Below are 57,671 nucleotides of genomic sequence, written 5' to 3'. Positions count from 1 at the left end.
TGATGGCGTTCGTCGGGACCGCAGCCCTCGGGCTGGCGCTCTACCTCGTCGGGTTGACCGCCCGCCTTCCGTACGACCGCGACCCGCACCCGGACGACCAGGACCACGCCGACTCCGAGGCTGGCGACGACGGTCACCGGGCGGGCGACGAAGGCGGGGACCGGGGCGACGGTGGTGGCTGGCCGTGGCAGCGACGCCGCAGCGCCGAACCCGATGTGGTGGCCGAGGTTCAGGCGGCCACGCCGGACGACCTGACGGTGTCGCCGGCCGTCCCGTTCGCCTCCTGGCCAAGGCGGGCTGACCAACGCGCCGACCCGCGACGGGACGAGCGGCCCGGCCAGCGGCGGGACGACGACCGCTCCGGTCCTCGTCGGGACGACCGCTCCGGGCACTGACCTGGTCGGTGGCCAGGGCGGCCGGTGGTATCTCAGTGGGACCGGGATACCGGCCCCGGTAGGATCGGTTCTCGTGATTGACCTGCGCCTGATCCGCGATGACCCGGAAACCGTCCGTGCCAGCCAGCGTGCCCGTGGCGAGTCTGAGTCCGTCGTCGACGATCTGTTGCGGGCAGACGAGGAGCGCCGCGCCTCGGTCCAGCGGTTCGAGGCCCTCCGTGCCGAGCAGAAGCAGCTCAGCAAGCAGATGCCCCGGGCCACCGGGGACGAGCGGGAGGCGCTACTGCGGCGTACCAAGGACCTGTCGGCGGAGGTGAAGGCGGCCGAGGCGGCAGCCGGCGCGGCCGACGCGACGCTCCGCCAGGCGCAGTTGACGATCTCCAACGTGATCGAGGAGGGTGCGCCGCCCGGTGGCGAGGACGACTTCGTGGTGCTCCGCGAGGTACGGCCGACCGGCGAGGCACCGCTCGGCTCGGCGGAGAACCCGGCCGGGTTCCCGCTTCGTGACCACCTGGAACTGGGTGAAGGCCTCCGCGCGATCGACGTCGAACGCGGCGCGAAGGTGTCGGGCAGCCGGTTCTACTACCTGACCGGCGTCGGGGCGCTGTTGCAACTGGGCCTGCTGCAACTGGCGATGGCCCAGGCGGTGGAGTACGGCATCATCCCGGCCATCACCCCGGTGCTGGTCAAGCCCGACACGATGGAGGGCACCGGCTTCCTCGGCGCGCACGCCAGCGAGGTCTACCGACTCGAAGCCGACGATCTCTTCCTGGTGGGCACCAGCGAGGTGCCACTGGCCGGTTACCACGCCGGTGAGATCCTGCCGCTGACCACTCCGCTGCGTTACGCGGGCTGGTCGTCGTGCTTCCGCCGGGAGGCCGGGTCGTACGGCAAGGACGTCCGGGGCATCCTGCGGGTGCACCAGTTCGACAAGGTCGAGATGTTCTCCTACTGCCGGCCGGAGGAGGCGCACGCCGAGCACCTGCGGCTGCTGGCCTGGGAAGAGGAGATGCTGGCCAAGGTCGAGGTGCCCTATCGGGTGATCGACGTGGCTGCGGGTGACCTCGGGTCGAGCGCGGCCCGCAAGTACGACTGTGAGGCGTGGGTGCCGTCCCAGGGGCGCTACCGTGAGGTGACGTCGACCTCGAACTGCACGACGTTCCAGGCTCGACGCCTCAACATTCGATACCGGGACGAAAACGGCAAAACACAGACGGCTGCCACGCTCAACGGCACCCTCGCCACTACCCGCTGGCTGATCCCGATCCTGGAGAACCACCAGCAACCGGACGGCTCGGTACGGGTGCCGAAGGCACTCCAGCCGTACCTCGGCGGACGGGACGTGCTCGAACCTTCACGTTGACGCGTTCGATTCACCGGAAAGCCATGGGAGCGCCGTGTCTTGCGAGGTACGGTTGCTCCCCGTCATCGTGGGCACAGGCCCGAGCGGTCGGGCCGGGGGCCTGCTCCCCGGTCACCGGATGGCGGGAGAAGGAGGATCGATGCCCCGCCCCGGACTGCCCAAGCTGATCGCCACCGACCTCGACGGCACGCTGGTACGCAGTGACAACACCGTCTCGGCGTACACCCACCAGGTACTCGACCGGGTCCGGGCGGCCGGAATCCCGGTGGTGGCCGCCACCGGACGCGGTCCCCGGCTGGCCGAGCTGACCCGCAACGACATCCGGGCAGCGGACTTCCTGGTGATGGCCGGCGGTGGCCGGGTGGTCGACCAGACGGACCCGGCCGGTCCGGTGGTGCTACGCGACGAGCGGCTCCCCGGTACGGTCCTGGCCGAGTTGCTGACCACGCTGGAGGCCGAGGTCGGTCCGCTGACCGTGATGGTCGAGGCGATGGACGGACACGAGGCCCCCCTGTGGGGCGACTTCGATCCGAGCTGGCCGTACCCGGACAGGTTCGAGGAACGCAGCCGGACGGACTGCCTGGCCACCGACGTGATCAAGGCGTTCGCGCGGACCAGGAACCACGACGTGGACGTGTTGTTGGCCACCGCCCGGAAGCTCGTCTCGCCGAGCCTGGCCGCGCTCACCCAGGCCGGACTCGGTTTCATCGAGATCTGCCCGCCCGGCGTCGACAAGGGCACCGGGCTCAACGTCGTCGCGCAGTCCATCGGCGTCGACCCCGCTGACGTGCTGGTCTTCGGCGACATGCCGAACGACCTGCCGATGTTCGACTGGGCCGGCTGGGGACGGGTCGCCGTCGCCAACGCCCATGACAGCGTACGGGCGTCCGCCGACGAGGTGACCCTGCGCAACGACGACGACGGGGTAGCGGTCTACCTCGATCGTCTACTGTCGCGTTGATGGGACAACTTCCTCGCCTGGTGGCCACCGATCTCGACGGCACGCTGCTCCGATCTGACCGGTCAGTCAGCCCCCGTACCGTCGAGGCCATCGAGCGGGTCGTCGCGGCGGGCGGACAGGTCGTGCTGGTCACCGGCCGTCCGATCCGGTGGCTCACCCGGGTGTACGACCACCTGGGTGCCCAGGTGCCGGCGATCTGCGCCAACGGCGCGGTGGTCTACGACCCGATCGAGGACGTCGTGCTGCGGGCCGATCCGCTGGCCCCCGAACTGCTCGGCGAGGTGGCCCGACGGCTCCGGGCCGAGGTTCCCGGGATCAACTTCGCCGTCGAGATCGCCGACGGACGCGAGATGCGGCACGAGGCCGGATACCGGATACACCGGGACGAGATACCCGAGGCCATCCGGGCCGTCGACGCGCCGGAGGAACTGCTCTCGGCACCGGCGGTCAAGTTGCTGGCCCGAGCCGGCGTCCAGGATCCGGACGCCTTCGCCGCGGTGGTCGCCGGCGCGCTCCAGGGACTCGCCGAGGCGACCCACTCGTCGCGTAGCGGCCTGGTCGAGATCTCCGCGTTCGGGGTGACCAAGGCCGCCGGCCTGGCCTGGTTCTGTGCCCGGCACGGTCTGACCGCCGACGACGTCGTCGCCTTCGGCGACATGCCCAACGACCTGCCGATGCTGACCTGGGCCGGTCGGTCGGTCGCAGTGGCGAACGCGCACCGCAACGTGCTGGAGATCGCCGACGAGGTGACGCTCGCCAACGACGAGGACGGCGTGGCCGCGTACCTGGAGAAGCTCTATCCGGTGACCTGACCGGTCGTCGGGACGGTTCCCCAGGTAGCGACCGGGATGCTCAGAGGTACTGCCCGGTACCCTCACCAGGCTGCGGATGCGGGTGAGCGGCACCGGGTATGCCGGACAGGATGCTGGTCCCGGCCGGGCCCATCGGCAGTGCCTGACGGCCACCGGACCGCATCTGCTCCAACTGCAACCGGGCGGCCATCTGCTGTGCCACCAGGGCGGCCTGGATGCCGTGGAACAGGCCCTCCAGCCAGCCGACCAACTGGGCCTGGGCGATCCGCAACTCGCTCTCGCTCGGCGTGCTGTCCTCGTTGAACGGCAGCGAGATCCGCTCCAGTTCCTCCCGCAGCTCCGGGGCCAGCCCGTCCTCAAGCTCGATGATCGACCGCTGGTGGATCTCCCGTAGCCGGTGCCGGCTGGCCTCGTCGAGCGGGGCCGCCTTGACCTCCTCCAACAGCTGCTTGATCATGCTGCCGATCCGCATCACCTTCGCCGGCTGCTCGATCAGACGGGCCGGGTCCTCACCCGTCGACTCGCTCTCGGGCTCTGCCGCAGCAATCGGTCTGCCGTCCGGCCCCACCACCAGCACGGTGCCGGGATGCCCGCCGGAACGGATCGGCTCGTCGTTTCCTTCAGGAGAACGTGGGGCTTCGGTCATGCCATCCATCTTCCCGCAACGCGGGCGTTCGGCGTCGCCCGGGACCGCGATACCGTCGCCGCCGGTGCGGTTCCGGACCTTCTCGGGACCGCGATACCGTCGCCGCCATGGCCGACGACCCGAGAGCCGTACTCAGCCGTCCCGCCCCCGCACCGGACGCCACGGTCAGGTACGGGAAGCAGCCCGATCAGATCGCCGATCTGCGTAGGCCGACGGCCGACTCCGGATCACCACAACCGCTGGTCGTGGTGATCCACGGCGGTTTCTGGCGGGCCGAGTACGACCGTACGCACACCGGCCCGCTGGCGGTGGACCTCGCGGCCCGGGGTTACCCGGTGGCCCAACTGGAATACCGGCGGACCGGGCAACCGGATGGCGGCTGGCCCACCACCTTCGACGACGTGCTCGCCGGGGTGGCTGCGCTGCCGGCCCTCTTCGCCAGTGCGCTACCCGATGTCCGAATGGCGTCCGGCGCACCGATCCTGCTCGGCCACTCGGCCGGTGGCCAGTTGGCACTTCACTGTGCCGCCAGCGCGCCGACCGACGTACGCGGAGTCGTGGCCCTGGCGCCCGTCGCCGACCTCGCCGAGGCGTACCGGCTCGACCTGGACGGTGGGGCGGTGGCCGCGCTGTTGGGCGGCGGACCGGATCAGGTGCCCGACCGTTACACGGTGGCGGACCCGACCCGACGCCTGCCGCTACGAACTCCGACCGTGCTCGTCCACGGTCAACTGGACCGCCACGTGCCGGTCGAGATGAGCCGCCGGTACGTGGAACTCGCGCGGGCCAGCGACAGCGAGACCCGGTACGTGGAACTCACGGACTGTGAGCACTTCGGTCTCATCGACCCGGCCTCGTCGGCCTGGAAATCGGTGATCGATGCACTCGAGTCAATACCGGTTGATCGACCAAAAATTGACGTGGCTCCACCGAACGGGTAGAACGCCGGATGGATCGTGCACCTACCGCAGTTCCCGGAGAGGAAGATCCTTGTCGCAGATGACCCGTCGACAGGCGCTCACCCTCCTGACCGTGCTCGGCGCAACCGGACTGGCGACCGGCTGCGGCTCCGACGTCGACGCCGATGTCCAGCCCGACGAGCCGGTCAGCGACGAGCCGATCCGGATCGGGCTCATCGCCCCACAGACCGGCGGCGACAAGCCGATCGGCGATGAGATCACCAATGGTTTCCAGCTCTTCCTGGAGCTCAACGGCAAACTGCTCGGCGGGCACCCGGTCAACCTGCTGACCGCCGACGAGGGCGAGACGTCGGCCGCCGGCAAGGCCGCCGCCGATGGACTGCTCAAACAGGGTGTGCTGGCGCTCACCGGAGTGGTCAACTCGTCGGTCATGCTCGGCATCCGGGATGCGGTGGAGCAGGCCCAGGTACCGTTGATCGGCTCCAACGCCTCACCCACGACGCTACAGAGCGTCGTCTACATCTGGCGTACGTCGTACCGCAACGACGAGCCGGGGCGGGCGCTCGGATCGTACGTGGCCAGCCGACTGTCCCGCCGTGGCAAGGTTGCGATCATCGCACCGGAGAACCCGGCCGGGCACGATGCGGTGACCGGGTTCCGGGAGAGCTTCGGCACCAACGACCCGCGCCTGACGAAGCCGGTGATCTGGACCGACGCCGGCAGCAGCCCCAGGCCGGGCGCGTACGCCGCACCGATCAGCCAACTCCAGGCCCTCAAGCCGGACGCGGTCTTCTGCCCGTACGCGGGGGCCGCAGCGGTAGCCTTCCTCCGACAGTTGCACCTGGCCGGCTACCGCAAACAGGTCTACGGTCCCGGGTTCCTCACCGAGGGTGCCGTACTCGACGAACTCAAGCCCGCCGAGAGCGAGGGCGTCATGACCGCCCTCAACTACTCGGCCGACCTCAACAACGCGGTCAACCGCCGGTTCGCCTCGGCATACCGCAAGGCGTACGGCAGATCGCCAACCACGTACGCGGTGGCCTCCTACGACGCGGCCCAGGTGCTCGACCGGGCGATCCGGATCGCCGGACCGCAGCCGAGCCCGCAGCAGGTCAACCTGGCCCTCGGCAAGGTGGGGCAGGTCGACAGCCCACGTGGGGTGTGGCAGTTCAACCAGCCGCGCACACCGCAGCAGAAGTGGTATCTGCGTAACGTGGCCCGGGATGGTCAGATGCTCTCCAACGTCCTGGTCAACGAGTTGGCGACCCTGGGCTAGTGGGTCCGCCTGGGCCAGCGGGTTCCACCCGGGGTAGCGGACTCGGCCTGGGCCAGCGGCTCGGCCTGGGCCGGCTGATCAGCGCCGGAGTTCGGCCACGCAGCACTTGACGCTGCCGCCGCCCTTGCGCAGCTCGGCGAGGTCGACCGGCACCGGGATGTAGCCGGCGGCCTCGACCTTGGCCGCCATGCCGGTCGCCTCACTGTTCAACACGACATGCCTGCCATCGCTGACCAGGTTCAACCCGAAGGCGAACGCGTCGGTCTCGTCGGCCAGCACCGCGTCGGGGAAGAGTTGGGCGAGAACCCGCTGCGCGGACCGGGAGAACGCCCCGGGGAAGTAGCTGACCGTGCGGTCGTCGAGGACCGTCAGCGCCGTGTCCAGGTGGTAGAAGTGGGGGTCGACCAGGCGTAGGGACACGACCGGACGGCCCAGTGCCTCCTGCGCCTCGGCGTGCGCGGCCGGCTCGGTACGGAAGCCGTACCCGGCCAGGATCAGTCCGCCGTACGCCTCGGGCAGGTAGGCGAAGTCGCCCTCACCCTCGTTGATTTCCCCCGGCGCGACGAACCGCCACCCCTCGGACTCGTAGAACGCCTGGTGGGCCGCTGCCTCCGCAACCCGCTGTCGATGTTTGAAGCGGGCACCATAGGCGGTGCCGTCGACGACGAAGGCACCGTTGGCCGCGTAGACCATGTCCGGCAGGTCCGGCTCCGGAGTCAACACATGAACGGTGTGGCCGAGATCCACCAGCGTCTGGCGCAGGCCGTCCCACTGCCGTACGGCCAACTCCGAGTCGACCTCGGCACCGGGATTCATCCACGGGTTGATCGCGTACGTCACATCGAAATGCTTCGGCGAACACATGAGATATGTCCGCTTTCGTGGGAACTTATGCTGGCTCACGGACAACAAGAGTAGGTACGGTGGGATGTTCGATGACAGCCGCATGCATTGCTTCTGAGAGGCGGAACGTTGCAGATTGACGAGGTAGATCAGCGAATCATTGCGTTACTCGTCGCTGATGCGCGTGCTTCGTACGCCGACATCGGAGCCAAGGTCTCGCTGTCCGCTCCCGCGGTCAAACGCCGCGTCGACCGACTCCGATCCGCCGGCGTCATCCGGGGATTCACCGCTGTCGTCGACCCGGCCGCCGTGGGCTGGAACACCGAAGCATTCGTCGAACTCTTCTGCACCGGCCGCACCACCCCCGCGCAGATCGCGGTGGCCACCCGGCGGCACCCCGAGGTGGTCGGCTCCTACACCGTCTCCGGCGAGGCGGATGCGCTGGTGCACCTACGCGCCGCCGACATCGGACACCTCGAACAGGCGCTGGAACGGCTACGCGCCGAGCCGTTCGTCACATCGACCCGAAGCATGATCGTGCTGTCCCGGCTGGTCGAGTCGCCAACCGTCGTACCGGCCCCCACACCGGGCTGACGCGGCGGACGCGCCGCCTCGGGAAGCATCAGGATGAATACCTCACACTGGGAACCCGGGGACAACCGAACCCGTCGAACCCCCCATGACCGACAACCGGCGGCTATTCATCAGCCGTACCCGTGACGGAATCTACGGCCCTGGCCGGTCACGGCGCAGCCCGTTCGTTCGTACTGGCGCGGCATTCGCCGCCGGGCTCCTACTGGTCTCCGGATGTACGGCTCAACCAGCGACGACCTCCCGGACCAGATCCGTCGAGCGGTCGGAAACCACCGGGCAACCGGGCGGGATGAAGCTTGTGGCGTTCACCTCGTGTGACGAGGCGCTGGCCGGGCTCAGGTCCGCCGCCAGGTCGCACGTCGGGCCGTGGGGTTTCCAGGGCGACCCCCGGCTCTTCGACGTACGACCGGACTCCGCCGGCGCGCCCGATGCCGCCGCCGGCCGCAGCGCCATCGAGAAGGCACCCACCCACTCGGGCACCAACACCCATGAGGTCGGCGCGGACGAGCCCGACATCGTCAAGACCGATGGCCGACGGATCGTCACGGTCAGCCGGGGCAGGCTACGGGTCGTCGACCCGGCCGCCGGTCGACTCACGGGTGAACTCGATCTGATGCCCGGAGCCGATGAGGTCAGGTGGACCGAGGCGAACCTGCTGCTGCACGGCGACCGGGCACTCGTGTTGATCGCAACGACCAGCCGGGACTTCGCGTTCCGGCCGGCACCCGCCGACCGGGTACGTCCGGCCCCGGACAGCGCCGGCAAGCCGGCATCCCCGAGTGGTACGAACAAACCGGTCTCCCCGGACGGGTCCCGGCCGGACACCGGGATCGTCGGGCCAACCCTGATCATGGTTGATCTGTCCGGTCCGCCAAGGACGGTCGGCCAGTACCAGATCGACGGCAGCCTTGTCGACGCCCGCCAGGTCGGTGCCACCGCCCGGGTCGTGGTCCGCTCCACACCCCGACTGGCCTTCCCGGCCCACCCTCGCGCAACCGACCAGCAGCGGACAGCCGCCAACCGGGCGATCATCGACCGGGCAACCGAGACCGCCTGGCTGCCCCGATACCGGGTGGCCTCCGCCGATGGCGATACCCGCACCGGACAGATCGGCTGTGACCGGTTGAGTCGACCGACGACCTACTACTCCGGCACCTCGCTGCTGACCGTACTCAGTTTCGGGCTCGACGCGGCCGACCTCGGTGACGGTGACCCGGTCACCGTGGCCGCGGACGGCGAGACCGTCTACAGCAACGGTTCCCGCCTCTACCTGTCCAACGACCGACGGTGGCGGATACTGCCGGCGAGGGTCGGCAGGCCGACCGAGGCCGACCCGCACGACGAGCGGACCGAGATCTACCAGTTCGACCTCGCCAAGCCGGGCCGGCCCCGGTACGTCGCCTCCGCCTCGGTGCCCGGCTGGTTGATCAACCAGTACGCGATGTCCGAATGGGACGGTCATCTGCGGGTCGCCACCACCAGTGGCCGTACCTGGGGGGAGAAGCCGACGTCGAGTTCGGCGGTGTACGTCCTGCGGGCCGACGGAACCGGTTTGGTGGAGACCGGTCGGGTTACCGGGCTGGGCCGGGGGGAACGGATCCACGGCGTACGGTTCGTCGGCGGCACCGGTTACGTGGTGACCTTCCGGCAGACCGACCCGCTGTACACAGTGGACCTACGGAATCCGGCCGCGCCGAGGGTGACCGGCGAACTGAAGATCACTGGCTACTCGTCGTACCTGCACCCGATCAGCCCCGACCGACTGCTCGGTGTCGGCCAGGAGGCGGACCGGAGCGGTCGTACCCGGGGCACCCAACTCTCGCTCTTCGACGTCTCCGATCCGGCCCGACCGAACCGGTTGGCCCAGCACCACGTACGGCGGGGCCACTCGGAGGCCGAGTTCGACCCGCATGCGTTCCTCTACTGGCCCGCCACGAACCTGGTCGTGGTGCCGATCACGACGTACGACGCGAATCGGGCGGGTCGGCGACTGCCCTCCGCCGGGGCGTTGGCGCTACGGCTCACCGACCGTGGATTCACCGAACTCGGCCTGGTCGAGCACCCGGTCGCGGAAAGCTCGCGGGGCGTCCCCACGATCCGCCGCTCGCTGGTGGTCGACGGAGTGCTCTGGACCCTGTCGGACGCCGGCCTACGGGCCACCGAGTTGACCACGATGGCCGCCCTCAGGTGGCTCCCCCTGTCGTGACTCCTCCCCTGATGGGGTGGTGGGGCCCGGTCTCGGGTTCCGGGTCCCACCACCCCGCCCAAGCTCAGAGATACATGCCGGTACGGTGCTCGCCCTGCTCCCGACGGGCCGGCTTGTCACCCTCACCGAAGAACCGCTTGCCGCCGAACTCGCCGTGCAGTCGGTCGTCCAACTCGTCGGCGAGACCGGTCATCACCTGGACGGCCAGCATCAGGTGGGTGGCCTGGAAGTTACGACCGAACACCGGGATCGACGCCCACACCGTGTCGTTGGTGCAGTAGAGCCGGCCGATCGGCATGCGGTTGGTCAGCTCGGAGAGCTTGACGTAGAGCTGTTCGGTCGGCTCCACCTCGGTCAGCACCGGCGAAAAGACGTCGACCAGGGGCGGATTGTCGCGAACCCGGACGAACACCATGGCCGACCCGGCCCGGATGTTGATGTCGCCGTCGGAATCGACCTGGAGCTGGTCGGCGTCCGACTTCAACATCGTGGACACCACCGTACGGACCCGCTCGTCGAGTCCGATCAGCTCCTCCTCGCCCTTCTGGGCGGCCCGGGCAGCTTCCAGCGCGTCGTCGAGATCGAGGTCGAGGTTCTGGTCGGCCGCCACTTCGGGACGGGCCGTGCCGAGCGGCTCGACCGGCAGCGGCTCGTCGGCCTCGTCGTGCACCAGGTAGACCAGGAACGCCGGATGCGGAGCACCGTAGACGTCCCGCAACGTACGGGAGACGGTGGTGGCGAGCCGACTGGCACCGTCGACGTCGGTGGTCAACCCGAAGTGCTCTCCGGAGCCTGCGACCACGCCGGGCGGCGACCAACCGAGTGCGATCATGTCGGCCACCGCCGCCCGGCCCAGTCGGTAGCCCTGGGGTAGAACCGCATTGCCGACCGCTCGGGCACCGATCCGGCCGTCGCCGGCAGCCTCGATGCTCACCGAGTAGATGGCGTCGTCGGTGCCGGACGCGGTCGGGTCGAGGGTCAGATCGACGCGAGCACCGACCGGCAGTCCCCGGACGCAGACGGCCAGCGCCCGGGCGAACTCCCGCCACGCCTCGGTCACCTTCGCCTGCAGGTCGGTGGTGGTCGGATCGTCAAGCAGAATCGACTCCTGGTGATCGGACGAGTGGCCTTCAGCCACACCGGTCACCGTCGCCTGGGGGTGGTCCGCCATCATGATCGCCTCCGTCCGTTCAAGCACACACCCTATCCAGGTGGCAACTTGATGAGGGCACCGCGGACTCCCATCGGACACTCATCTATCGAACGCTGTCACCATCTGCAGGTTCGGTCAGCCACCCCTTGGCCAGTACGCTGAGTCGGGCTGCTGCCTCAGCCGGGTCCGCGCCCCGGCCAACCGCGATCCCGAGCAGGTAGGCGGCGACCGGCGCGCCGGGACGCAGCACGTTGTGGGCGACATCACGGGTCAGATCCAGCACAACCGGCACGTCGCCCCCGGCCGGGTCGAGATCCAATTCGGCGCACACCGCCGACACCCAGCGCTCCATGGCGTTCATCGCGCCCACTCCTCCGCTCGACGTACGTCCTCGTCAGTGTCGCAGTCGAACCAGGGTGGCGGTCCCGACCCGGGCCACGAGACCTCGGCCACCGTCAAGCCGGCCAGCAGCCCACGCATGGCGGCCCCCGCCAGGCTGCCGCCACGCTCGACCCGCTGCCGGTCCACTGCGGCTCGCAGCGCCGAGGTCCGCCAGAGCCCACAGAGCGGTTGGCGGCGTCCGGTGTCATCCAGGTAGACGACGCCATCGGCGGTGGACCGGTCCAGTTCCCCAGCGAGGAACTCCACCGCCTCGGCGGTCAGCAACGGCAGGTCGGCTGCCAGCAGGGCGACCCTGGGCACCTGCGGTTCGACCAACGCGAGACCGGCTGCGGTGGCGGCCACCGGGCCGCCCCCCGGCGGCTGCTCCCGGGTCACCAGGACATCCGGTGGCAGGTCATCGGCCGGGCCGACCACGATCCGTGGCGCACATCCGGTGACGGCGCCCAGTACCCGCCCCAGCATCGACCGGCCGCCCACCGGTACTGCCGGTTTGTCGGCGCCCCCCATCCGGCGCGCGGCACCACCGGCCAGCACTACTGCCGCAAGGCCCTCCATTCCGCCACCGTAGCCGGACCGCACCCGCCGCCGGCACGCACCTCGGCCGGATCGGGGTCCGTTTCCGAGGACTCTTCTCGGGCTGGGCAAGGCAGGATGAGCAGATGGGACGAGCCACTGACCGCCGTACGGTGCTGCGGATCGACACCGCCCCGCCGGACGCCGACCCACCGGACGCCGACCCGCCCGGAAAGTCCGGATCAGCTGCGGACCCGACAACCGGGTCGACCCCCGGATCAGGCTCGGTGGCCTCGGTACGCCGTATGGCCTCGGTACGTCGCGTGACCTCGGTACGTCGCCTGGACAGCCTCGCGGCGGAGGAACCGCTGGAGATCCGCACCGGAGTCGCTGGTCCCGGTCGGCGCCGGCCGCTGACAGTGACGATGCGCACCCCCGGCGACGACCTGGACCTGGCGATCGGCTTCCTGCTGACCGAAGGACTGATCCGGTCGGCAGACGACGTGGTCACCGCCCAGTTGTGCGCCGGCGCAGAGACCCCGAACACGTACAACGTGGTGGACGTTGTGCTGGCCGCCGACGTACCGACGCCACAGGTCGATCCGGCTCGCAATTTCTACACCACCAGTTCCTGCGGGGTGTGCGGAAAAGCCAGCATCGACGCGGTACGCACCCGGTCCCGTTACGACCTGACCACCGACCAACTGGTCGTACCCGCCAGCACCCTGGCCACGCTGCCGGACCGACTGCGTAGCGCACAGCGCGGGTTCGACCGTACCGGTGGGCTGCATGCCGCCGGTCTGTTCACCGCTGCCGGGAAACTGGTGGTGCTCCGTGAGGACGTCGGCCGACACAACGCCGTGGACAAGGTGATCGGCTGGGCGGTACGACAGCGAAGGCTGCCCCTGCACGGTCACATGCTGCTGGTCTCCGGCCGGGCCAGCTTCGAACTGACCCAGAAGGCGTGGATGGCCGGGGTGCCGCTGCTGGCGGCGGTCTCCGCACCGAGCACGCTGGCCGTCGACCTGGCCACCGAGGCGGGAATGACCCTGGTCGGGTTCCTACGTGGCAGCACCATGAACGTCTACGCCGGCGCGAACCGGGTCCGTACCTAGCAACGGTTCGCCAACCCCGTGATCCGCCTCGGCAGTGGTTGTCACTCAGGCAAGCGCGCCGGGGCGGGTGTTGGTACGACGACGGGCGCGGCCACGGGTGTCCCCGCGCGACCGCCGTCTGGTCGTACGGCCCCGGCGTCGGCCACTTCCGACCTTCGGCCAGCCGTCCAGGGTGGACGGTTGTACTCCGTTGCGGAGCATTTCGTCCAGAAGCAGCGCCAGGGAGTAGTCGGGCTGGTCCCGTAGTGCCCGTTCCACCGCCACGGCAGCCAGTGCCCCATGGCCGGCTCGCCAGGCCGCGAATGCCAGCAGGCTGGCCGGGGCGGCCACCAGGCCGGGCTCGACGCGGCGGGTCACCTCGGTCCAGAGTGCCTGCTGCCACTCGAACCCGTCGGTCCGTTCCCAGGCATGGTCGCGTACGGGAACGTGGGTGAGCAGAACGCTGAGCCAGGCCACCTCGTCATCGGTCAGCCGGCCGCCCTGGCGGTGCCGGTCCATGGCGGTACGGATCGCCGACGCACCGGCACTGCGCAGTGCCCGTCCACCGAGCAGATCCGCCGAAGGAGCCGAGTCGAGCAGGCGGACGGCGCGCTCCTCGGCACGCCGGGTGGCCCGCCGCATCGACTCCCGGACCGGACCACCCAGCGGAGCGACCTGGCTGGTCAGGGCGGCCCGGTCAGGCAGCGCCACCTTTCCGGCGAAGGTGGCCTCGGCGGCGACCTGGCTGCTGGTCGGGTCGTACGCCTTGCCCTCCATCGGGCAGCATCCCGGGTCGACGCAGAGGTAGGACCAGTAACGGCCGTCGGTGACCCGGAGTGCGTCGAGTACCCGCAGGCCGGCCAGTTCCAGCGCCGCCCGGGTCGCATCGACCGCCGGGGTGACCTGTTCGGCCGGGCCGTACCCGATGGCCACCGTGGACTCCACCTGCTGCCGGGCCACGATCTCCGCGATGTAGGCGGCGATCTCGTCGGCCCCGGGAGGCGGGTCCACGGTCGTCTGGTCCACGGTCGTCTGATCCACGGTCGTCGGGCCGTTCGCTTCCGGCCGGGATTCCGTGCCGGCCAGGTCGGCCCGCGCGACGAAGACGACCCGCTTGCCGCGCAGGGCGACCACCACGACGCTGTCGGTCGGATGGAAGCCGAGCAGGTACGGCACGGCGGCCAGCAGGTCGGCGGGTGAGCGTACGGACAGCAGGGGCAGGTCAGGCGAGGTCATGCGAGGAGGGTGGTCGCCCAGTCGTTTGATCGGAAGACCTGTTCCGGGACCTGTGGACGACACGCCACGTCATCCACAGTCACGGTTCGTAGTCGCGCTGATCAGCGACGACATGGAAAAAGATGAAAGTGTTGGCCTGCTGGCGGCGACCCTGGCAACGACGGTTACCTTTCCCTGATGGACCTGGCGTATCTCCGGGCACACCCACAGCATCTCCCCACCTTTCTCACCCACCAGCGGATCCGTGAGACGCCGGTCTCCGGCGGGAGCATCTGCACCGCCTCCCGACTCACCCTCGACGATGGCAACTCCGTCTTCACCAAGTCCTGGCCGGAGGCGGCAGGGAGCAGTGCGCAGGCTGGTTCCGGGGCACGTCGTCCGGTCGTACCGGAAGGGTTCTTCACCACCGAGGCGGCCGGGCTGCGGTGGCTACGGGCGGCCGACGCGGTGCCCGTACCGGAGGTGATCGTGGCGCTGCCGGAGCTGCTGGCGCTCGACTGGATCGAGCCGGGGTCCGCGACGCCAGCGGCAGCGACCCGCTTCGGGCGGGAACTGGCCGCACTGCACCGGGCCGGGGCACCCGCCTTCGGTGCCGACTGGCCCGGTTTCATCGGCCCGCTGCCCCAGGACAACACGCCGTCGGTCGGACCCTGGCCGACCTGGTTCGCCGAGCGCCGGCTCACGCCGTACCTGCGGCTCTCCGTCGACAACGGCGCGCTCTCCCCGGCGGAGGTCGCCCTGGTCGAGCAGGTGATCTCCCGGATCGAGGAGTACGGCGGAGCCGAGCCCCCCGCCCGCATCCACGGTGACCTGTGGCCCGGCAACGTGCTGTGGGCAGCCGACGGCCGGGCCTGGCTGGTCGATCCGGCCGCACACGGGGGGCATCGGGAAACGGACCTCGCCCAGCTGGCCCTCTTCGGTGGTGCGCCTCACCTGGCTCGGGTCCTGGCCGCCTACCAGGAGGTCTGGCCGCTGGGCGATGGCTGGCAGGAGCGGGTGCCGGTACACCAGTTGCACCTGATGTTGGTGCACACCGCGCTGTTCGGTGCCGGCTATCGAGAGGCGGTACACAACACAGCTGCCAGCGCAATGCGCACGTAACGCGCTACCGTCGAGCGGTGACCGCCCCGCAGCCGACCGTCGAAGCCCTCACCGATGGGTACGGTCGCGTCGCAACCGACCTTCGGGTGTCCCTGACCGACCGATGCAACCTGCGCTGTACGTACTGCATGCCGGCGGAGGGCCTGCCCTGGCTGCCCAAGCCGGAAGTGCTCACCGACGACGAACTGATCCGGCTGGTCCGGGTGGCGGTGCAGCGTCTCGGGATCACCAAGGTCCGGTTCACCGGGGGCGAGCCACTGCTGCGCCCGAACCTGCCGGCCATCGTCGCCGCCGTGGCCGAAATCGCTCCCCGGCCCGCCCTGTCGCTGACCACCAACGGGATCGGGCTCGACCGGCTGGCGGGCCCGCTGCGCGCGGCCGGGCTCGACCGGGTCAACGTCTCCCTGGACACGCTCGACCCGGCACGGTTCGCGGAGTTGACCCGACGTAAGCGGCTGCCCGACGTACTGGCCGGGCTGGCCGCGGCAGCGGAGGTCGGACTCACCCCGGTGAAGATCAACACGGTCCTCATGCGGGGCATCAACTCCGACGAGGCACCCGCACTGCTCCGGTTCGCCCTCGACCACGGCTACGAGCTGCGGTTCATCGAGCAGATGCCCCTCGACGCCCAGCATGCCTGGGACCGCAAGTCGATGGTCACCGCCGACGAGATCCTTGCCGCGTTGCAGACCGAGTTCACCCTGTGTCCGGATCCGGCCCACCGTGGTGGCGCACCGGCCGAGACCTGGCTGGTCGACGGCTTCACCGGAGGCACGGGCCGGCCGGCCCGGGTCGGCATCATCGGCAGCGTCACCCGGCCCTTCTGCGGTGACTGCAACCGGACCCGGCTCACCGCCGACGGCCAGATCCGGGCCTGCCTCTTCGCCCGGGAGGAGGCCAACCTGCGCGACGCGCTGCGGGCCGGGGCGGACGATGCGGAGTTGGCCCGACGCTGGCAGATCGCGATGCGGGGCAAGAAGGCCGGACACGGAATCGACGATCCGTCCTTCCTGCAACCGGCCCGCCCGATGTCGGCAATCGGCGGCTGACCGTGGGCGGTGACCTGACCGTCCGCTACTTCGCGGGCGCCCGGGCCGCTGCCGGGGTCGACGAGGAGAACGTCCCCGCCGGTCTCACCCTCGACGGCCTCGCCAGGGAACTCATGGTCCGGCACGGCAACCAACTTCTCGCCGTGTTGACAGTCGCCAGTTTCCTGGTCGACGGAACGGCCTGGCATGATCGGCAGGCACCGCTGCCACAGGGGGCCACGGTCGATGTTCTACCGCCGTTCGCGGGCGGCTGAGAAAGGGCAGACGGGTTGGCGATCATGGGATTCGTGGCGACGCTGGCACTGGTCACCGGCCTGATCCACCTGTATCTGTGGAAGCGCCTGGTCCGGGACACCACCCGCCGGGGCCGCTGGCGTCGGGTCGGCACGGTGGTCATGCTCGTACTCGCCCTGCTCATCCCGGCGACCCTCGTCGGCTCCCGGGCCGGCATGAACTGGCTGGCCTGGCCCGGGTTCCTCTGGCTCGCCGTCATGTTCTACCTGCTCGTACTGCTGCTGGTGCTGGAACTGCCGATGCTCGTCGCGAAGCTGGTGATGCGGCGGGCAGCCACCCGCCGGTCGGCCGGTACGCCAACGACCGAGCCCGCCGTCGAACCGGCCCGCGAACCGACCCTGGAACCGGCGCATCAGCCGGCCCGTGAAGCAGCTCTCGAACCGGCTCTCGAACCGGCCCTGGTCGGTGCCGCCGATACCGGTGCCAGTGCCGATGCCGGTGCCGATGCCAATGCCGATCCCGACGTCCCACCGCCACCGGCGGCACCCGTCGAGCCGCCCACCGATCACGATCCGAGCCGTCGGCTGCTGCTGGCCCGGGGAGCCGCCATCTTCGCCGGACTCACCGCCGTCGGCGTCACCGGCTACGGCGTACGCACGGTTCTCTCCCCGCCCCGGGTCGGCCGGGTACAGATCCCACTGGCCAAGCTGCCCCGCAGCATGGACGGCCTACGCATCGCCACGGTCTCCGACATCCACATCGGGCCACTGGCCGGACGGGCACACACCGAGCGGATCGTCTCGGTGATCAACCGGCTCGACGCCGACATCGTGGCGGTCGTCGGTGACCTGGTCGACGGCACGGTCGCCGAGCTGGGCGACGCGGCAGCTCCGCTGCGGGACCTACGGGCGAAGCACGGCAGCTTCTTCGTCACCGGCAACCACGAGTACTACTCCGGGGTCGAGGAGTGGGTCGTCGAGGTCGACCGGCTCGGTCTGCGTGTGTTGCAGAACGAGCGGCAGGAGATCCTCGCCCGGGGCGGCGCGCTCGACCTCGCCGGTGTCAACGACCCGGCCGGCGAGGGTCTCGGGTTCGCCACCGGGCCCGACTTCGCTGCCGCGCTCGGCGACCGGGACACCAGCCGCCCGGTCGTACTCCTCGCCCACCAGCCGATCCAGGTGCACGAGGCGGCCAGGCACGGCGTCGACCTGCAACTGTCCGGGCACACCCACGGCGGCCAGATGGTCCCGTTCAACTATCTCGTCCAGCTGGAACAGCCGGTCGTCGCCGGCCACGCCACCATCGACGGCACGCAGATCTACGTCACCAACGGTGCCGGTTTCTGGGGGCCACCGGTACGGGTCGGCGCACCGCCCGAGGTGGTCCTGGTCGAGCTACGTTCCACCTGATCCGAGGCGTAGCGGCGGTCAACCGGGCGGCTCGTCGCGACGGTCAGTCTGGCTCTGGTGATGCTGCCCGGCTACTTACTTCCGACCAGAGTCGACTTGGGGACACCGCAAACCGAGCTCTCCACGCCAACGCATCAAGCCGGACACCCTCACGACCTTGCCGGGACCCTGCTGAAGGGGTAAACCCTCTCCCGCCAAGCGTTCGGATAGTGGCTGCCAAGCGCCGCCGCTCAGGCTGACCTCAAGTCAGCAGGACGCAGGCGACGGGGTTCCAGCGGGCAGGGCGACCAGATGCGTACGCCGCTCGGTTCGCGTTCCCACCCGGTCCCCTGCAACCGATCGTCCTGCGCCGGAGGAAGAGAGGGAGCGGCAATGAACACGATGGCAAGATGTCGTGGTCTGGTCAGCGGACTCGTCGCAGCGGTGGCCGCCGTGACGGTGGTTGGGGTCGGCCTGGCCGCGCCGGCCTCGGCGAACCCACCCGGCCAGGAGATCGTCTCGGTCGGCTCGGGTTGGAACAGCACCAGCAAGAAGATCACCGCGCCGTGTCCGTCCGGCAAGGTGGCCAGCGGTGGCGGCGGATACCCGGCCGGCTCGACCCATGTGCACGGGCGCGTCGCCCTCGACCGGCTGGAGCCACTCGCCGGCGACGGTGGATTCGTCGCGACGATGTGGGAACTCGGCGACGTCTCGGACGACTGGGCTGTCACCACCAAGGCGGTCTGCATCACCCAGCCCGCCGGCTACCAGGTGGTCTCAGCCACCGCGCCCGTCGAAACGGTCTCGGCCACGGTGAGTTGCGGAACGAAGAGCGTGATCGGTGTCGGCGGTCGGATCAACGGCGGCTTCGGCGATGTCGTGTTGGACGAGGTCGTACCCTCCTTCGACCTGAAGTCGGTGACCGTCCGCGCGGTGTCGGTGCAGGGCTCGACGCGTACCGGCTGGAGCGTGACCGCGATCGCCGTATGCGCCAACGCTCCCGCCGGCCTGGAACTGCTCACCGCATCGAAGCCGTTCACCAGCGACTCCGAGCAGAACACGGACAAGACGTGCCCGGCCGGCAAGGCGCTCTACAGCGCTGGCGTGAACATCGGTGCGGGTAACGGGCAAGCGGTGCTCACCGGGGTGAACCTGTCGACGAACCTCACCGTCCGGGCCTGGGCGAACGAGGATGTGGATGGCTACGGCGGAGTCTGGGACATCACCGTCTACGCCATCTGTGGCTAGGCCACAGCCGCAAACCGGTCGGGCCGGTCCACCATCCCCGGTGGGTCGGCCCGAGACGGTCCGGTCGGGCTGGCGCGACCGGGCGAGGTGATGCCGAACACATCCGGGCCCACCGGGTGAACCTTTGCCGCGGCAGCGGCTACCCAGGGTGGGATGGATGCGACGGTCGCCGGGCAGCAGGACGCCGACCGGCGGCTACTGCACCAGGTGGCCGCCGGTGACCAGTCCGCGCTCGAACGGCTGTACGTCCGGCACGGCCCGGCCCTGCTGGCGTACGCCGAAGGGCTCCTCGCCGACCGGCAGAGCGCCGAGGAGGCGCTCCAGGACACGCTCCTGGCCGTGTGGCGGGCAGCCGACTCCTTCCAGGCGCGCTCCACCGTACGGACCTGGCTCTTCGGAATCTGCCGCCGGCAGGCGCTGCACCGGCTGAGAGCACGCGGACCGGCGTACGTGCCGATCGACACCGCCGCTGAACTGGCCACCGGTGAACCCGGCCCGGAGGCCGTCACCCTCGCCCGGGCCGACGCCCGGGCGATCGCCACGGCGATGGCGGGACTGAGCCCGATCCACCGGGAGGTGCTGGACCTCGCCTTCGGTGCCGGGCTGGCCCACGACGAGATCGCCGCCGTGCTCGACGTACCGGTCGGCACGGTCAAGAGCCGTCTCCACCACGCCCGCGCCATTCTGGCCCGTGCCCTGCCGAGCGAGGCAGACGGGGTGTCGGGGACACCCGGACCGGTTACCACGAGGGGAGGCCGCCGATGAGCCATCCGACCGGCCGGCTGGCCGAGTACACGGCCGGCACGCTGCCGGAATCCGAAGCGGCAGCGGTCGCCACGCACCTGTCGCGGTGCGGGGCCTGCCGGCGGGACGTGGCTGCCTGGCAGCGGGTGGCCGAGGGCGTCCGGACCCGGGTGGCACCCGCACCCACCGGCCTCTTCGCGGCGCTACGCGACCGGCTTGCTCCGGCGTCCCCGGGGCCGGGGGTGCTGCCGCCGTACCGGGCGATCCCGGGCACGCGGCCGATGGCCCGCGCCGTGGATCTTCTCGCCCATCAGTGGCGGCTGGTGGGTTGGCGGGTGTGGGTCGTCTCCGCCGTGGTGCTGGCCGCCGGGATGGCCGTCGCGGGTTGGGCGAGCGTACCGGCGGAACCGGTGCTCGCCACGGTCGTCCCGCTGGTCGCGGCACTCGCGGTCGCTGCGGCCTGCGGCAACGATGATCCGCCGAGTGAGCTGATTCAGGCCGCGCCGACATCGGTACGAACGATCCTGCTGGCCCGCCTGACCCTGGTCCTTGGGGCGGTCTTCGGGGCCGCCGTGGTCGGCTCGCTGGCGCTGAGCCTGGCCGGTGCCGGCGGGCCGGGCCAACTGCTGGCCGCCTGGCTCGGCCCGATGGTCCTGCTCTCTGCGGTGAGCTTCGCCCTGTCGCTCACGTGGCGCCCGGCGGTTGGCGGCTCCGCCGCCCTGTCGCTGTGGGCGGTACGGGTGCTGGCCGCCTCCGGTTCGCTCGACGCCGACCTGTCCGGTGTGGTCGAGGCGGTGTGGCGGACGACGTGGCCTTCGCTGGCCGTGGCCGGTGCCCTGGTGGTCGGCGTACTGGCCATCGCGCCCCGGCTGCCGCTGACCGGGACAGCACGGTTCGGACCATGAACGACGGGGAGTGACCTGGATCACCATGCCGCCGGGTGAACCGGATGACACGGTGTGCCTACTCAGCTGGCGTGGAGATCTGGAGGCACGAGGCGAGCCGGCTCGGCTGGGTGGCCCCTGCCGCACCGGCACTGGCGATCCTGCTCACGGTCGCCGGGGCGCTGCTGGTCGGTGGTAACGGCGCGGGACGCACACAGGTGTCCGGTGTCCTGCTCACCGGGCTGGAGGCGCTGCTGCCCCTGGCGGTGGCACTCGTCGCGGCGTCGGTCGTCGCGGCCGAGCGGGCGCGGGAACTACACCTGTCGCTACCGACCCGGTACGCCACGGTCCTGGGCCGTCGGCTCGTCCTGCTGGGCGGAGCCACCGCCGTCATCGCCGTCGCCTTCTCGGTCGTGCTCTGGTCGGCCGACCTCTGGACCGGACCGTCGCCCCTGACGTCCCCGCTGGTCTGGGCACCGCCGGTGCTGTGGCTGACCGGTCTGGCGATCTTCGTCGGGCTGCTCACCCGCAGCCTGCTGCTGGCCACGACCGTGCCGGCCGGTCTCTGGCTGGCCCAACAGATCTTCGCCCCGGCGTTCACGACGCACGACTGGTTACGACCGTTCTACCTGTTTCCGGTCACCCGGCTCGACGCGTATCCGGGCTGGGTCACCGACCGGCTCCTGCTGGCCGCCGCAACCCTGCCGCTGGCCGCCGGTGCCGTGGCACTGCTGCGCCGGCCGGAACGGCTGCTAACTGAGGAGGAGGTGTGACCGGGATGACGAAGATGCTGCCGGTCGCCTGGTACGAGTTCCGGATGCAGATCCGCAAGCGGTCACTCTGGATCACGATCGTGCTGATAACGGGACTGCTGGCCGTCGCCCGTTCCGGGATGGGTCCCCGGTACGCGTCGGCCCCACCGGGGGCGTCCGCTCGGGAGGTGATGGCCCGGTGGGCGTTCCTGTTCGCCGTCCTCCTGCCGATCGGGTTCGGCATGGTCCTGGCCGACCGGCTGATCCGCGACCGCCGGTTGCGTACCACCGAGCTGCTGACGAGCCTGCCGACCGGCGTAGGCGGTCAGCTGGGCGGCAAGTACCTGGGCAGCATCGCCGCGACCGGCACCCCCGCCCTCCTCGCCATGCTCGCCGCAGCCGGCTACGAGGCGGTACGCCGAGGCGACGTCGCCATGGTGCCGTGGGCTGTCGTGGCGTTCGCCACGGTGCTGCTCCCGGGGCTGGCGTTCGTGGCGGGATTCGCGCTGGCCTGCCCACTGGTCCTGACCACGCCACTGTTCCGGGTGTTGTTCGTCGGGTACTGGTTCTGGGGCAACACGCTCCTACCGGAGACTCTGCCCACGCTGACCGGGTCACTGCTGACCCCGAACGCCAGCTACCCGACCAGTTGGCTGCTGGGCACCACCGTCAACTATGCGGGCATACCCGGCCCGCTGTCGTTCCTGCGGCCGGCACCGACCGGCGCGACCGCCGCAGCCAGCATCGTCCTGCTCGTCGTCGTCGGCCTGCTCCCCCTCGCGGTGGCCGGCCTGCTACAGACCCGCCGACGTGCGGCCTGATCACCGGAGGCGATCCAGATGGACATTCAGATCACGGGACTGTGCCGGTCGTTCGGTCGGGTCGCCGCGTTGCGGGGCGTGGACCTGACGGTGCCGGGCGGGATGTTCGGCCTGCTCGGTGGCAACGGCGCCGGCAAGACCACCCTCATGCGCGTCCTGGCCGGGGTGCTTGCGCCGGGTGCCGGTCGGGTGTCGGTCGGCGGCCATGACCTGGCGAGCCGGGCCGGGCGGCTCGCCGTCCAGCGTCGCCTCGGGTACCTGCCGCAGGATCTCGGGCTCTACCCGGACCTGTCGCCCCGGGAGTTCCTCGACTACGTGGCCCTGTTGAAGGGACTGGACGACACGGCGGCGCGACGCCGGCAGGTGGGAGAGCTGCTGGACATGGTCGGGCTGACGGAGGTGGCCGGCCGACGCATCAAGGGTTTCTCGGGTGGCATGCGGCGGCGGGTCGGGATCGCGCAGGCGTTGCTCGGTGACCCGGCGCTGCTGGTGGTGGACGAGCCGACCGCAGGGCTCGACCCGGAGGAGCGGGTACGGTTCCGCACGCTGCTGGCGGGGCTCGCCGGGCGGCGCACCGTACTGCTCAGCACCCACATCGTCGAGGACGTGGCGCAGACCTGCCACGACGCTGCGGTGCTGGCCGCCGGCCGAGTGGTCTACACCGGCTCGGTGGCCGAGCTGGTACGGACCGGCGAGGGCGCGACCTGGGAGGTACGTACCGCCGGTGCGCCGCCCACGGTCGGCGTGGTGGTCTCGGCGGTCAGCCGGGCCGACGGCACCGTCTACCGGGTGGTGAGCGAGGTACCGCCCGCGCCCGACGCGACGCCCGTCGCTCCGTCGCTGGAGGACGGATACGTCGCGCTGATGCAGCGCCACACCTCGGCTCCGCCGTCCGCCTGACGAGCCCCAGAGAATGGTGCCAGGCGTACCCGGCTGATCATCCGCTGCGGAGCTGGCCGCACTGCGCGGTGATCAAACCTGGTCACTGCGGAGAATCTGTCGACGGCCCTGAAGCTGTAGGCGGAACGTCGGGTGCCTCGAGTCACAACAGATTGACGTTGACCCAAGGATGTCACAGTTGACCGGGTCACTCACGGCAGGTGTCTGCTACTTCGCCCGCAGGCAGCAGGTCGAGCCGCTACTCGAAATAGCCCACTTCCCCTTAAGCTAGGTTCAATGCTAGCATCGACCGACGCAGATGAGCTGGAAAACAATTTGCGCGAACACTGGAGGCCTTCATCGGAATACACCACCATGTCCGCCACACGAAGAAACCCCTTCTCAACCCAGTCTGCAATGACACCACTAACAGCCAAGACACTTTGCTGCATAGATTCTCCAACAAAACCATTCGAACCACTAGCGCTAACGCGAACTCGCTCAGTTCCATTGCTCAATCAGGTGGATGCGACTGCGTGGCGAGCAAGAAGGCTATCGCCCCCGTCGCATTAACCGCCAGCACAACAGGAGGCCCAAGTGAAATTTAAACTGAAAACAAGCGGGCGAATAGTCGCTACGGCGATTGTCGCGACAGGGATCTTCGTTAGCACACCAAGCCCTGTCAGCGCCGAAGCTCCTGACTGCTCATCCAGTCAAAGGTTCGGCGAGGGCGGATACTACAGGGTGAACTGCAACAAAGAAGTGACCGGCTATTACCGAGCCTACGCATGGTGCAAGGGCTCCCCAACGTCACCCTTGTCCGAAATATCTTATGGACAATGGGTAACCGGCGGAAACACTTCGCAAGCCACATGCACCGACGGCGAATTTCCATACTATTCTTCAGGAAATGTCGAATTCGCTTAAAAATAAAGATCATCGAAGTTCGGGAATGCGGCACCGGCAACACCTACGATAGCGCGGCGACCCATGGGTCCTTCGAAGTTGAGCGGGGTTTGCGCCGAGTGACGGCCCGGATGTGAGAGCGCCGTCCGCGCCTGGGCCAACGAGGACGTGGACGGGTACGGCGGGATCTGGGACATCACCGTCTACGCCATCTGTGGCTAGGAAATCATCCGCAGTTCGTCGGGCCGGCTCACCGCCATGGTGCGCCGGCCCGACCCAACGCGGCAGCCTGCTCGCTGAGGGCGTACCCCGGATGCCGTCCCGGCAGCCATCCGCGCGCACCACCGTGCTCGTCGCGGACCTGCACGTCCGGTCTGCCGAAACCCCGGAGTCGAAGTTACTCGTCCATCGACCTCGACCACCTCGCCACCCGTTGATCATCGTCGGCCCGGGATAGCGCATGTCACCTCTGAGCGTGGCGCCAAGCGCGGGCACACCCGAGCATGGAAGGATGCGGCGTGCTTCCGTTCAGCGCCGCGCCCCCCGGCGGCTCCTCCGTGGGCACCCGTCCGTTCGTCGCGGACCTGCACATCCACTCGAAATACTCACGCGCCTGTAGCCGTGACCTCAACCTGCCGAACCTGGCGTGGTGGGCCCGACGCAAGGGCATCAGTCTGCTCGGCACCGGTGACTTCACCCACCCCGCCTGGTACGAGCACCTGCGCGAGACCCTGCAACCGGCTGAGCCCGGCCTCTACCGGCTGAGCCCGGAGGTCGAACGGGACATCGCCGGGCGGCTGCCGCCCCGGCTGGCCAGCATCGCCGAGGCCAGTCCGGTCCGGTTCCAGCTCAGCGTGGAGATCTCCACGATCTACAAGCGGGACGACCGCACCCGTAAGGTGCACCACCTGATCTACCTGCCCGATCTGGACGCAGTCGCCCGGTTCAACACCGCGCTCGGGCGGATCGGCAACCTGGGCTCGGACGGCCGGCCGATCCTCGGCCTCGACTCGCGTGACCTGCTGGAGATCACGCTGGAGGCGAGCCCGGACGGCTACCTCGTCCCGGCGCACATCTGGACGCCGTGGTTCTCCGCGCTCGGCTCGAAGTCCGGCTTCGACGCGATCGCCGACTGCTACGCCGACCTGGCCGACCACATCTTCGCCGTCGAGACCGGGCTCTCCTCCGATCCGGAGATGAACTGGCGGGTCTCCAGCCTGGACCGTTACCGGTTGGTCTCCAACTCCGACGCCCACTCCCCGGCCGCGTTGGCCCGGGAGGCCACGGTCTTCGACACCGAACTGGACTACTTCGCGGTCCGGGCGGCGATGCGTACCGGCGACGGGCTGCACGGCACGATCGAGTTCTTCCCCGAGGAGGGCAAGTACCACGCCGACGGGCACCGGGTGTGCGGCATCAACTGGCAACCGGAGCAGACCCGCCAGGTGGACGGGCAGTGCCCGGAATGCGGTAGGCCGCTCACGGTCGGTGTACTCAGCCGGGTGGAGGATCTCGCCGACCGGCCCGAGGGCCACCGACCGGGGACCGCGCCCAGGGTCACCCACCTGATCCAGTTGGCCGAGATCGTCGGCGAGATCAACAATGTCGGGCCCAAGTCGAAGACCGTGCAGGGCCAGCTCAACAGCCTCGTCGCCGCACTCGGCGCAGAGTTGGACATCCTCACCACCACCCCGCTCGACGACATCTCGACGGCCGGCGGCGAACTGCTGGCCGAGGCGATCGGCCGGGTCCGCCGTGGCCAGGTCCGCCGCATACCGGGCTACGACGGCGAGTACGGCGTGATCACCGTCTTCGAGCCGGGTGAGCTGAACCGGTCCGCACCCGGTGTGCAGGCGGACGCGCTCTTCGACGTACCCGTGCCCGAGCAGCGGAAGCCGGCCGAGCCGGCAGCGAAGTCCCGCACCCGGACCCCGGCGAAGGTCGAGCCGAAACGGCGGGCGCCCCGGGTCGCGGCGAGCCCGCCGCCACTCCCGCCGATCGCCCCGCCGCCGTCGCCGCACGAGCCGTTCGAGCCGATGCTGGCCGGCATGGAGGAGGTCGGCACCGGCCTCCTCGACCGGCTGGACGCGATGCAGCGGGTCGCCGCCTCGGCCCCCGGCGGACCGCTGCTGATCGTGGCCGGTCCCGGCACCGGCAAGACCCGCACGTTGACGCACCGCATCGCGTACCTGTGCGCGGAACTCAACGTCTTCCCCGAGCACTGCCTGGCGATCACCTTCACCCGTCGGGCCGCCGAGGAACTACGGCACCGGCTGGACGGGCTGCTCGGCCCGGTCGCCGAGGCCGTCACGGTGGGCACCTTCCACTCGCTCGGGCTGTCGATCCTGCGGGAGAACGCCCGCGCCGCCGGCCTGCCGGAGTACTTCCGGATCGCCGACGACACCGAGCGGACCGCCGCCCGGACCGAGGCCGGAACCGACGACACGGCATACACCAAGCTGCTGCGCGCCCAGGACCTGGTCGACCTGGACGAGCTGGTCACCCTGCCGGTGAGCCTGCTACGCGACGATCCCGAACTGGTCGAACGCTACCGGGACCGGTGGCGGTGGATCTTCGTCGACGAGTACCAGGACGTCGACGCCGTACAGTACGAACTGTTGCGACTGCTCAGCCCGGCCGATGGGAACCTGTGCGCGATCGGCGACCCCGATCAGGCGATCTACTCGTTCCGGGGTGCCGACGTCACCTACTTCCTCCGATTCTCGCAGGACTTCACCGACGCACGACTGGTCCGGCTGACCCGCAACTACCGTTCCTCGGCACCGATCCTGGCCGCCGCCGTGCAGGCCATCGCGCCGTCGTCGCTGGTCCGGGGACGGCGGCTGGACCCGGCCCGGCTGGACCCGGAAGCGCCACTGGTCGGCCGCTACCCGGCCCGCTCGGTCGCCGACGAGGCCGACTTCGTGGCCCGTACCGTCGACGACCTGGTCGGTGGACTGTCCCACCGTTCGATGGACGCGGGACGCAGCGACGGCCGGACCTCGACCGTCTCGTTCTCCGACATCGCGGTTCTCTACCGTACGGACGCCCAGGCGGCACCGGTCGTCGAGGCGCTGGGCCGAGCCGGTATCCCGGTGCAGAAGCGGTCCCACAACCGGCTGCGGGACCGGCCCGGGGTCGCGTTGATCGCCCGGGAACTGCGGCACGCCGACGGGCTCGGCGGGTCACTGGCCGCGCGGGTACGCCTCGCCGGACAGGTGCTCGCCCAACGGTTCGCCACCCCCACACTGGACGCTCCGGTCGGGGTGGAGCCGGCGGACATCTGGAGTGCGGTCGACGTACTCACCCCGCTGGCCCTGCGCTGCGGTGACGATCTGCCGCTCTTCCTGGCCCAGATCGCCACCGGTGCCGAGGTCGACGCGCTCGACCCGCGGGCCGAGGCGGTCACCCTGCTCACCCTGCATGCCGCGAAGGGGCTGGAGTTCCCGATCGTCTTCCTGATCGGCTGCGAGGACGGGCTGCTGCCGTTCCGGTTCCCCGGCACCGACCCGACCGAGGACGAGGTGGCCGAGGAACGACGGCTGTTCTTCGTCGGGCTGACCCGGGCGCAGGACCGTCTCTACGTCACCCACGCCCAGCGCCGGCACCGGCACGGACGCGAGTACGACTGCCGTCCCACGCCGTTCCTGGACGCGATCGACGCCGGGCTCTTCGAACGGTTCGGCGACAGTGCACCACGCCGCCCGAAGGACCATCAGCTCCGCCTGCTGTGAGGTGAGGCAGGGCCCTGCCCGGAAAGGGGCCCTGCCCGGAAAGGGGCCCTGCCCGGAAAGGGGCCCTGCCCGGAAAGGGGCCCTGCCTAACGCCCAAGCAGGGCGGCCAGCAGCGCGCCGGTGAGTAGTGCCGGACCGAGCGGTAGGGCGGTCCGGCGATCGATCCGTCCAGAAAGCAGCAGGCCCAGGACGACCACACCGTTGACGACGTGTGGCAGGACCAGCCCCAGCAGTACGGTGGGCCAGCCGAGCCACCCCAGCGGCAGCCCGAGTACGCCGGCCAGCTTGACGTCACCGAACCCGAGCCGGGAGCCGGGCAGCAGTGCCAGCAGGACGTACGCGGCGGTGCAGACCAGGGCACCGGTCAGTGCGCGGAGCAGTGGTTGGGGCGTACCCAGGGCGAACGTCGCAGCGACCAGCCCGGCCAGCGCGCCAAGTCCCGCAGCGGCCACCAGGGGATCGGGTAATCGCAGACTGATCAGGTCGATGACGGCCAGTGGTACGCCGACGGCCGCCACGGCGAGGAACGCGGGTAGCGCCGGATCGCCGGCCAGCCCGGCGGCCAACAGCCCGAACGTGGTGGCTCCCGCGACGGTGGTCGACCAGGTCGGCGGCCCCAGGCCAGCGGCGCAGCCGGGACACCGGACCGCCGGCCCGAGCCATCCGGTCAGGCCGCGCGGAAACGGGTGGGCACACCGGTCGCAGGCGCTACGTGCCGGCGTTCCCGACCGGACAGCCAACCGATGAGCCAGTCGAGGCGTGCTTGCCCCGATCACCGCGCCGAGTACGGCGGTGGCGAGCACGGCCAGCATGTGCCCGGATGCTATCCGGGCCGGGCAAGGCAGGCCGGGCACCAGGACCAGCCGGGCACGCCTGGCCAGTCGGATAAGCCGGGTCAGTAGGACCAGGTACGCCGACGGGTCTTCAACCGCACGGCCTACGGCTGCCCACAGGGATGGCTGATCCACAAGCGGGCTTCCTGGACAGCCAATTGACGACAGGTGGGCGAAGTCACGCAGGTAGAGACGTTGATGGGACTGGGCATATCGGATAAAGCAGGTGCTCCTGACCCGGCTTGACGCGATTTCGGGAGTGAGGCTGTCGCCGGGGCACGCTACCGTGACCGAAGCGGATCCTCTCCCGCCAGTTGGCCAGCCCCTTCAGCATCCCCCGCACGGAGGAAGATCGATGTCTCACCACGGACCGAGCGGTGGGCCATACCCCGGCCGGCCGTCAGATCCGTGGTCGGACCGGCAGGACGGATACATCGAACCGTCCGACCCGTGGGGCGGTCAGGCGCTGCCATCCCCTGGTTACGCGGCGGACTACCCGCCCCCGCACTATCCCGTACCCGGTCATCCATCCGGTGCCGGGCCGGCCTGGCCGGTTACGGGCCCGCCCACCGGCCGTAAGCCACGAAGGACACCACTCATCGCCGCACTCGTGACGTTGGCGGTGCTGGTCTGTGGCGGTGGCGCGACCGGGATCTATCTTCTCGGCCAATCCCAGGGTAGGAAGACCGACGAACCGACTGTCCTGCCGACCGGTGCAACTGGACCAACCGGGCAGGCCACCAACACCACTGAGGCGACGACGTCCCCTACGCCGGGAGCGCCGTCACCGACCGACGCACAATTCGTCAAGGTTGGCGAGTGCGTGAAGAATGAAGGCGACACCAGCAAGCCGAAGCTAACGATCACCCCGTGCGCCCCGAAGACGTACGAGGTACTGCAACGCTTCGACGGCGCCACCGACGGTGAGGACGACGCCAAGGCCAAGTGCTCGAAAGTACCGGGCTACACCGACTGGTACTTCTTCAACAGCGGGTTCGACGCGCTCGATTTCGTGCTCTGCCTCAAGTTGCGCTAACTACCACTGATCCTCTGGGGAGATCATGTCAAGCTACGGACCGCCCGGCCCGAGCCAGCCCGAAGACCCGTACAACGAGCCAACCACGGCGATGCCTGGTGGTTACCCGCCGGCCCCGCAGAGCCCGTCCTCGCCCGGTGGCTACCCGCCGCCTCCGCCCCCTCAGCCGCAGTGGGGACAGCCGGCCCAGCCCGAGCAGCCACAGTGGGGCCAGCCGCAACAGTCCGTACCGCCGGCACCGCAGTGGGGGCAGCCGGCCCAACCGGAACAGCCACAGTGGGGCCAGCAACCGCAGTCCGTGCCACCCGCGCCGCAGTCCGTACCGCCCGCCCCCCAGTGGGGACAGCCGGCCCAACCGGAACAGCCGCAGTGGGGACAGCCGGCCCAGCCCGAGCAGCCGCAGTGGGGCCAGCAACCGCAGTCCGTGCCACCCGCGCCGCAGTCCGTACCGCCCGCCCCCCAGTGGGGACAGCCGGCCCAGCCCGAGCAGCCGCAGTGGGGTCAGCCGCCGCAGTCCGTACCGCCCGCGCCAGCGGAGCAGTCCTGGGGACAACCGCCGCAGTCCGTACCCCCCGCACCTGCCGAGCAGGCCTGGGGCCAGGCGGCGCAGGCCGGGCCGTACGGCCAGCCGGAGCAGCCGCAGTGGGGTCAGCCGCAGCAGCCCCCGCAGTTCGGAGCGCCGGTTCCGCCGGCCAAGAGCGGTGGCGGCGGAAAAATCGCCCTCATCATCGGCATCGTCGTCGCCGTACTCCTGCTCTGTGTCTGCGGCGGCGTGGCCTTCTGGGCGTTCAACTCCGACGACGAGGACGACCCGATCGCCTCGCCGACCCCCACCGCCACCGCGCGGGCGGACCAGTCGCCGACCGCGAAGCCCTCGCCGACCAGGTCGCGCAGCGACGACAACAACAGCACCACCTACTCCAAGGGCGACTGCCTGGTCAACGATGGCACGAACTCAAACCCGAAGCTGCGTAAGGTGCCGTGCGGGCCGGGCACATTCGAGGTGCTGTCGCGGATTCCGTTCACCGCTGACGCCGAGAAGTGCCAAACCGACCCGATCTTCGGGGCCAAGGAGGCGGACGCCAACTACGTCCACGACTCCTCGTCCGACTATGCCGACTACGTGCTCTGCTTGAAGAAGCGTTGATAGCAGAAACTAGGGCTGTCTAGCGAAACTGCTAGACAGCCCTAGTTTTTTGTCGACGGCGACACGCCATCGCGACCTCTACGGATATCTAGGCCTACCGCTAGACATGCGGATACGGTTCGATACGTGGATCCGGTCCGCAACCCGTACGCACCCGGCGCCGGCCAGCGTCCGCCCGAACTCGCCGGCCGTGGTCGGGAACTGGAAGTCTTCGACATCGTCCTCGAACGGGTGGCCCGGGGACGTCCGGAACGCAGCCTCATGCTCACCGGCCTGCGCGGAGTCGGCAAGACCGTGCTGCTCAACACGCTGCGGTCGCAGGCGATCGGGCGACTCTGGGGCACCGGGAAGATCGAGGCCCGCCCGGACCAATCACTACGTCGTCCGGTGGCCGCCGCCCTGCACATGGCCGTACGCGAACTCGCGCCGAACCACCGCGCACCCGACCGGATCGACGCCTTCCTCGGTGTCCTCAAGGCCTTCGCCCTTCGGGGCGAGCCCGGCCCGACCGGTCGCGGTGCGGCCCGGCCCCGACTGCGGGACCGCTGGCAGCCCGGCATCGACGTGCCGGCGGCAACCGGACGGGCCGACTCCGGCGACATCGAGATCGACCTGGTCGAACTGCTGACCGACGCCGCCGACGTCGCCGCCGACGTCGGTACCGGAATCGCGATCTTCATCGACGAGATGCAGGACCTCGGCCCCGAGGACGTCTCCGGCCTCTGCGCCGCCTGTCACGAACTGTCCCAGTTGGGCTCCCCGTTGATCGTGGTCGGTGCCGGCCTGCCACACCTGCCCGCCGTACTGTCGGCCGCCAAGTCGTACTCGGAACGGCTGTTCCGCTACCAACGCATCGACCGGCTCGACCGACTCGCCGCAGATCAGGCATTCTGCGCTCCAGCCGTACGGGAAGGTGTCGAGTACGAGCAGAAGGCCCTCGACCTGCTCTACGAGAAGTCCGGCGGCTACCCGTACTTCGTGCAGGCGTACGGCAAGGCCACCTGGGACCACGCCCCACGGTCACCGATCACCCCATCCGACGTACGGGTGGCGGCGCCGGAAGCGGAGGCGGAGCTCGCGGTCGGCTTCTTCGGGTCCCGGTTCGAGCGGGCGACCCCGGCCGAACGCGAGTACATGCGGGCGATGGCCACCCTGTCCTTCGTCGCCGACGAAGCCGACGCCGAACGCCGTGACGACATGGACGCGGCCGTGCCGACCGCCGACATCGCCCGGTCCCTGGGGCGTAAGCCGGCCAGCCTGTCACCAGCCCGGGATGCGCTGATCAAGAAGGGGCTGATCTACTCGGGCGAGCGTGGGACGGTGGCGTTCACCGTGCCGCACTTCGGGCGCTACCTGCGCACCCAACCCGCATAACCGCCTCAGCCCTGAGCTGCCTCAGCCCTGAGCTGCCTCAGCCCTGCACCCATGCCTGTCAGACCTGTGCCCAGGCCTGCGGAAAGCTCACCTCGCCGCTGGGCGGTGGCTCGGCTCCGCTCACCGCCGCCGGCAGCACCAGCGCCTGCCACGGATCGCCGAGGCCGGACCAGTGGCTGGTCAACGAGAACCGAGCTCCGGGCTCGAAGCCGAACCGGCGGTAGAAGGCGGGATTACCGAGCACGACGACCAGCCGCTCACCGAGCTCAGCGGCGGCGTCCAGGACGGCCTGCACCACCGCCGTGCCGTACCCGTGTCCCTGCCGGTGCGGACGCACCGCAACCGGGCCCAGGGCCAGCGCCGGCACTATCCCCGGATCCACCCGGACCCGGGTCAGCAGCGCGTAGCCGACGATCTCCCCACCGACCTCAGCCACCATCGACAGCTCCGGCAGCCACGCCTCACTGGCCCGCAGTGCCTCCACCAGCCCGACCTCGGCGGGCACCGGTACGTCGGGACGGGCGAACGCCTCGGTCACCACCTGCTTCACCGCCGTGGCGTCGGCCGGCCCCTCGGGTCGCAGCCGAACAGTAGTCACGCCTGGCGACGCTACCGGTACCGCAGCAGGTCATGCATGACGAATTGCCGGAGATGGCAATAGATGACCACCAAGACCGGCAAATGAGGTTATGCAGATGAAGTCCGGCAGATGACCGGGTGATCAAAGCCGCAGCAGGGTATGAAGTTATCCATGAGACCCCTACGTAGCGTCGCTCGGGTACTGCTGAGCGGGATCTTCGTGGTCAGCGGGGCCCGCGCCATCGCCAAACCCGACCCGCTGGTACCCCGTGCCAAGGAGGTCACCGATCGACTCGCACCGCTGCTGGCCAGGACACACGAACGCATCCCGACCGACGCCCGGACCCTGGTCCGGGTGAACGGCGCGGTGCAACTCCTCGGTGGCCTCCTGTTCGCGACGGGTCACTTCAGTCGGCCGGCCGCCGCCGCACTGGCCGGCAGCCTCGTACCGACCACCCTCGCCGGTCATTCGTTCTGGACCATGGAGAACCCGGCCGACCGGGCCAACAATCAGATCCACTTCATGAAGAACCTCGGCCTGATCGGTGGCCTGCTCCTCGCGGCGGCCGACACCCAGGGCCGCCCCGGACTGCGCTGGCGGGCCAGCCACGCGGTTCACGACGGGCAACGGTCGGTACGGCGCGCTCTTCGTACCGCCCGACGGGACGCCCGCATCGCCGTGATGTCGGCGACGACCGCTCGACGCCTACCCGGCTGACCGCCCCGAGCCGCCTACCCGGATAATCTATGTCGATAAAGTGCACTAGGTAATGACCCAGACACGGAGCTGGTGAATTACCTTAACTACACCCTCCGCGTTAACGCGGTAGAAATGTCGCGAACTCGTGTGGGATCGGACACGGTCGCATAACGCGGGAGGCAAACCAGTGACACACCGTTCTAGGCTCCTTGGTGGACCTGGACGGAAACCACAACATCGGTACGGGGGTGGCCACGCCATGCCGGCGACCGTCGAAAGACGGCTGGGCCGCCTCGCCCAAGTCCGCCGTGCTGCTCGTGGATTGGATCGGCGAGCACTCGTACGGATCGGCATCGTCGCCGGGGCCCTCTACGCCGCATGGCTCGCCATCGGCGCTTTCGGCCGCCCGTACAACTTCTTCGATATGAAGATCTATCACGGCGCGATGGTCTGGTGGGCGGGCGGTAACGAGCTCTACAACTTCATCGCACCCAAGACCACCCTGGGGTTCACCTACCCACCGTTCGCGGGGCTGGTCATGCTGCCGATGGCGAAGCTTCCCATGATCCTGGCCGGATGGTTCAACATCTTCGGCAGCATCGCGGTGCTGGCCGTCATCCTGACCGCGCTGCTCCGCCCGATCGCCCACCGCCGAGGATGGTCGCTCTGGTTCACGGTGGGCATCGCGGTCCCGCTGGCGATCGCGATCGAGCCGGTACGGGAGACCCTCGGCTACGGACAGGTCAACCTGCTGCTCTTCGGGCTCGTCATGGGTGACCTGGTGGCGCTGCGCTGGCGGGCCCGGCGCGGTGCCCGACACGATCCCGCCGACGGTCCGCTGCGGCGACTGTTCTTCAGCGGTGCCTGGGCCGGGGTCGGCATCGGACTGGCCGCCTCGATCAAGCTCACCCCGGCGCTCTTCATCCTCTACCTGGTGGTCACCCGGCAGTGGCGGGTCGCGGCCACCGCGGTCGGCACCGCCATCGCGGTCACCGCCGGCGCCTTCGCGGTTGCCGGGCGGGAGTCGTCGAAGTACTTCACCTCGGTGTTGTGGCAGACCGAGCGGATCGGTGCTGCGGACATGACCCCCAACCAGTCACTGGCTGGCGTGCTTGCCCGGCTCTACGACTCGATCGAGACCCCCGGGTTGCTCTGGTTGTCGTTCGCGGTGCTGATGCTGGCGGTGGGCCTCTCCCGGGCCGCCAGTTCGCACGCCGACGGTGACGAGCTGACCGCTTTCACGCTGGTCGGGCTCACCGCCAACGTGATCAGCCCGATCTCCTGGTCACACCACCTGGTGTTCGTGATCCCGGCGATCGTCGTCCTCTTCGACGCCGCGGTCCGGCGGCGTGAGGCGAGTCGGGGTCTGGCACTGCGTACCCGGCCACTGGTGCCGAACCAGAACCTGCCGGTGATCGCCACGCTACGGTCGCCGATCTGGTTCCCCACACTGACCGGGTTCCGGCACGCAGCCGCCGCGCTCGGGCTCTACCTGCTGTTCCTGATCTCGCCGATCTGGCCGTACGAGCACCAGCTACCCGAGGTGTCGCACTACCAGGACGGTCTCTTCGGGGCGGTCATGGAGAACTCGCTGGCACTCGCCCTGATCGTGTTGGTGGCCGCCCTGCCGTGGCGGCCCGGTGCCGAGCCGGTCTTCTACTCCGAGTACGCCCGAGCCGACCGCCGCAGCGTGCCCACCCGCTGACCAGGTCCACTGGGCCGAACGCAGCACCCGTCCCCTGAGCAACTGTCGAAAGCCGGTCAGGGGACGGTCGGAAGCTGACGACTCAGGGGCAGTTGACCCACTCTTCTCCGCCGTCGGCGAAGACCTGGTGCTTCCACACCGGCAGGCGGGCCTTGACCTCGTCGACCAGCCGGGCACAGACCGCGAACGCCGCCGCCCGGTGGGCCGTACTCACCGTCGCGACCAGTGCCACGTCACCGATGGCCAACGCGCCGACCCGGTGGGAGACCGCCACCGCGTACACCGCCGGATCCGCCGCGATCTCGGCCGCCACCTCACGGAGCACGTCCGACGCGGTGGGATGGCCCTCGTAGTTCAGTCGGGTCACCGTACGACCATGATCGTGGTCGCGCACGACGCCCTGGAACGACACGACCGCCCCGGCCCGGGGATCCGCGACCGCCGCCTCGTGAGCGGCAAGGTCGATCGGCTCCTCGGTGACCGCAACCAACGTCACCTGTCCAGCAGTTCCCACAGTCACAGAGCTTTCCCTTCGTTCGCGACTGCGGGGCTCGCAAGCTCAACTCGCATTCCGGCGTCCCCGCGTCCCACCCGAGCGACCCCGGAATGCTCGCTCCTCGCGCTCACAGGCGCTCCCCGAACAGCAGCGGCAATGGTACGACCGACACCCGCTCACCCGGTTCGCCCTGGGTGCCCGGCGGGATGACCGCGAAACCGTCGGCCTGGGCCAGTCCACGCAGCATCGCTGAGCCGACGTGCCGGACCGGGTGGGCGGTGCCCTGCGCGGGGTCGACGCGTACCAGGGCCAGGTGGGTGTAGTTGCCTCGACCACGGATCGGCTCGGCCAGCGTCGCCTGCGGCAGCACCGGCATCGGTCGCCCCTGGAGACCGGCCAGCAACGGGGCGACCAGCGACACCAGCGCGACGATCGCGGACTGCGGGTTGCCGGGCAGGCCGGCCACGAACCGGACCCGCCCGTCCGCTCCGACCACGCGGGCCAGCAGCATCGGGAACCCCGGGCGTACGGCCACCGTGTTGACCACGTACTCGGCCCCCAGCTCGGTCAACGCCGGGTGCAGGTGGTCGACGGGACCGTGCATCGTGCCACCGGTGGTGCAGACCAGGTCGGCCCGATCGAGCGCCGCCCGCAGCGCAGTCACGTGCGCTGACAGGGTGTCCGCCACCGGGCCGATCACGTCGGACGGGTCGACGGTGCAGCCGTACCGGCGGAGCCAGGCCGGTACGGCCGGCCCGAGCGCATCCCGTACCCGGCCGTCACCCGGCCGCCCGGTGGTCAACAGTTCGTCGCCGAACACCAGCAGCGCCGCTCGGGGTGCCCGTCGCACGCGGAGCACGTCGTAGCCGCAGGACGCGGCGAGTCCGACGACCCCGGGGTCGACCGGGGTGCCGGCCGGCAGCAACTGCTCCCCGGCCCGTGCCTCCTCACCCGGAGCGCGCCATTCCGGTGCCGGTCGCAGCACCCCGGTGATCCGCCCGTCCCCCGTACGGGTCGACTCCTCGACGCGCAACACCCCATCGGCACCGACGGGCACCATGGCGCCCGTCGCGATCTCCACCGTGGTGCCGTCCTCGGTCAGCGGTACGGGGACGCTGCCGGCCAGGGCCCGTCCCACCACCCGCCACGGTGGCGCACCGCGTACCGCCCACCCGTCGACGCTGGAGCAGGGAAAGGCCGGTAGGTCGGTCAGGGTGGTGAGCGGCTCGGCCAGCGTCAGCCCGTCGGTGTCGGCCAGGGGCAGTTCGACGACGGGCGCGGCGGCCTCCCGACCCGCGGCATGGACCTGTGAACGGGCCAGGGCCCATTCGGTCGGCGACGCGACGGCAGCCGGATCGGTAACCACGACAGTCTCCACGCTCATCAGCTCTGTTCTTCGTTCCCGGGGTGGTCGCCGCCGCGCAGCTGATCCACGGCGTGCACCAGGATCGGCCCGAGTACGGCCAGCCCGTCCCGTGCGCCGCCGGTCGACCCGGGCAGGTTCACCACCAGCATGCGCCCGGCCACCCCGGCCAGTCCCCGGGACAGCGCCGCCGCCGGTATCCGGTCCCGGCTGTGTCCACGGATCGCCTCGGCGATTCCGGGGATCTCGCGGTCGATGACCGTGCGGGTGGCCTCGGGCGTACGGTCGGTCGGGTTGATGCCGGTGCCGCCGCTGGTGACCACGACGTCCATCCCATCGGCCAGTGCCTGGCGCAGCGCCTGTGCGACCGGCTCGCCGTCCGGCACCACCACCGGTTCGTCGACCTGACAGCCGAGGTCACGTAGTCCGGTGACGAGCAGGGGACCGCTGGTGTCCGCGTACACCCCGGTCGACGCCCGGTTGGAGGCGACCACGACCCGGGCGCGGATCACGGCCGGTCCTGTGGTCTGGTCCAGTCCCCGGTCTTGCCGCCTTCCTTGCGCAGCACCCGTACGCCTTCCAGGGAGGCTGCCGGATCGACGGCCTTGACCATGTCGATCAGGGCGAGTCCGGCGGTGGCCACGGCGGTCAGTGCCTCCATCTCGACCCCGGTCCGGTCGGCGGTCCGGACCGTTGCGGTGATCTCCACGGTCGCGCCGACCAGTTCCAGTTCGACGGTCACCCCGTGCAGGGCGATCGGGTGACAGAGCGGGATCAGGTCCGGGGTGCGCTTGGCTCCCATGATGCCGGCCAACCGGCCGACGGCCAGAGCGTCGCCCTTGGGTAGGCCGTCGCGGCGCAGCAGTTCGACGACTTCGCCGGTGGTGTGTAATCTCCCAGCGGCGACCGCTCGGCGGCCGACCACCGGCTTCTCCGACACGTCCACCATGCGGGCCGCCCCGGCAGGGTCGACGTGAGTCAGATTCTGTTGAACTGTCACCCTGTGAGCCTAGCCCGGGGGTATGCACCGCCTGTCGGGCACACGATGATCCGGCACACGCCTCTGACCAGCGGTCGAGCGCGGCGCTGTACATAACCCGTTCCAGAGCTCGACGCTGTATGCACACCGGCGCAACCAGCGACGGACCAGGAATGCGGATATTTCACGCTGATCGGACGCGAACCAACGCGCTCAGCTTCCATATGCGGACACAACGTAGCAAGATATCGCAGGATTATCGGAATTCGCGTATAGCGACATTTAACAGTACAAATTTTTTGCCCTGTCGCCTAGGGTTCCCTACATCGCAACGATGGCCAAGCGATTTAGCCCCGGCCCCCGAAACGAAGAAGGGATGACATTATGCGTACCACCGACTGGCTCTGAGTAGAGCTGCCAGACATCTGCAAAGAGCCGTAGGCTAACGAAGCACGTCACGCCGCCAGGCAGGTATGGATGAGTGGCGACCAAAAGGACAGGTGTGGCTGGCACGAAGCAACGCGACATTGGGACCGATCGGCGGCTGATGCTGCTTGTCGGTCTCGTCGTCGTTTCTGCGGCAGCAGCGGCGGCGATCAGCATTGGCGCCATCGTTACCGGCCCGGATTTGACATTTGATGATCTCTCCACGGCCGCGAAACTAACTTTTCTGGTCGCGGTCGGCGCCACGGTGAATGTCCGTATCCGAATCCGCGCCAGCACCCGCGCCACCTCGTGGACCGAGGTCGCATTCCTCATCGGGCTCGCGGTCGCCCCGACCCCGTGGGTGATCCTCTGTACCGGCCTCGGCGTCGGAATCGCCCGCGTGCTCCTCCGGCTCGCTCCGATGAAACTGGCCTTCGGCATCGCCAAGGACATGCTGCTGGCCGGCACCGCCGGGCTCGTACTCGCGCTCTTCGAATGGCAGTGTCCGATCGCCGGCACGGCACAGCGCCTGATCGTCCCCCTGGCTGTCGCCTACCTCGCGACGGTGGTACTCGACGAACTACTCACCCTGCCCGTCCTTGCGCTGGCCACACACGTCAGACTCCGGGGACTCTTCACCGAACACTGGGACCTGCGGATCGCGAGTGCGGTCGCCCGCTTCCTCGTCATCCTCTGCACCATGCTGATCCTGCGGGTGGACACCAGCCTCCTGCTCGTGGTGCCTCCCCTGGTGTTGAGCCTCCATCTCGCCTACTCCAGCCGCGTACGCAGTCGATCCGAACAAGCGGCCTGGCAGCGGCTGGCCACCGCGACCGACGCCCTCAACGACGTGAACCTGGAAGCCGTCCTGTCCACGGCGATCAGCAGCGCCACCGAACTGTTCTCAGCCGACGCGGTCGAGGTCGAACTCCACGACGGAAGCGTCCACCGGACGATCCGTGGCAAGGCGACCGGAATCACCTTCGACGGCCCGCCGGACGAAGCCCCGGACCTGTCCGGAAACTTCATCCCCGTACGCCTCGACGGCCACGACGGCGGACCCGACGTCGGCACCCTGCGACTGCACTTCCGGGGTCCGGTGAAGCTGTCGGAACGTGAGCAGTACACCCTCCAGACGTTCGCCTCCGCCCTCTGCACCGCGATCCGCAACGCCTCGGCGTACGCCGAACTGGTCCGGGTGGCCGATGCCAACGCCCACGCCGCCGCCCACGACGCACTAACCGGCCTCGCCAACCGGCGACACCTGCTCGACCTGGGCACAAGACAGCTGAGCCAGCACCACGCGGACGGGGTGACCGCTCTTCTCCTGATCGACCTGAACCACTTCAAGGAGGTCAACGACACCCTCGGTCACGCCGCCGGTGACCGGGTCCTGATCCAGGTGGCCGACCGCCTTCGCGCCGCCGTACAGGAGGAGGACCTGGTGGCCAGGTTGGGCGGCGACGAGTTCGCGGTCCTGTTCCGTGGCCTGCCGGCTCCGGCGATGGCCGCGCACCGGGCCGAGGCGGTGCTGGCCGCACTACACGTCCCGATCGACCTCGACGGCATGCGGATCAGCGTCGAAGCCAGCAGCGGCATCGCGGTCGCCCCGGGCAGCGGCGGCATGACGGAACTCCTCCGCCGGGCCGATGTGGCGATGTACCAGGCCAAACGCGCCGGACAGCGGATCGCCACCTACACCCCGGCACGGGACACCGCCGACGTCGGCCGACTGGCCCTCGGCGGCGATCTGCCGCGTGCCGTGGCCGATCACGAGTTCTCCGTCAACTTCCAGCCCATCGTCGACCTCAACACCGGTGAGGTGGTGGCCGCCGAGGCACTGGCCCGCTGGCAGCACCCCGCACACGGCACTATCGACCCGTTCCGGTTCCTGGAGACGGTGGAGCGGTCCGGCCTGCTGCCGGCCTTCGCCGAGGCCGTCCTCGACCAGTCGCTGGAGGCGGCCAACAGTTGGCGTGAAGCCGGATTCGACCTGCCGGTAGCGGTGAACGTATCCCCGCGCAGCCTGCTCGACGCCCGTTTCCCGGATTCGGTCCTGGCCCGGCTGAACGCGCACGACCTCCCCCCGGACCGGCTCATCCTCGAACTGACCGAAACCCTCGCCATCAGCCAACTGGAGGTCGTCGACCAGGTGCTCGGTCAGTTCCGCCAGGCCGGGATACGACTCGCCCTGGACGACTTCGGCACCGGATACTCGTCGCTGTCCGCGCTGTCCCGGATCCCGGTGCACGAACTGAAGATCGATCGCGCCTTCGTCATGGCAATGGAGACCTCGACCGAGGCCGCCGCCGTAATCAGGTCCACTGTGGATCTCGGTCGCAGCCTCGACCTCGTGGTCGTCGCCGAGGGCGTGGAGAGCGAGCCCCAGCGCCGCGCACTGTGGGATCTCGGCTGCTCGGCCGGGCAGGGCCACCTCTTCGCCCGGCCGATGCCGGCACCCCGGCTACTCGCCGCCCTGCACCGTGGCTCCGGCGGGCGGCCCGGCAGCCTCGCGCCACCGCTGCACGACGAGGGAGCAGTGATCCGTTTCTCGCCGGGCCGACGCCCGAATGGACGGGGTCGGGCAGATCGTCTGCCACACTTGCCTGCGTGAAACCAGCCGACCCACCATCCGGTCTCCGTCGTTACTGGTTGCCACTGAACCGGGCGGCCGGTGGGCTCGCTGCGGACCTCGTCCTCTACTCCCTCTCCGCCGTCTTCGCCGCGATCACCGCCGTAACCTCCACTTTGCTGCCGCACCGGGCCTGGGGTTCGGTCGCCACAGTCGGTTACCTGATCGCCACGCTGGCGGTAGTCGGACAACTCGTCGTCCGCCGACGCAGTCTCCACTCGCCCCTGGCCGGTGTTCCGGCACGAGCCGTGCTCACCGTCGTGACCTGGTCGACCACCGCCCTCCTGCCACTGGTATGGCAGAGCATCCAGCGCGCGGCCGGCCGTACCGACCGGGCACAGGAGGAAGTCGTCGTCATCGAACAGTCCGGTGCCCGGCTACTCGACCACGGCACCCCATTCCTCGACCGGGACGCGATCGCCGCACTCCCGGTGGATGAACGACTGCTCGGCTACACGCCGTACCAGCCGGGGATGGCGCTCTTCGGACTACCCCGGGCCATCGTCGGCAACACCTGGTGGAGTGACGCCCGGATCTGGTTCGCCCTGGCGACCTCCATCGCCCTGATCATCGCCGTGCTGGTACTGCGTCGGTCGGACAGCACACCCGCTGCGGCGGTCACCCGTGGCACCGCTGAGGCCGTCACCCGGGACGCGGCGATCGTCCGGGCGGTACAGCTGGCCACCGTACTGCCGGTCTGTGCCCTCACCCTCGCCACCGGCGGTGACGACATACCCGTACTCGCCCTGTGCCTGCTGGCACTGGCACTGTGCGCGGCCCGACGGGAGGGAGCCGCCGGCGTGGCGGTCGGCCTCGCTGCCGCGCTCAAGCTCTTCGCCTGGCCGATCGGATTGGTACTGCTGGTCCTCGCCGCGACCCGGGGACGTCGGACGTTCCTGCGGCTGGCAGCCGGAACCGTCGGCCTGCCGGTCCTCGCGCTGGTCCCCGCGCAACTGGTCGACTCCGCCGCGCTGGTCGAGAACGTGCTGCGCTTCCCGCTCGGCCACGGTCTCGTGACCAGTCCCGCACAGTCACCGTTCCCCGGCTACCTGATCGCCAACACCGTGCCCGGCGGCCGGATCGTCGCCGCCGTACTGCTGGTCGCGGCCGGGCTGACGATCGCCGTCTGGCTCGCCCGCCGCCCACCACGCACCGCCGCCGCAGCCGCTGTCGTCTGCGGGTACGGACTACTGACCGCGATCCTGCTGATGCCCTCCACCCGGTTCGGTTACCTGCTCTACCCGGTCGCCCTCCTGGCCCTGGCCCCGGCACTGCGCCGCGCACAGCCGTCGCCGGTCGAGACCCCCGACCGCGTCGACCCACTGGTCCCCTCGACGCCATGAACCTCTCCTCGACGCCATGAACCCGAACGGCCGCCCAGAGCGCGGTGTGCTGACCGCAGTGGCGGTCGGCGGGGCGCTCGGTGCCGCGGCCAGGTACGGGCTGGCGACGGCATGGCCGACCACACCCGCGGGCTTCCCCTGGGCGACGCTGGTGACCAACCTGCTCGGCTGTGCTCTGCTCGGCGCGCTCATGCAGGTCATCGGCAGCCGGCGGACAGCGCACCGGTTGGCCCGCCCGTTCCTGGGCACCGGAGTCCTCGGTGGGTTCACCACCTTCTCCACGTACGCCGTGGAGACCCGCGAGCTGTTGGCTGCCGGTCGCCCCGGTCTGGCAGCGGGGTACGTCCTGGGCACACTGGCCGGTGCCCTGGCCGCCGTCCGGCTCGGTGCCTGGCTGGCCACCAGGCTGGCACCGGGCGGCCCCCGGTACTCACCGAAGGCACCCCGACCATGACCTCCCCGTGGGCGGTGACCCGATGACCCTGCTTCTGGTGATGGCCGGCGGGGCGGTCGGCGCGGCCTGCCGGTTCCTCGTCGACCGGGCGGTGACCGCACGGACCAACGGGGCGCTGCCCTGGGGCACGCTCCTCGTCAACGTGGCCGGTTCGCTGCTGCTGGGCCTGCTGGCGGGGGCGGGCAGCACGTTGCCGGGTTGGCTCGGCCAACTCGTCGGTACGGGTTTCTGCGGTGCGCTGACCACCTACTCGACGTTCAGCCACGAGACCGTACGACTGGCCGACAGCGGGCCGGGTGGAAGGCCACGGGCGCTGCTCTACGTCGCCGTGACGCTCACCCTCGGGCTGGGCGCCGCCGCGCTGGGCTGGCTGATCACCCAGCCACGCTGACCCGGTGGTCGGGCTGTCCGCTCGGCCACGCTGACCCGCTGGTCGGGCTGTCCGCTCGGCCGGCTGTCGCCGTACTCCCTGAGGTTTTATGCGCGGTCTGCCGGCGGGACGGGGCGTCGAGGCGTACACCTTAGGAATGACCACGATCTACCGGGACCGTGCGGATGCCGGTGCGGCGCTGGCGGAACGGCTCACCGCACTCATGGGTCAGTCGGATGTCATCGTCCTCGGGCTGGTCCGGGGCGGTGTCGAGGTGGCCGCCGTCGTGGCCGACCGGCTCAGGGTCCCGCTGGACATCCTGGTCGTCCGTAAACTCGGCGTACCCTGGGCCCCCGAGGTGGCCTTCGGCGCGATCGGACCCGGTGGGGTGCAGGTCCTCACCGACGGTCCGGCGGGACAACTCGATCCGGACCAGGTCGCCGAGGTGGTCCGGCGGGAGACCGCCGAACTTCAACGCCGGGAACGTCTCTACCGGGCCGACCGCCCACCGCTCGATCTCAATGGCCGTACCGCGGTCATCGTCGACGACGGGCTGGCTACGGGTGCGACCGCGCGCGCCGCCGTGGCGGTCGCCCGCCACATGGGGGCGAAACGGGTCGTGGTCACGGTGCCGGTCGGCTCGATAGACGCCTACGAGGCGCTGGCCGCAGCCGCGGATGAGGTCATCTGCCTGCAGAAACCGCCGGATTTCGCGGCGGTGGGCGCCTACTATGAGGACTTCCACGAGGTATCCGATGAGGAAGTTGGAGCCATGCTGACAGCAAAGGCCTAACTTGAGCCGGTACCTTCGAGAGATGCATCTGACTTGTCCGAAGTGCCATGGCGCGATGCGCCAGTACGAGCGCAGCGGTGTGACCATCGACCAGTGCGGCGAGTGCCGCGGAATCTTCCTCGACCGTGGCGAGCTTGAGAAGCTCTTCGAGGCCGAGGCCCAGTGGAACCGCCAGCAGGGTGGCGCGCCCGGCGTGCCCCAGCCGGCTGGTGGGTACCCGCCGCCTCCGCCGCCGCCCCCGGCCCCCCACCAGCCGGGGTACGCCGCACCGGGTCACGTCCCGCCGCCCCCGCCGCCGGTTTCGCACGGCTACCCGCCGGCCCCCGCCTACGGCGCACCGCACCACGGCTACCACGGGCACTACCGGCACAAGCGCCACAAGGGCTTCCTCGGCGAACTGTTCGACTGATCCCCCTTCGTGATCCGCGTGATCGGGGACCAACTCGCGCGTGTCGTCGGCGAGTCGCGACGGACACCCTGATCACGCGGATCCTGTAACACCCTGTGCTGTCAGCTCAGACGACGCTGTGTGTTGTCGGCGTCGAGCGACGCTGCGATGTCGTCATCGAACGACGCCGCGATGTCAGTATCAGACGATCGCCATGTCGACGAAGCGGGACAGGTGAAGCTGGGCGGCAACCGTCACCGTGTCGGTGGGACCGTTCCGGTGCTTGGCGACGATGAAGTCCGCCTCACCGGCCCGGGGCGACTCCTTGTCGTAGTAGTCGTCCCGGTGCAGCAGGATCACCACATCTGCATCCTGCTCGATCGAGTTATGGGTAGCGATCCCGTTGGCGATGAAGTTATGGGAACCGAGCACGGTGGCGTCGTAGACATCCATCTCGCCCAGTGACTCGATCGAGACGATTTCATCCCAGAAGACGTCGTTCGTGGCATGCAACTCCAGGTCTGCGGAGTCGAGCACACCAGCAATCGCGGATAGACGCGACCGGCTGGGCGAGTGCTTCCACATCGTGCTGCCGCAGAACTGCGTACCGACTGCGGCGGCAAACTCCCGATGCGACATGTCCCGTTCGAGTAGCAATTGCCGAACCTTGTTCCATACCTCCTTCGGCACCGTGTCGACATTGGGGTTAGTCTCCCGCTCACCGAGCACCGCAAGCAGTGTCGCGCAGTTCACCGAGCGTAGGCCGTGCACCCCGATCTCACGCAGGAAGCGCAGTTGGTCGTCGCGACCGGAGATGTCGAGGGTGTACTGGGGCCGCCGGTTCGCCACCTGAACCAATCTCAGGCGTGCCGTAATTCCGTACCTGAGCAACAGGCGCGAGATATCCTCGAGCATCCGCCGGCTCGTAGAGCTGAAGTAGACTCGGCCACTACGGCCGGACTTGTTGATGGTCACGGAGCCATCCGTCGCCCACAGATGGCGAAGGAACAAGGTGACCTGCTCCTTCGGTAGTGCGAAGACTCCCTTCGGAACGAACTTCTCGTGAGAACGCAACCCGAACAGGCCAAAACTGTCCAGCCAGGCGGCAATAGGATTACGTCGTCCCCTAGCCAGCCGGTAGGGGGCAGGTAGCCGCAGGGTGGTTACGCGTGCCGCCGCGTACTCGTCGCGCACAGCAGTGATTCCGAAGTACTTCGCTGCGTCGGCCACAGCCTGCAGGTTGTGCTCGTCCTGGCTGGCGTAGCGAATTGGCTGATGTCGCACGAACGAACCATCGCCGAGCAGGTGGGCCAGTAGTACGACTTCCGCTTCGGCCCAACGCTTCGGACTCAACGGTGGTGGGATGTGCCGGGGGGCGGCGATCCGCGAACCAGGGGCGAGGTCGCCAAGCGCCCGCCATCCGTCGAAGGTCAGGAACGGGTGGTTGGAAGTTGCATCGATCTGCTTACCGGAGGTCAACGTCATTCGGAAGACCTCGCGGGTTCCGCTCGGAAACACGTGGGTCATGGTGCGCGGCGTGTAGCGCAGCTTCTCGTCAAGCGCCCAGACGGGAATGTCTCGCGCTCCGCTGGCGAGCAGTTCGCCCATGGTCACTTCCGAGTTGTCGTCCGCACGGATTACCCGGGTCGCTGCGGTCAGGCAGCCGCTTTCCCGCAGGTCGGACAACTGCGGTCGCTTGTCGGTACGCTGCTCCGGCCCACGGTTGAGCTGGCTCACCGCGATGACCGGGCACTCGACCTCCTTGGCCAGCAGCTTCAGTCCACGGGACAGTTCGGCGACCTCCTGCTGGCGACTCTCCGTACGCTTCGGCGAACTCATCAGCTGGAGATAGTCGACGACGATCATCTTCAGGTCGTGCCGCTGCTTGAGTCGCCGCGCCTTGGCCCGGATCTCCATCAGGTTCATGTTCGGCGTGTCGTCGACGAAGAGCGGTGCCTCACTGATCTCGCCCATGCATCGGGCCAGCTTGGTCCAGTCGTCGTCGGAGAGCTGGCCACTACGCAGGACATGCAGTGGCACCCGGGCCTCGGCGGAAAGCAGCCGCATGACGATCTCGACCTTGCTCATTTCAAGGGAGAAGATCGCGCTGGCCTGGTTCGCACGAATCGCCGCGTTTCGGGCAAAGTCCATAGAAGCGGTCGATTTACCTAAACCGGGTCGTCCGGCCACAATGATCAGCTGGCCCGCATGTAGCCCGTTGAGCAACCGGTCCAGGTCGCTGAATCCGGTCGGCACACCGGTCATCACCCCGCCCTGGGCACCGACGGCCTCGATCTCGTCCAGGGTCGGCTGAAGCATGTCGGCGAGTACCGCGAAGTCCTCGCTCACCCGCCGCTCGGTGACCTCGTAGACGGCCTGCTGGGCCAGGTCCACGACGTCGTCCACATCCCGGCCGCCACCGGCTGCCGAGCCGTAGCCGAGCTGCACGATCCGGGTGCCCGCCTCCACCAGACGGCGCAGCACCGCCCGCTCGCCCACGATCCGGGCGTAGTACGAGGCATTGGCCGCGGTCGGCACGCTGGCGATGAGCGTGTGCAGGTAGGGGGCACCACCGATCCGGGCCAAATCGCCGGAGTCGGCCAGCGCGGCGGCAACGGTGATTGCGTCGGCAGGCTCGCCCCGACCGTACAGATCGAGGATGGCGTCGAAGATCGTCGCGTGCACCGGACGGTAGAAGTCGTTCGTCTTGAGGATCTCCACCACGTCGGCGATGGCATCCTTCGAGAGGAGCATGCCGCCGAGGACGCACTGTTCCGCAGCGATGTCCTGCGGCGGCGTCTTGTCGTACTGGTTCTCCCGCTGAGCCGGAACGCCCGATGATGGCGTGCCGGGCCGTAGGTCTGCCCGCACGTCGTCGCTGACCGACACCGGCTCCCCCCTCCGCAGCCTCGGCTATCTCCCGGTGATACCACCTGGAGTACGACGTTGTTCGCTTCGGCCTAGGTCGGACGGCTCGACCGGGGGTTGTCGCTTCGTCCGAGCAAGGGTCGAGGGGTAACCATACGAAAGAGCAGGTCAGAAGCTCAACCAGGGCGGTGGACGGGTCTTGGGACAACTTGTGGACAGCGGCCTGGATGGTGTGTGCGGACCTGTGCACAGCCTGTGGACAACGACTGGGAATACTGGCCAGTACCTTCCTGACCTGCAACTATTCCTTCCCCAGCCTGTGGACAAGAAAAATCCAGGCGGCGAGCAGACCGTCGTCGAACAGCACCCGATCATCATCGACGAATCTGCCTGTACGGCTGATTGTGATATCGCCAGGGATGGCTGTCCAGAGGGCTGTCTCCCCGAGGTGTCACCGTTCAGCCCACGAGTCGCCGCTGCCAACGAGCTGTTGCCGCCGGTGAGCCGTTCACCTCCCGGGTCATCGCTGCCGCCCGGAGACCGTACGCAGAGACGAGAACGGGGTGCCACACCCGATGGTGTGGCACCCCGTTCTTCGTATGACAGCTACTTGGCCGCCACCACGTTCAGGTCGAACTTGGCGGTGACCTCCGGGTGCAGCTTGACGCGCACGGCGTACGAGCCGACCGACTTGATGTGGCCGGGCATCTCCAGCCGACGCCGGTCGAGGACCGGGCCGCCAGCGGTCTTGACCGCGTCGACGACCTCGGCCGGGGTGACCGAGCCGAACAGCCGGCCGCCCTCACCGGACCGGGCCCGCAGGCTGACCTTGAGCCCTTCGAGCTGGCCCTTGACCTCGTTGGCGTGTCCGAGGTCGCGGATCTCCCGAGCCGAACGGGCCCGCTTGATGACCGTGACCTGCTTCTCCGCACCCTTGGTCCAGGCGATCGCGAAGCCCTGCGGCAGCAGGAAGTTACGGCCGTAGCCGTCCTTCACCTCGACGATGTCGCCCGGGGCACCGAGGCCGGACACCTCCTGAGTCAGGATGATCTTCATGTCGGTGCCTCCTCTCAGCGGGCCGTGGTGGTGTACGGCAGGAGCGCCATCTCACGGGCGTTCTTGACCGCACGAGCGATCTGCCGCTGCTGCTGCGAGGTAACCCCGGTCACCCGCCGAGCGCGGATCTTGCCGCGGTCGGAGATGAACTTGCGCAGCAGCGCGGTGTCCTTGTAGTCGATGTAGGTGATCCCGTCCTTGTCGAGCGGGTTCACCTTCTTCTTCGGCTTGCGCAGTGCCGCAGCCTTTGCCATTGCTCTTGCTCCTGGTTTGCGATCTCGGGCGCTCGGCGCCATCAGAACGGGGGCTCGTCGTCGACGAAGTTCCCGCCGCCCGAACCGGAACCCGAGGAGGCTGGCGCTGCCGTGGCCCAGGGGTCGTCGAAGTTGCCTCCGCCACCCTGGCCGCCACCACCACCGGAGGCACCGAAGCCGCCGCCGGAACGCGACATCTTCTGCACCTTCGCCGTGGCGTACCGCAGCGACGGGCCGATCTCGTCGACCTCGAGCTCGATGACGGTACGCTTCTCACCCTCGCGGGTCTCGTAGGACCGCTGACGCAGTCGACCCGAGACGATCACCCGGGCACCACGCTGCAGTGACTCGGCGACGTGCTCGGCCACCTGACGCCAGACGGTGCAGGAAAGGAACAGCGGTTCGCCGTCCTTCCACTCGCCGGATGCCTTGTCGAAGCTCCGGGGCGTCGAAGCGACCCGGAACTTGGCGACCGCCGCGCCGGACGGGGTGAATCGCAACTCGGGGTCATCGGTCAGGTTGCCGATGACCGTGATGGTGGTTTCTCCTGCCATGACCAACTCCTCGCGCCCTCATCACTGTCTGCCGTCAGGCTGCCAGAGCAGTACGACAGAGTGGATGAGGCTGATCCGGGCGTGCCGGGAACCGGGGCGTACCGGGAAACGCGGTCAGCGCGTCTCCGGCCGGATGACCTTGGTGCGCAGCACCGACTCGTTGAGTCGCAGCTGACGGTCCAGCTCAGCCACCGCCGCAGGCGTCGCCTGGAGGTCGATGACGGCGTAGATGCCCTCGGCCTTCTTGTTGATCTCGAACGAGAGGCGCCGGCGGCCCCACACGTCGAGCTTCTCCACCGAGCCACCCGCGGTCCGGATCACGTTGAGGTACGTGTCGAGCGACGGGGCGACGGTGCGCTCCTCGAGGCTGGGATCGAGGATGACCATGATCTCGTAATGACGCAAGACGTGCTCACCTCCTATGGGCTAGCGGCCACGGTCCTTCCGTGGCAGGAGGTCGTGCGTCGTTGGCCCGGATATGCCGTGGGCGGATCCCGCGGTGACCCGGACAACCTGGCCAGGATACCCGCAGCGACGACCTACTGCGATATCGGTACCCACGCCCGGCGAACGGCAGCAGTAGAAGGTCCCTTCCTTCGCCGAAAGCGATGGAAAGGGACCTTCTGTGATGAGCCGCGGGACGCCGGTCCGCATTCTTTGGGTGGGACCTGGGGAGGAACGACCACACCGATGAGGTTGGACGATAGGCGCCCCGCGGAGCCTATGCTGTTGTCAGCTTAAGCCAGAAGAGTCCGGCATGTACGCTGAATTCCGAAAATCGGAGATGTCCCGATTGACCGATCATCTCGTCGGGAGCGGGCAACGCCCTCCGCCGCGCCGGGCCGCACGGCGGAGGGTGCCCACGGGACGCTGCCTGAGGCAGCTGGTCCCGTACCAACAGGTCCTCCGGACCGGAGCCGCACAGCTCGGCCCGCCACCGCCGACCGCACAGCACCCGAGACTGCGGCGCTGGGGCGTCGGCTGGGCAACGGTCGCACGTGGCCTCCAGGTCTGCGGGACGGCAAGGCAGTCGGCGGATCAACGGAATCGACCGACGTACCGACCTCGCCCTTCACCCGGGCTAACGACCAGTCACCTGCCCGGTGACGCAGCCATCGCACGGACCAGACATCGACGACATCGACGACCCGCCCCTCCCCGCTACGTCGGTATCGCGACGTAGGCTCGCCACCATGCGTATCGGAGCCCATGTCGACCCGACCGACCCACTGGACGCTGCCGCCATCCGTAAGGCCGAGGCCGTCCAGTTCTTCCTCGCCGATCCGCAGGGCTGGAAGGCTCCCGAACCACGCGCGGACGCCGAACAGTTGCGGGCCGCCGACGTCGACATATTCATCCATGCCCCGTACGTCATCAACGTGGCGACGCTGAACAACCGCATCCGGATCCCGAGCCGGAAGCTGCTGCTCAGCCACGCCACCGCAGCCGCGACGGTGGGTGCCAAGGGTTTGATCGTCCACGGCGGGCATGTGAGCAAGGGCGACGACGTCGCGGTCGGCTTCGACAACTGGCGCAAGACCTTCGCCTACGCGGCAGAGCATGGCGGGTTCGCCACCCCGGTGCTGATCGAGAACACGGCCGGCGGGGACTACGCCTGTGCCCGCCGATTCGACGCACTCGCCAGGCTGTGGGATGCGATCGGCGAATACGAGGTGGGCTTCTGTCTCGACACCTGTCACGCGCATGCGGGTGGCGAGGAGCTGCTCAACATCGTCGATCGGGTAAAGGCGATCACCGGCCGAATCGACCTGATCCACGCCAACAACTCCAAGGACGGTTTCGGCTCGGGTCGGGATCGACACGACAACTTCGAACACGGGATGATCGATCCCGACCTGTTGGTCGCAGTGGTCCGGGCAGCGGACGCCCCGGTCGTCGTCGAAACGCCAGGAGGGGCCGATGGGCAGAGCGCGGACATCGCATACCTGCGTGACCACGTGGGCGGATAGGAAACGGACGCCATGACCACGGACCAGTCGAACGCCACCGAGCCACCCGTCCCGGCTACCGCAGAGCCCGCCCGCCCGGGCTCGTCGGGCCCGACCGAGCCGTCCGATCCGGAGGGCCGGGCCGGCTCACCAACCCCCGACGGCGGCGCCCCGGCAGCCGGTGCCGCTCGGGCCGACCATGCCGAGGACAGCAACACGACCGGGAAATCCGCCAAGGACGGGAAATCCGCCAGCGACGACGGTGGGGCGACGGACGAGGGCAGGGCGAAGGACGACGCGAAAGGGAAAAGCGGGGAGAACGCGAAGGACGGGAAGAACACGAAGGACACGGGAGAGACCGGGAACGGAAAGGGCGACAGGACCGAGGTCAGCCCGACCGACAGCACCTCCGCCGATCAACCGACGGACAAGTGGGCCGCCTTCGGCCCCGCCCCCGAGCCGGTAGTTGGCCGGATCCGCCGGTTCTTCTGGAGGATCGGTCGGGGACTCGTCCACGAGTGGACCCTGGCCAGCCTGGCCAGCCTGGTGCTGGCCGTACTGATGACCTGGCCGACCCTGCGGTACCCGTTGCACACCATCCCGCAGGACGCACTGGACCCCACCCTGCAGGCCTGGCAGCTGGCCTGGTCCGGCCACATCCTGCTGACCGACCCGGCACAACTCTGGCACTCCAACACGTTCTATCCGGAGCAGTGGAGTTTCGCGTTCTCCGACACCCTGCTCGGCTATGCGCCGGCCGGGATGATCGGTGACGGTCCGGTCGCGGCGGTCCTGCGTTACAACATCCTCTTCGTACTGGCCCACGCCCTGGCCACCTTCGGGGCGTACGCGCTGGTGCGCCAGCTCGGAGCCGGCCGGATCGGTGCGGCGGTCGCCGGGGTGGCCTACACGTACGCACCCTGGCTGTTGGCCCAGGCCGGGCACCTGCACATCATCTCCAACGGCGGGATCCCGTTGGCGCTGGCCATGCTGGCCCGGGGGCACGGTTATTCGCTGCGGCACGGCTACCGGCCGGAACGCCGGCACGCCGGCTGGGCGTTCGCCGGGTGGCTGGTCGCCGCGTGGCAGATCACTCTCGGCTTCGGCATCGGCGTGACATTCGCGTACGTCCTGGCACTGATCGTGCTCATCGCCCCGGTTGCCTGGTACATCCGGCGGACCTGGGGCCGGGGCGCGTGGCGGCCGTTCGGCTGGAAGCTGTTCCTCTCCGACCTGGCCGGTGGTGCGATCTTCGCCGCGACCGGCGCGTTGCTGGCGATCCCCTACTTCAAGGTCGCCGACCTGCACCCCGGCGCGGAGCGGACCCTCGACCAGGCCAGGGCGTACGCACCGCCACCCACCGGGTTCCTCACCGCACCGGCGGAGTCCCGCATCTGGGGTGAACTGCACGAGCAGGCCCGTGCCGGGTTGAGCTGGCCCCCTGAGATGACCCTCCTGCCCGGCTTCGCACTGTACGCGCTCGCCCTCGGCGGCCTGTTCTTCTCGATCTGGACCGTACGCCAGCGGCTGTTCCTGCTGGCCGGAGTGCTGGCAACCGGGATCCTCGCGATGGGCCCCCGGTTCTTCGGCGGTACCTACACCTTCAACCCGCTCTTCGAGTACCTGCCCGGCTGGAACGGCGTCCGTACCCCCGGCCGGCTGATGTTGTGGACCACCCTGCTCCTCGGCATCCTCGCCGCCGGTGCGGTAACTGCCCTGGCCGCCCGCGCCCGGGCGGTGGCTGCGGAACGGGTGCCCCCGTGGCCCGGCCCGTGGCTGCGACTGGTCACCCTCCTGCCGCTGGTACTGGTGCTCGTCGAGGGGCTCAACGTCACACCGCACCCGATCGTGCCGACCCAGCCGGCGGCCATGCGCACCGTCGGGGGTCCGATCCTGGTGCTGCCCAGCACACAGGACATCGACCAGAACGTGATGCTCTGGTCGACCAGCCGGTTCCAGAAAGTGGTGAACGGCGGCAGCGGGTTCACGCCCGAGAAGTTGGACGAGATACGGAAGAGCACCATCAGCTTCCCCGACCCGGCCAGCATCGAGTACCTGCGGACCCTGGGCGTACGGACCGTCGTGCTGCTCCGCCAGCACGTGACGGACACGCCGTGGCAGTCGACCATCGATCAGCCGGTCGACCACCTCGGCATCCAGCGCGAGAACATCGGGGAGACCGTGGTCTACCGGCTGTAGGCCGGTGTGGGTTCCCTCCCATTACGCAGGCGCAGCAGCCACGGCGCGTCCGGGGCACCGTCGATGATCCCGCCGTCCGGGTCGTCGGGATAGGTGGCCCGGACCGCGTCGTGCTCCGGCCGGAGAATGTCCCGCACGATCAGACCGCAGAGCACGGCCACGGTGATCAGCCGGAGGCTCGCCGCCAGCACGAACACGCCCTCGGGGAACACCTGTTTGCCGGCCGCCCCGAGCAACTCGCCGTAGAAGGCGACGAAGTAGCAGACCTCCGCGAACTGCCAGGCCAGGAACGCCCCCCACCTCGGCCGGGCCAGCACCGCCAGCGGCAGTAACCAGAGTACGAACTGCTGGGACCAGACCTTGCTGAGGATCAGGAACGCGGCGACGACGAGGAAGGCGAGTTGCGCCAACCGGGGCCGGCGCGGTGCCAGCAGCGCAAACGCGCCGATCGCGAGGCAGGCCAGCCCGAAGAGGGCGTACGACAGGTAGTTGAGCGTCGGGATGTTGCCGCTCAGCCACTGGAACACCCCCTGGTCGCCGGGTGCGCCGGACTGCCACTTGCCGTCCAGGTAGCGCCCGATGTACCACAGCGTGCCCCAGTCGATCGGCCGCTCGGTGTTGAGTTCGAAGAAGCGGTCCCAGTTCTCCCGGTACGGCACCGCGACGGGCAGGTTGACCAGGACCACCGTGACGACGGCCGAGCCGATCGCCGTCAACGCCTGCCGGACCCGGCTGGCCCGGATGGCAAGGACGAGGATCGGCCCGAGGATGAACAGTGGCCACATCTTCGCTGCACCGGCCAGGCCGAGCAGGACGCCCGCCGCGACGGGCCAGCGTTTCGCCCAGGCATAGAGCCCGAAGGCACCGAGCCCGATGGCCAGCAGGTCCCAGTTGACGGTGGCGGTGAGCAGCAGAGCCGGCGAGAGGGCGAACATCGCGGCGTCCCATGGTCGTCGACGGCGTAGCGAGAGGATCACCGCTACGGTGGCGACCGCCAGCACACTGAGCACCAGGGCGTTGAGGTTGTAGAACCACATTCCCTGGTTCAGCTCCGGCCGGGTCTCGCCGAGGCTGTGTACGGGCAGCCCGAGCGCGCCCATGAAGTAGCCGGTCACCACCGGGTATTCGACGGGGTGGTCGCGGTAGGGCACCTTGCCCTCGTTGAGCCCCTCGGCGTAGTAGAGCGCCAGCACGTCGGTGTAGCAGAACCGGGTGTACTGCACGTTGTTCTGCCAGGCACCGTCCTGGCAGGGCGACTTCTGGATCCAGTGCAGGGCGAGGGTCAGGCAGACCAGGGCCAGCACGATCCGGGCCGCGGTCCAGAACCGGCCCTCACGGTCGGCTGGACGGTCGATGCCGACTGCGTGCTGGCCGAGTGGCCCGCCGATGAGCTCGGACACTCCGCGTACGAACCGGTCCGACCGGGACGGATGGTCGACCTTCTCAGGCTCATCGATGCTGGCCGTCGACTGCGTGCTCATGAACAGGCATCCTGCCGTACTCGGCGGGGTTTCGTCCGGCCCGGTGGGACCGTGTCGGCGGGGTGTACCAAAAACGCCGGGGGCGGTCGGGTTGCCCCGACCGCCCCCGGCGGCTGTCATGCGATCAATTTCGTGGTCTCGGCGTCGTCGACGGTAACAAGCCACCGCCGGTACCACCGTTTTGTTCAGGGTCGTTCGGCCGGTTCGGCCCACCCGGACCGTTCGGCCCACCCGGAGTGTTCGGCCCACCCGGCGTGTTGCAGGCCGGGTTCAAGTCGCTGGGGAACGGGCAGAGAGGGTTCACCGGCGGGGCCGTCGGCGGCGCGGGAGAGGAACCGTTGCCCGAGGTCGGGTCACCGATGTTCGCCGCGTCGTGGAATCGCTTGATCTCCTGCCCCTTCAGGGCGTTGTTCATGAACTTCTGCCAGATCTCACCGGGTAGGGTGGCACCACCGACATCCTTGCCGTTCTTGTCGAGGATCTGGGGCTTCTTCGGGTCCTTGCTGCCCACCCAGACGGCGGTGGCCAGCTGCGGTGTGTAGCCGACCATCCAGGCGTCGGCATTGTCCTTCGAGTCGTATTCCCAGGTGCCGGTCTTGCCGGCGGCTGGCCGGCCACCGTCCAGGCTCAGTCCGTTCTTGCCCGGAATCTTGGCCAGCGTGGCGGTGACGTCGTCGACCACCTTGGTGTCGATACGGCGCTTCGGGTCGAGCTTCTCACCGTTGATCTTCACCCACTTGCCGGTGTCTTTGTCCTGCTTCTCGATCGAGATGACGAAGTGGGCCTTGTTGTAGGTGCCCCGGTTGGCGAGGGTGGCAACACCGTTGGCGTGTTCGAGCACCGTCACCGGATACTGCCCGTAGGCCACCACGTTGAAGAACGGATCCGGTGCGACCTTCTTGCCGGACTCCTTCAACAGGTTGACCGGCCTCGGCGGGTTGTCGGAGGTGGTCCACATGGTGGTGATGCCGGCCGCCTTGGCCATGTCGACCACCTTGTCCGGACCGATCTCGGCGGTCAGGTGGTAGAAGGGCACGTTGTAGGACTGGACCGTGGACTCCTCCAGTGTGCACCAGTCCTTACAGTCTGGACTCCGGCCAGCGTTCTGCACCACGATCTTGCTGTTGGGAACCTTGTAGTTCGTCGACTTCCAGTGCGACAACAGGTGCTTGCCCTCTTGTAGACCGGCGGCCAAAGTGTAGATCTTGAACGATGACCCTGGCGGGTGGCCGCCACTGAGCACCCCGTTGGCGAGGGTGTTCTTTCCGGCGTAGTCGATGTCCGCCCCGCTGTCGCCGCCGTAGTAGGCCAGCACCTGCCCGTTCTTGGGGTCGATCGCCACCACCGCAGCCATCAGGTTTGCGGGCTGGTCCGCCAGCACCGAACCCTTCTTGGCCCGCATCGCCGCGTTCTCGACCGCATCCTGCATCTTCGGGTCGATGGTGGTCTTGATCTTGTACCCGTCCTCCTTCAGGGCGGCGGAGCAGGTCGGCTTCCCGTCGGTGGGCTCGGCCGCATTGGTGCAGATCCCCATCGCGGCCATCTCCTCGCGGATGTAGTTGACCACGTTGCCCCGCGGGGTCTTCACCCCGGCGCCCATGCCGTTGCCGTCCTTGGGCGGCAGGACCTTCGGGAACTCGGCCGGCCGCTGGTCGGGGGACAGCCAACCCTCCTCGACCATGCCGTTGAGGACGTAGTTCCAGCGGTCCTTCGCGCCCTCCGGGTTCTGGGCGGGGTCGAACCCCTTGTGCCCGGTCGCCGCGTCCGGCATCGGCTGCTTGATCACGCCGGCCAGCACCGCCGCCTGTGCGACGGTCAGCTTCTCCGTCGACACGCCGAAGTACGTCTGCGCCGCCGCCTCGATGCCGTACGCCCCACGCCCGAAGTAGATGACGTTGAGGTAGTGCTGCATGATCTCGGGCTTGTCGTACTGCTCGTTCAGCTTGGAGGCGAAGATCGCCTCCTTGACCTTCCGGGCGTAGGAGTCGTCCTTGAGGTTCTCGTACGCGTTACGGGCGTACTGCTGGGTGATGGTGGAGGCACCCTGCTTGGTGCCACCGGTGAAGTTGTTCCACGCGGCCCGGGCGATACCGACGTAGTCGACACCCGAGTGCTTGTAGAAGTTGCGGTCCTCGGCTGCGGCGACCGCATACTGCACGTGCTGCGGGATCTGGTTCTGGGTCACGAAGGCGCGGTTCTGCTCGCCCAGCCTGGCAAGCTCCTTCTTGCCGTCCCTGGCATACACCGTGGTCGCCAGCGGCATCGAGATCTTTTCGGGCAGGACCACATTGGTGGAGTAGTAGGTGAACCCGACCACGCCGAGACCGGCCAGCATGATGAAGACCGCGAACGAGGCGATCAGTAGGTTGACCCGCTTGCGGCGTTTGGCCTTCCGCAGCGCGTCCGGATCACCGCTGCCGGCCGCCCGGGACCGACGCCCCGACCGGCCCCCCGGGGTGCCTGGCTCGTCGGAGCCGGGACCGCCAGGGGAGACCGGCCGGACCGAGGCCCGACCGACCCGGGCGGAGCCACCGACCG

General features: G+C 69.1%; 52 protein-coding genes (1 of these 52 running past the window's edge). 33 read left to right on the top strand and 19 right to left on the bottom strand.

Annotation, left to right across the window (positions count from 1 at the left end):
- From ACFQ4H_RS21585 to ACFQ4H_RS21570, 4 genes are all read left to right on the top strand, one after another.
- Positions 1-395, top strand: partial view of a hypothetical protein gene (locus ACFQ4H_RS21585; protein ID WP_377573035.1) — the final stretch only. 514 nt of this gene lie to the left of the window's left edge; the window shows 395 of its 909 coding nt (coding positions 515-909); its start codon lies off the left edge, out of view; its stop codon occupies positions 393-395.
- A 73-nt stretch (positions 396-468) separates the two neighbouring features.
- Entirely contained in the window at positions 469-1,758 is a 1,290-nt protein-coding gene (gene serS / locus ACFQ4H_RS21580) for a serine--tRNA ligase (protein WP_377573032.1), read from the top strand.
- A 139-nt stretch (positions 1,759-1,897) separates the two neighbouring features.
- Complete coding sequence (locus ACFQ4H_RS21575; RefSeq protein WP_377573030.1) at positions 1,898-2,719, top strand: HAD family hydrolase; 822 nt, start codon at positions 1,898-1,900, stop codon at positions 2,717-2,719.
- Positions 2,719-3,531: an HAD family hydrolase gene (locus ACFQ4H_RS21570; RefSeq protein ID WP_377573027.1), complete on the top strand. Its 813-nt coding sequence runs from the start codon at positions 2,719-2,721 to the stop codon at positions 3,529-3,531. The genes ACFQ4H_RS21575 and ACFQ4H_RS21570 overlap by 1 nt, the downstream gene beginning before the upstream one ends.
- 40 nt (positions 3,532-3,571) lie before the next feature.
- On the opposite strand, the gene ACFQ4H_RS21565 is transcribed toward ACFQ4H_RS21570, so the two are convergent.
- Positions 3,572-4,186: a bacterial proteasome activator family protein gene (locus ACFQ4H_RS21565; protein ID WP_377573024.1), complete on the bottom strand. Its 615-nt coding sequence runs from the start codon at positions 4,184-4,186 to the stop codon at positions 3,572-3,574.
- Positions 4,187-4,284: 98 nt separating this feature from the next.
- Here ACFQ4H_RS21565 and ACFQ4H_RS21560 point away from each other — a divergent pair, with 98 nt between their 5' ends.
- Both ACFQ4H_RS21560 and ACFQ4H_RS21555 read left to right on the top strand, forming a co-directional pair.
- Positions 4,285-5,118, top strand: coding sequence for an alpha/beta hydrolase family protein (locus ACFQ4H_RS21560; RefSeq protein WP_377573022.1), 834 nt, complete (start codon positions 4,285-4,287; stop codon positions 5,116-5,118).
- A gap of 49 nt (positions 5,119-5,167) precedes the next feature.
- Positions 5,168-6,373: an ABC transporter substrate-binding protein gene (locus tag ACFQ4H_RS21555; RefSeq protein WP_377573020.1), complete on the top strand. Its 1,206-nt coding sequence runs from the start codon at positions 5,168-5,170 to the stop codon at positions 6,371-6,373.
- Between the two features lie 78 nt (positions 6,374-6,451).
- Here the strand turns inward: ACFQ4H_RS21555 and ddaH are convergent, their stop codons facing one another.
- Positions 6,452-7,321: a dimethylargininase gene (gene ddaH / locus ACFQ4H_RS21550; RefSeq protein WP_377573017.1), complete on the bottom strand. Its 870-nt coding sequence runs from the start codon at positions 7,319-7,321 to the stop codon at positions 6,452-6,454.
- Between the two features lie 24 nt (positions 7,322-7,345).
- On the opposite strand from ddaH, the gene ACFQ4H_RS21545 reads away from it, so the two are divergent.
- Together ACFQ4H_RS21545 and ACFQ4H_RS21540 are read left to right on the top strand one after the other, a co-directional pair.
- Positions 7,346-7,810, top strand: coding sequence for an Lrp/AsnC family transcriptional regulator (locus ACFQ4H_RS21545; RefSeq protein WP_377573015.1), 465 nt, complete (start codon positions 7,346-7,348; stop codon positions 7,808-7,810).
- A gap of 289 nt (positions 7,811-8,099) precedes the next feature.
- Positions 8,100-10,016 (top strand): beta-propeller domain-containing protein, encoded by a 1,917-nt coding sequence (locus tag ACFQ4H_RS21540; RefSeq protein WP_377573012.1) that lies wholly within the window; start codon positions 8,100-8,102, stop codon positions 10,014-10,016.
- A 64-nt stretch (positions 10,017-10,080) separates the two neighbouring features.
- On the opposite strand, the gene ACFQ4H_RS21535 is transcribed toward ACFQ4H_RS21540, so the two are convergent.
- From ACFQ4H_RS21535 to mobA, 3 genes are all read right to left on the bottom strand, one after another.
- The gene (locus ACFQ4H_RS21535) at positions 10,081-11,190 is read right to left on the bottom strand and encodes a T3SS (YopN, CesT) and YbjN peptide-binding chaperone 1 (protein WP_377573010.1); all 1,110 of its coding nucleotides are present in this window, start codon (positions 11,188-11,190) and stop codon (positions 10,081-10,083) included.
- An 82-nt stretch (positions 11,191-11,272) separates the two neighbouring features.
- Entirely contained in the window at positions 11,273-11,530 is a 258-nt protein-coding gene (locus ACFQ4H_RS21530; RefSeq protein ID WP_377573009.1) for a DUF6457 domain-containing protein, read from the bottom strand.
- Complete coding sequence (mobA, locus tag ACFQ4H_RS21525; protein WP_377573007.1) at positions 11,527-12,126, bottom strand: molybdenum cofactor guanylyltransferase; 600 nt, start codon at positions 12,124-12,126, stop codon at positions 11,527-11,529. Before mobA ends, ACFQ4H_RS21530 begins: the two co-directional genes overlap by 4 nt.
- A gap of 104 nt (positions 12,127-12,230) precedes the next feature.
- On the opposite strand from mobA, the gene fdhD reads away from it, so the two are divergent.
- Positions 12,231-13,199 (top strand): formate dehydrogenase accessory sulfurtransferase FdhD, encoded by a 969-nt coding sequence (fdhD, locus tag ACFQ4H_RS21520; RefSeq protein ID WP_449289028.1) that lies wholly within the window; start codon positions 12,231-12,233, stop codon positions 13,197-13,199.
- A gap of 45 nt (positions 13,200-13,244) precedes the next feature.
- On the opposite strand, the gene ACFQ4H_RS21515 is transcribed toward fdhD, so the two are convergent.
- The gene (locus ACFQ4H_RS21515; protein ID WP_377573006.1) at positions 13,245-14,414 is read right to left on the bottom strand and encodes a DUF4192 domain-containing protein; all 1,170 of its coding nucleotides are present in this window, start codon (positions 14,412-14,414) and stop codon (positions 13,245-13,247) included.
- 177 nt (positions 14,415-14,591) lie between these two features.
- Between ACFQ4H_RS21515 and ACFQ4H_RS21510 the strand changes: the two genes are divergently transcribed.
- The 11 genes from ACFQ4H_RS21510 (at position 14,592) to ACFQ4H_RS21460 (ending at position 28,154) form a co-directional block, all read left to right on the top strand.
- Positions 14,592-15,515, top strand: coding sequence for a fructosamine kinase family protein (locus ACFQ4H_RS21510; protein ID WP_377573004.1), 924 nt, complete (start codon positions 14,592-14,594; stop codon positions 15,513-15,515).
- A gap of 17 nt (positions 15,516-15,532) precedes the next feature.
- Complete coding sequence (moaA, locus tag ACFQ4H_RS21505; protein WP_377573002.1) at positions 15,533-16,564, top strand: GTP 3',8-cyclase MoaA; 1,032 nt, start codon at positions 15,533-15,535, stop codon at positions 16,562-16,564.
- Between the two features lie 2 nt (positions 16,565-16,566).
- Complete coding sequence (locus tag ACFQ4H_RS21500) at positions 16,567-16,818, top strand: MoaD/ThiS family protein (RefSeq protein WP_377573000.1); 252 nt, start codon at positions 16,567-16,569, stop codon at positions 16,816-16,818.
- Between the two features lie 24 nt (positions 16,819-16,842).
- The gene (locus ACFQ4H_RS21495) at positions 16,843-18,207 is read left to right on the top strand and encodes a metallophosphoesterase (RefSeq protein ID WP_377572998.1); all 1,365 of its coding nucleotides are present in this window, start codon (positions 16,843-16,845) and stop codon (positions 18,205-18,207) included.
- Positions 18,208-18,579: 372 nt separating this feature from the next.
- The gene (locus ACFQ4H_RS21490) at positions 18,580-19,434 is read left to right on the top strand and encodes a hypothetical protein (RefSeq protein ID WP_377572996.1); all 855 of its coding nucleotides are present in this window, start codon (positions 18,580-18,582) and stop codon (positions 19,432-19,434) included.
- 153 nt (positions 19,435-19,587) lie between these two features.
- Positions 19,588-20,199 (top strand): RNA polymerase sigma factor, encoded by a 612-nt coding sequence (locus ACFQ4H_RS21485; RefSeq protein ID WP_377572995.1) that lies wholly within the window; start codon positions 19,588-19,590, stop codon positions 20,197-20,199.
- Positions 20,196-21,083: a zf-HC2 domain-containing protein gene (locus ACFQ4H_RS21480; protein WP_377572993.1), complete on the top strand. Its 888-nt coding sequence runs from the start codon at positions 20,196-20,198 to the stop codon at positions 21,081-21,083. The genes ACFQ4H_RS21485 and ACFQ4H_RS21480 overlap by 4 nt, the downstream gene beginning before the upstream one ends.
- A 71-nt stretch (positions 21,084-21,154) precedes the next feature.
- Positions 21,155-21,835 carry a hypothetical protein gene (locus ACFQ4H_RS21475; protein WP_377572991.1) on the top strand — a complete coding sequence of 227 codons (681 nt, stop codon included), beginning with the start codon at positions 21,155-21,157 and terminating at the stop codon, positions 21,833-21,835.
- Positions 21,832-22,635, top strand: coding sequence for a hypothetical protein (locus ACFQ4H_RS21470; RefSeq protein WP_377572989.1), 804 nt, complete (start codon positions 21,832-21,834; stop codon positions 22,633-22,635). The genes ACFQ4H_RS21475 and ACFQ4H_RS21470 overlap by 4 nt, the downstream gene beginning before the upstream one ends.
- Before the next feature lie 18 nt (positions 22,636-22,653).
- Complete coding sequence (locus tag ACFQ4H_RS21465; protein WP_377572987.1) at positions 22,654-23,535, top strand: ABC transporter ATP-binding protein; 882 nt, start codon at positions 22,654-22,656, stop codon at positions 23,533-23,535.
- 1,403 nt (positions 23,536-24,938) lie between these two features.
- On the top strand, positions 24,939-28,154 hold the full coding sequence (locus ACFQ4H_RS21460) for a UvrD-helicase domain-containing protein (RefSeq protein WP_377572985.1): 3,216 nt from the start codon (positions 24,939-24,941) through the stop codon (positions 28,152-28,154).
- Positions 28,155-28,240: 86 nt separating this feature from the next.
- Here ACFQ4H_RS21460 and ACFQ4H_RS21455 read toward each other — a convergent pair whose 3' ends face one another.
- A complete protein-coding gene (locus tag ACFQ4H_RS21455) occupies positions 28,241-29,122 on the bottom strand; it encodes a prepilin peptidase (RefSeq protein WP_377572983.1) in 882 nt (293 codons plus the stop codon).
- A 220-nt stretch (positions 29,123-29,342) separates the two neighbouring features.
- Between ACFQ4H_RS21455 and ACFQ4H_RS21450 the strand changes: the two genes are divergently transcribed.
- From ACFQ4H_RS21450 to ACFQ4H_RS21440, 3 genes are all read left to right on the top strand, one after another.
- Complete coding sequence (locus ACFQ4H_RS21450; RefSeq protein WP_377572981.1) at positions 29,343-30,023, top strand: LppU/SCO3897 family protein; 681 nt, start codon at positions 29,343-29,345, stop codon at positions 30,021-30,023.
- A 25-nt stretch (positions 30,024-30,048) separates the two neighbouring features.
- Positions 30,049-31,170 (top strand): LppU/SCO3897 family protein, encoded by a 1,122-nt coding sequence (locus ACFQ4H_RS21445; protein ID WP_377572979.1) that lies wholly within the window; start codon positions 30,049-30,051, stop codon positions 31,168-31,170.
- Between the two features lie 126 nt (positions 31,171-31,296).
- Positions 31,297-32,544 carry an ATP-binding protein gene (locus ACFQ4H_RS21440; RefSeq protein WP_377572977.1) on the top strand — a complete coding sequence of 416 codons (1,248 nt, stop codon included), beginning with the start codon at positions 31,297-31,299 and terminating at the stop codon, positions 32,542-32,544.
- Positions 32,545-32,602: 58 nt separating this feature from the next.
- On the opposite strand, the gene ACFQ4H_RS21435 is transcribed toward ACFQ4H_RS21440, so the two are convergent.
- Positions 32,603-33,142 (bottom strand): GNAT family N-acetyltransferase, encoded by a 540-nt coding sequence (locus ACFQ4H_RS21435; RefSeq protein ID WP_377572975.1) that lies wholly within the window; start codon positions 33,140-33,142, stop codon positions 32,603-32,605.
- Between the two features lie 153 nt (positions 33,143-33,295).
- Between ACFQ4H_RS21435 and ACFQ4H_RS21430 the strand changes: the two genes are divergently transcribed.
- The gene (locus ACFQ4H_RS21430; RefSeq protein ID WP_377572973.1) at positions 33,296-33,841 is read left to right on the top strand and encodes a DoxX family protein; all 546 of its coding nucleotides are present in this window, start codon (positions 33,296-33,298) and stop codon (positions 33,839-33,841) included.
- 241 nt (positions 33,842-34,082) lie between these two features.
- Complete coding sequence (locus ACFQ4H_RS21425) at positions 34,083-35,528, top strand: glycosyltransferase 87 family protein (RefSeq protein ID WP_377572972.1); 1,446 nt, start codon at positions 34,083-34,085, stop codon at positions 35,526-35,528.
- 82 nt (positions 35,529-35,610) lie between these two features.
- Here ACFQ4H_RS21425 and ACFQ4H_RS21420 read toward each other — a convergent pair whose 3' ends face one another.
- From ACFQ4H_RS21420 to moaC, 4 genes are all read right to left on the bottom strand, one after another.
- Positions 35,611-36,042 (bottom strand): molybdenum cofactor biosynthesis protein MoaE, encoded by a 432-nt coding sequence (locus tag ACFQ4H_RS21420; RefSeq protein WP_377573094.1) that lies wholly within the window; start codon positions 36,040-36,042, stop codon positions 35,611-35,613.
- Positions 36,043-36,151: 109 nt separating this feature from the next.
- Positions 36,152-37,408 (bottom strand): molybdopterin molybdotransferase MoeA, encoded by a 1,257-nt coding sequence (locus tag ACFQ4H_RS21415; protein WP_377572970.1) that lies wholly within the window; start codon positions 37,406-37,408, stop codon positions 36,152-36,154.
- Positions 37,408-37,899 (bottom strand): MogA/MoaB family molybdenum cofactor biosynthesis protein, encoded by a 492-nt coding sequence (locus ACFQ4H_RS21410; RefSeq protein ID WP_377572968.1) that lies wholly within the window; start codon positions 37,897-37,899, stop codon positions 37,408-37,410. The genes ACFQ4H_RS21415 and ACFQ4H_RS21410 overlap by 1 nt, the downstream gene beginning before the upstream one ends.
- Complete coding sequence (gene moaC / locus ACFQ4H_RS21405) at positions 37,896-38,387, bottom strand: cyclic pyranopterin monophosphate synthase MoaC (protein ID WP_377572966.1); 492 nt, start codon at positions 38,385-38,387, stop codon at positions 37,896-37,898. The genes ACFQ4H_RS21410 and moaC overlap by 4 nt, the downstream gene beginning before the upstream one ends.
- A gap of 526 nt (positions 38,388-38,913) precedes the next feature.
- Between moaC and ACFQ4H_RS21400 the strand changes: the two genes are divergently transcribed.
- The 6 genes from ACFQ4H_RS21400 (at position 38,914) to ACFQ4H_RS21375 (ending at position 44,793) form a co-directional block, all read left to right on the top strand.
- The gene (locus tag ACFQ4H_RS21400; protein ID WP_377573091.1) at positions 38,914-41,406 is read left to right on the top strand and encodes a putative bifunctional diguanylate cyclase/phosphodiesterase; all 2,493 of its coding nucleotides are present in this window, start codon (positions 38,914-38,916) and stop codon (positions 41,404-41,406) included.
- The gene (locus tag ACFQ4H_RS21395; RefSeq protein WP_377572964.1) at positions 41,403-42,767 is read left to right on the top strand and encodes a glycosyltransferase 87 family protein; all 1,365 of its coding nucleotides are present in this window, start codon (positions 41,403-41,405) and stop codon (positions 42,765-42,767) included. The genes ACFQ4H_RS21400 and ACFQ4H_RS21395 overlap by 4 nt, the downstream gene beginning before the upstream one ends.
- A 16-nt stretch (positions 42,768-42,783) precedes the next feature.
- Positions 42,784-43,221: a fluoride efflux transporter CrcB gene (gene crcB / locus ACFQ4H_RS21390; protein WP_377572962.1), complete on the top strand. Its 438-nt coding sequence runs from the start codon at positions 42,784-42,786 to the stop codon at positions 43,219-43,221.
- A gap of 22 nt (positions 43,222-43,243) precedes the next feature.
- A complete protein-coding gene (crcB, locus tag ACFQ4H_RS21385) occupies positions 43,244-43,612 on the top strand; it encodes a fluoride efflux transporter CrcB (protein WP_377572960.1) in 369 nt (122 codons plus the stop codon).
- Between the two features lie 136 nt (positions 43,613-43,748).
- Positions 43,749-44,384, top strand: a complete 636-nt coding sequence (locus ACFQ4H_RS21380) for a phosphoribosyltransferase (protein WP_377572959.1) — start codon at positions 43,749-43,751, stop codon at positions 44,382-44,384.
- Between the two features lie 22 nt (positions 44,385-44,406).
- The gene (locus ACFQ4H_RS21375; protein WP_377572957.1) at positions 44,407-44,793 is read left to right on the top strand and encodes a TFIIB-type zinc ribbon-containing protein; all 387 of its coding nucleotides are present in this window, start codon (positions 44,407-44,409) and stop codon (positions 44,791-44,793) included.
- 180 nt (positions 44,794-44,973) lie between these two features.
- Here ACFQ4H_RS21375 and ACFQ4H_RS21370 read toward each other — a convergent pair whose 3' ends face one another.
- The 5 genes from ACFQ4H_RS21370 to rpsF form a co-directional block, all read right to left on the bottom strand.
- The gene (locus ACFQ4H_RS21370) at positions 44,974-47,661 is read right to left on the bottom strand and encodes a replicative DNA helicase (RefSeq protein ID WP_377572956.1); all 2,688 of its coding nucleotides are present in this window, start codon (positions 47,659-47,661) and stop codon (positions 44,974-44,976) included.
- A gap of 585 nt (positions 47,662-48,246) precedes the next feature.
- Positions 48,247-48,696, bottom strand: coding sequence for a 50S ribosomal protein L9 (gene rplI, locus ACFQ4H_RS21365; protein WP_377572954.1), 450 nt, complete (start codon positions 48,694-48,696; stop codon positions 48,247-48,249).
- 14 nt (positions 48,697-48,710) lie between these two features.
- Positions 48,711-48,950, bottom strand: a complete 240-nt coding sequence (gene rpsR / locus ACFQ4H_RS21360) for a 30S ribosomal protein S18 (RefSeq protein WP_091551811.1) — start codon at positions 48,948-48,950, stop codon at positions 48,711-48,713.
- Positions 48,951-48,991: 41 nt separating this feature from the next.
- A complete protein-coding gene (locus ACFQ4H_RS21355; protein WP_377572953.1) occupies positions 48,992-49,504 on the bottom strand; it encodes a single-stranded DNA-binding protein in 513 nt (170 codons plus the stop codon).
- Between the two features lie 114 nt (positions 49,505-49,618).
- Positions 49,619-49,909 carry a 30S ribosomal protein S6 gene (gene rpsF, locus ACFQ4H_RS21350; RefSeq protein WP_208810571.1) on the bottom strand — a complete coding sequence of 97 codons (291 nt, stop codon included), beginning with the start codon at positions 49,907-49,909 and terminating at the stop codon, positions 49,619-49,621.
- A gap of 788 nt (positions 49,910-50,697) precedes the next feature.
- Between rpsF and ACFQ4H_RS21345 the strand changes: the two genes are divergently transcribed.
- Both ACFQ4H_RS21345 and ACFQ4H_RS21340 read left to right on the top strand, forming a co-directional pair.
- Positions 50,698-51,474, top strand: a complete 777-nt coding sequence (locus ACFQ4H_RS21345) for a deoxyribonuclease IV (RefSeq protein ID WP_377572951.1) — start codon at positions 50,698-50,700, stop codon at positions 51,472-51,474.
- Positions 51,475-51,486: 12 nt separating this feature from the next.
- The gene (locus ACFQ4H_RS21340) at positions 51,487-53,652 is read left to right on the top strand and encodes a hypothetical protein (protein WP_377572949.1); all 2,166 of its coding nucleotides are present in this window, start codon (positions 51,487-51,489) and stop codon (positions 53,650-53,652) included.
- Here the strand turns inward: ACFQ4H_RS21340 and ACFQ4H_RS21335 are convergent.
- Both ACFQ4H_RS21335 and ACFQ4H_RS21330 read right to left on the bottom strand, forming a co-directional pair.
- Positions 53,640-55,133: a glycosyltransferase family 87 protein gene (locus tag ACFQ4H_RS21335; RefSeq protein ID WP_377572947.1), complete on the bottom strand. Its 1,494-nt coding sequence runs from the start codon at positions 55,131-55,133 to the stop codon at positions 53,640-53,642. The two genes, ACFQ4H_RS21340 and ACFQ4H_RS21335, sit on opposite strands and share 13 nt — an antisense overlap.
- Before the next feature lie 124 nt (positions 55,134-55,257).
- The coding region (locus ACFQ4H_RS21330) for a transglycosylase domain-containing protein (RefSeq protein WP_377572945.1) at positions 55,258-57,671 on the bottom strand (2,414 nt) is incomplete at its 5' end.

Origin of the sequence: Micromonospora sonneratiae (assembly GCF_042679305.1) — a bacterium.
Classification (GTDB): Bacteria; Actinomycetota; Actinomycetes; order Mycobacteriales; family Micromonosporaceae; genus Micromonospora_H; species Micromonospora_H sonneratiae.
Note: the sequence above shows the minus strand (reverse complement) of the source record. Positions and strands in the feature narration are given on the sequence as shown.

Coding starts and splice junctions, on each gene's coding strand:
- ACFQ4H_RS21575 (WP_377573030.1), top strand. CDS start 1,898: ATGCCCCGCCCCGGACTGCCCAAGCTGATCGCCACCGACCTCGACGGC.
- ACFQ4H_RS21570 (WP_377573027.1), top strand. CDS start 2,719: ATGGGACAACTTCCTCGCCTGGTGGCCACCGATCTCGACGGCACGCTG.
- ACFQ4H_RS21565 (WP_377573024.1), bottom strand. CDS start 4,186: ATGGATGGCATGACCGAAGCCCCACGTTCTCCTGAAGGAAACGACGAG.
- ACFQ4H_RS21560 (WP_377573022.1), top strand. CDS start 4,285: ATGGCCGACGACCCGAGAGCCGTACTCAGCCGTCCCGCCCCCGCACCG.
- ddaH (WP_377573017.1), bottom strand. CDS start 7,321: ATGCGGCTGTCATCGAACATCCCACCGTACCTACTCTTGTTGTCCGTG.
- ACFQ4H_RS21540 (WP_377573012.1), top strand. CDS start 8,100: ATGAAGCTTGTGGCGTTCACCTCGTGTGACGAGGCGCTGGCCGGGCTC.
- ACFQ4H_RS21535 (WP_377573010.1), bottom strand. CDS start 11,190: ATGATGGCGGACCACCCCCAGGCGACGGTGACCGGTGTGGCTGAAGGC.
- ACFQ4H_RS21530 (WP_377573009.1), bottom strand. CDS start 11,530: ATGAACGCCATGGAGCGCTGGGTGTCGGCGGTGTGCGCCGAATTGGAT.
- mobA (WP_377573007.1), bottom strand. CDS start 12,126: ATGGAGGGCCTTGCGGCAGTAGTGCTGGCCGGTGGTGCCGCGCGCCGG.
- fdhD (WP_449289028.1), top strand. CDS start 12,231: ATGGGACGAGCCACTGACCGCCGTACGGTGCTGCGGATCGACACCGCC.
- ACFQ4H_RS21515 (WP_377573006.1), bottom strand. CDS start 14,414: ATGACCTCGCCTGACCTGCCCCTGCTGTCCGTACGCTCACCCGCCGAC.
- ACFQ4H_RS21510 (WP_377573004.1), top strand. CDS start 14,592: ATGGACCTGGCGTATCTCCGGGCACACCCACAGCATCTCCCCACCTTT.
- ACFQ4H_RS21495 (WP_377572998.1), top strand. CDS start 16,843: ATGGGATTCGTGGCGACGCTGGCACTGGTCACCGGCCTGATCCACCTG.
- ACFQ4H_RS21490 (WP_377572996.1), top strand. CDS start 18,580: ATGAACACGATGGCAAGATGTCGTGGTCTGGTCAGCGGACTCGTCGCA.
- ACFQ4H_RS21485 (WP_377572995.1), top strand. CDS start 19,588: ATGGATGCGACGGTCGCCGGGCAGCAGGACGCCGACCGGCGGCTACTG.
- ACFQ4H_RS21480 (WP_377572993.1), top strand. CDS start 20,196: ATGAGCCATCCGACCGGCCGGCTGGCCGAGTACACGGCCGGCACGCTG.
- ACFQ4H_RS21465 (WP_377572987.1), top strand. CDS start 22,654: ATGGACATTCAGATCACGGGACTGTGCCGGTCGTTCGGTCGGGTCGCC.
- ACFQ4H_RS21450 (WP_377572981.1), top strand. CDS start 29,343: ATGTCTCACCACGGACCGAGCGGTGGGCCATACCCCGGCCGGCCGTCA.
- ACFQ4H_RS21445 (WP_377572979.1), top strand. CDS start 30,049: ATGTCAAGCTACGGACCGCCCGGCCCGAGCCAGCCCGAAGACCCGTAC.
- ACFQ4H_RS21430 (WP_377572973.1), top strand. CDS start 33,296: ATGAGACCCCTACGTAGCGTCGCTCGGGTACTGCTGAGCGGGATCTTC.
- ACFQ4H_RS21425 (WP_377572972.1), top strand. CDS start 34,083: ATGCCGGCGACCGTCGAAAGACGGCTGGGCCGCCTCGCCCAAGTCCGC.
- ACFQ4H_RS21415 (WP_377572970.1), bottom strand. CDS start 37,408: ATGAGCGTGGAGACTGTCGTGGTTACCGATCCGGCTGCCGTCGCGTCG.
- ACFQ4H_RS21400 (WP_377573091.1), top strand. CDS start 38,914: ATGCTGCTTGTCGGTCTCGTCGTCGTTTCTGCGGCAGCAGCGGCGGCG.
- crcB (WP_377572962.1), top strand. CDS start 42,784: ATGAACCCGAACGGCCGCCCAGAGCGCGGTGTGCTGACCGCAGTGGCG.
- crcB (WP_377572960.1), top strand. CDS start 43,244: ATGACCCTGCTTCTGGTGATGGCCGGCGGGGCGGTCGGCGCGGCCTGC.
- ACFQ4H_RS21380 (WP_377572959.1), top strand. CDS start 43,749: ATGACCACGATCTACCGGGACCGTGCGGATGCCGGTGCGGCGCTGGCG.
- ACFQ4H_RS21375 (WP_377572957.1), top strand. CDS start 44,407: ATGCATCTGACTTGTCCGAAGTGCCATGGCGCGATGCGCCAGTACGAG.
- rplI (WP_377572954.1), bottom strand. CDS start 48,696: ATGAAGATCATCCTGACTCAGGAGGTGTCCGGCCTCGGTGCCCCGGGC.
- rpsR (WP_091551811.1), bottom strand. CDS start 48,950: ATGGCAAAGGCTGCGGCACTGCGCAAGCCGAAGAAGAAGGTGAACCCG.
- ACFQ4H_RS21355 (WP_377572953.1), bottom strand. CDS start 49,504: ATGGCAGGAGAAACCACCATCACGGTCATCGGCAACCTGACCGATGAC.
- ACFQ4H_RS21345 (WP_377572951.1), top strand. CDS start 50,698: ATGCGTATCGGAGCCCATGTCGACCCGACCGACCCACTGGACGCTGCC.
- ACFQ4H_RS21340 (WP_377572949.1), top strand. CDS start 51,487: ATGACCACGGACCAGTCGAACGCCACCGAGCCACCCGTCCCGGCTACC.
- ACFQ4H_RS21335 (WP_377572947.1), bottom strand. CDS start 55,133: ATGAGCACGCAGTCGACGGCCAGCATCGATGAGCCTGAGAAGGTCGAC.